The sequence below is a fragment of the Microbulbifer sp. ABF4_143 genome (assembly GCF_056160225.1).
The window spans coordinates 56,821-113,679 of record NZ_JBSWWT010000014.1 but is presented as its reverse complement, the minus strand read 5'-3'; the positions used below and the strand labels follow the sequence as shown (position 1 = coordinate 113,679).

Sequence of the window (56,859 nt, the reverse complement as noted above, 5' to 3'; positions counted from 1 at the left end):
GGATCTCACCGGCACCAGCAACTGGGCAGTGAGTGACTGCCCCTCCGGCACCAGGGACAGAACCGGGACATTGGTTTGTGCCTGCTGCCCCTCCCTCGCCTGAAGGTTGCTGACCACGCCCGCCTTGGAAGCCTTTACGATATAGGCACGCTGACCGTGCAGTTGGGCGATCTGCTGGGCCAGATCGGAGAGACGCGCGCGCAACTGGTCACTACTATTGGCGTGTTCCTCGGGAAGCAGGGACAGCTCGTTTTCGAGTTGCTGAATCTGGTTATTCAGGTTGACCCGGCTGCGCGAAAGTCCCTGGCGTTCGGCGTGCAGTTCCAGCTCCCGGGCAACCACCGAGTCCAGCTCCGCCGAGGAAATATGGCCGTCGCGCCTGAGTTGGCGGTAGCGTTCCGCCTGTTCCGCTATCAAGGCGTAACGGCGTGCCTGGGTCTGTATCTGCTGTTCCAGCAGCGCCAGATCTTCTTTACTGGCAGCGATACGCTGCTCGATATCCTGCCGGCGCCGGCGATAGATCTTTTCGTTGCGCTCCAGCTGTTCGGTGAGCAATTTGCGCTGGCTTTCATATTCCGCCAACAACAGGGATTCGAGATGCTCACCGTCGGCGAGAATTCTGTCGCCGTTGACAACAAGCAGGGGCTGATCCTTGGCGACCCGGTCGCCTTCCCGAACCAAAACCTGCTTGATAATGCCGGAACTTTCGGCATAGACCCGCACTACACCCGAAGCCGGCTCCAGCCAGCCCAGCACGGTTTCCCTGCGCGCATAACTGCTGTTGGCAAGCCAGACGATGACAGCCAGCACCCAGAGCAGCAGCAGAGCGAGAATGACCGTGTGTGAAAGGCGCGGCAGCAGCAGAATCTCGCCGTGTAGACGATCTGCCTGCCGCTCCATGGCTTGCTGGCGGAACAACCCTGTCACCGAGAATTCCTTTCTTCGATACTTATTCTTTTGCGGCGCATTTTTTTACAGATATGTGGCAGCGGACACAACAAATTTTTAATTACACGCCATTACAGAAACCGAATCTTCTTTCAGTTTCTGATTTTCTAGAATTTATTGGTTATGCAGAAAAAAGCTTGTCTCCGAATTGTTCTCACCGGCGACGTAATGACCGGCCGCGGCATAGACCAGGTGCTGCCCCGTGCCGGCGATCCGCGGATCTTCGAATCCTGTATGCGCTCCGCCGAGGGCTATGTGGCGCTGGCGGAGGCGCGCAACGGCGGTATTCCGATACCCGTTTCGTTTGACTACCCGTGGGGCGAGGCGCTCGGCGCCATAACCGCGCGGGCGCCGGACTGCAGGATTATCAATCTTGAAACCGCCGTGACCCGCTGCGACGACGCCTGGCCGGGCAAGGGCATCAACTACCGTATGCACCCGGGCAATATTCCGACCATCACCGCCGCGCAGATCGATATCTGCAGCCTGGCCAACAACCATGTGCTGGACTGGGGCTACGCGGGACTCGCGGAAACGCTGGACAGTCTGAAAAGGGCGGGATTGGAAATTGCCGGAGCGGGAGTCGACGTCTGCGCTGCGGCGGCGCCGGCGGAGATGGATCTCGGGGGCAAACGGCTGTTGTTATTTGCCTGCGGTCACCACAGCAGCGGTATTCCGCAGGATTGGGCGGCGGCGGAGAATAGGGCCGGCGTAAACTTTATCGGCGACTTATCCGCGGAAACTGCGCAGGCCCTGGCACGGCAGATAGACGTCCACAGAGCGCCGGGAGACCTGGTCATTGTCTCGATCCACTGGGGCGGCAACTGGGGCTACCGCATAGCGCGCGAACAGCAGACATTCGCCCGGCGGCTGATAGATGCCGGCGTGGATCTGGTGCACGGCCACTCCTCCCACCACCCGATGGGTATCGAGGTCTACCGGCAGCGGGCGATTCTGTATGGCTGCGGGGATCTGATCAACGACTACGAGGGTATCAGCGGTCACGAAGAGTACCGCTCGCATCTGCGGCCGCTCTACTGCATCGATCTGGATCGCGAGAGCGGCGCCCTGAAGCGCCTGGAGGTGATTCCGTTAGAGATGCGCCGCTTCCGGCTGCAGCAGCCCACGCGTGAGGATCGCGACTGGCTGCTCGACACCCTGGACCGCGAGTGCCGCCAGTTGGGAGCCGCAATGCGACTATCGGAAGACGGGGCGACATTTCTGTTGGCCTGGTGACGCCCCGAGCGGCGCACAGCCAGGGGCCGGATTCGCCTGCAAGCGGATCAGCCCGCGGCGTAACCGTTCGGGTTCTGCGACTGCCAGCGCCAGGTGTCCTCGACCATCCGCTCCAGATCATACTCGGCCTTCCAGCCCAGCTCTCTCTCCGCCAGGGTAGGATCGGCGTAGCACTCGGCGATATCGCCGGGGCGGCGCGGGACAATTTTGTAGGGCACCTGGCGGCCGCTGGCCCGCTCGAAAGCGCGCACTATTTCCAGTACCGAGCTGCCGCGGCCGGTACCCAGGTTGTAGGTGTAGCAGCCCTCTCCCGTGTCTTCGCGGCGCAGCTTCTCCAGCGCCGCCAGGTGGCCGCGGGCCAGGTCGACCACGTGGATATAGTCGCGCACGCCGGTGCCGTCGACGGTGTCGTAATCGTCGCCGAACACCTGCAGCTGCGGCAGCCGCCCCACCGCCACCTGGGCCACATAGGGCAGCAGATTGTTCGGTATACCGCGCGGATCCTCGCCGATAAGGCCACTCTGGTGGGCACCGATCGGGTTGAAGTAGCGCAGCAGGCTGACTTTCCAGCGGCTCTCCGGCGCCGCGCAGAAGTCGCGCAGTATGTCCTCCACCATCAGCTTGCTGGCACCGTAGGGGTTGGTCGCGCCGGTGGGGAAATTTTCGCGAATGGGCACACTGGCCGGGTCGCCGTAGACGGTGGCGGAAGAGCTGAAGATCAGCTGGTGCACGCCGAATTCCGCCATGACCTGGCACAGGGTCAGGGTCCCCGCAACATTGTTCTGGTAGTAGCGGAGCGGCTGCGCCACCGACTCCCCCACCGCCTTCAGTCCGGCGAAATGGATTACCGCTTCTATGTCGTAGCGGGAAAAGATTTCGCGCAGAGCCTCGGCGTCGCCGATATCCGCCCGGTGGAAGGGCACCTGGCGCCCGGCGATGGCCTCGACCCGGTGCAGCGCCTCGGCGCTGCTGTTGCTCAGATTGTCCACCACCACCGGCGCCCAGCCGGCCGCGAGCAGTTCAACACAGGTGTGACTGCCGATATAACCGGCGCCGCCGGTCACCAGAATCGCCATCGCGAAATCCTTTAATCACTTTGAGTTCTCAAGACGGCGCCTAGTAGAGCGCAAAACTGCCGCCTAATTCAACCCGTGATGGCGCCAGTTCGCCGCCGCGGTTGCACGGAAAGCTATGCTGGAAGTGCGGGAGGTCATTTCGCATTTGCTTCCGCGCGGCAAAGAGATGCCACTGGTAATAAAGATAGTGTTTCGCGCCCACGCGCATCCCAGTAAATGCGGAGCCCGGCAACAGCTCCGCGCCCCGGTCGCCGACCCCTCGGGTTAGACGCACATTTGAAGCAGTAAGCTGTGCCTTTATCCAGCGCGACTGGCAGGACGCCAAACGCTGTCCGACACGCTACAGGGAGCTGTACATCATGACGATTTTCAACCACTACCTGGAGAGGTACGAGTCCATCCAGGATGAAGAGCTCAGCATTCAGGAATACCTGGAACTGTGCAAAACCGACCGCAGTGCCTACGCCTCCCCCGCCGAGCGTATGCTGATGGCCATCGGCGAGGCGGAGCTGGTGGACACCTCCCGCGATCCGCGCCTGTCTCGCATCTTCTCCAACAAGGTCATCAAGCGCTACAAGGCCTTCAGCGAATTCTACGGCATGGAGGAGGCGATAGAGCAGATCGTCTCCTTCTTCCGCCACGCGGCCCAGGGCCTGGAAGAGAAGAAGCAGATCCTCTACCTGCTGGGCCCGGTGGGCGGCGGCAAGTCGTCCCTGGCGGAGCGCCTCAAGGCGCTGATGGAGAAGATCCCCATCTACGCCATCAAGGGCTCGCCGGTGTTCGAATCCCCCCTCAGCCTCTTCTCGCCGGACGAGGACGGCCAGATACTGGAGGAGGATTACGGCATCGCGCGGCGCTATGTGAACACCATCATGTCGCCCTGGGCGGTGAAGCGGCTGCATGAGTTCAAGGGCGATATCAGCCAGTTCCGCGTCGTGAAGATACGCCCGTCAATTCTCGACCAGGTGGCCATCTCCAAGACCGAGCCCGGAGACGAAAACAACCAGGATATCTCCTCCCTGGTGGGCAAGGTGGATATCCGCAAGCTGGAGGACTTCCCGCAAAACGATCCGGATGCCTACAGCTTCTCCGGCAGCCTGTGCCGCGCCAACCAGGGGCTGATGGAGTTCGTGGAGATGTTCAAGGCGCCGATCAAGGTGCTGCACCCGCTGCTGACCGCGACCCAGGAGGGCAACTACAACAGCACCGAGGGCCTGGGCTCCATTCCATTCAACGGCACCATCCTCGCCCACTCCAACGAATCCGAGTGGCAGTCCTTCCGCAACAACCGCAACAACGAGGCCTTCCTCGACCGCATCTATATCGTCAAGGTGCCCTACTGCGTGCGGGTGCAGGAGGAGATCAAGATCTACCAGAAGCTGCTGGAAAACAGCTCCCTGTCCAAGGCGCCCTGTGCACCGGACACGCTGCGCATGCTGGCGCAGTTCTCGGTGCTGTCGCGGATCAAGAACCCGGAGAATTCCAGCATCTACTCCAAGATGCGCATCTACGACGGCGAAAACCTGAAGGACACGGATCCGAAGGCGAAAACCATCCAGGAGTACCGCGACAACGCCGGTGTCGACGAGGGCATGAACGGCCTCTCCACCCGCTTCGCGTTCAAGATTCTGTCCAAGGTGTTCAACTTCGATGCCACCGAGGTGGCCGCCAACCCGGTGCACCTGCTGTATGTGCTGGAACAGCAGATAGAACAGGAGCAGTTCCCACCGGAGGTGCAGGAGAACTACCTCGGCTTCATCAAGGAATACCTGGCGCCGCGCTATGTGGAATTCATCGGCAAGGAAATCCAGACCGCCTACCTGGAGTCCTACGCCGAGTACGGTCAGAACCTGTTCGACCGCTATGTCACCTACGCCGACTTCTGGATCCAGGATCAGGAGTACCGCGACCCGGAAACCGGCGAGATCCTCGATCGCGGCGCGCTGAACGAGGAATTGGAAAAAACTGAGAAGCCCGCCGGCATCTCCAACCCGAAGGATTTCCGCAACGAGATAGTCAACTTCGTACTGCGCGCCCGCGCCAACAACCAGGGCAAGAACCCGGACTGGCGCTCCTACGAGAAACTGCGCGCGGTCATCGAGAAGAAGATGTTCTCCAACACCGAGGATCTGCTGCCGGTAATTTCCTTCAACACCAAGGCCTCCGCGGACGACAAGAAGAAGCACGCGGACTTCGTCGCGCGCATGGTCGAGCGGGGCTATACCGAGAAACAGGTGCGGCTGCTATCCGAGTGGTATCTGCGGGTGCGCAAGTCGCAGTAATAAATTGGAGCGGTCAGTGCGAATGGTGCTCGAAACGTGACGCAAAGGCTCTGATGCTGGGGGCAATTTTCGAGACAGTCGGCGAGAGGGACCTCGCCGACAAGCCCCCATGGATGGGTTCACGGCGCGTCTCGAAAATTGCCCCCCAGCAGCAGAGCCGCCACTGCGGCCCGCTAAAGGTATCGTTCGTATAAGAGGCAGTAATATGAGTTACATTATCGACCGCCGCCTGAACGGCAAGAAAAAAAGCACGGTAAACCGCCAGCGATTCCTGCGCCGCTACAAGGCTCATATCAAAAAAGCGGTCGGAGAGGCGATGAACAGCCGCTCCATTACCGATATGGACAAGGGCGAACGCATCAGCATCCCCACCCGCGATATCAGCGAACCGATTTTCTCCCACGGCGCCGGCGGCCATGTGGAGCGGGTTCTGCCCGGCAACAAGGAATTTGTCCCCGGCGACCGCATACCCCGCCAGGGGCAGCAGGCGGGCAGCGGGGGCGGCGGTGGCGCCGCCAGCGACAGCGGCGAGGGAGTGGACGACTTTGTCTTCCAGATCTCCCAGGAAGAGTTCCTCGACTTTATGTTCGAAGGGCTGCAGCTGCCCAATATGGTCAAGCGCCGCCTGGCCGGCAACGAGTCCTTCCAGGTGGTGCGCGCCGGCATCAGCAACGAGGGCACGCCCGGGCGCCTCAATGTGGTGCGCTCCCTGCGCGCCGCCAACGCGCGGCGCATCGCGCTGACCAGCAGCAAGCGGCGCAATATGCGCGCGCTGGAATTTGAGCTGGAACAGGAGGAAGCCAAGGACCCGGCGCTGCGCGATCAGCGCAAGATCGAGTCCCTGCGCGAAGGTATTGCCGAATTGCGCCGGCGCATAGACCGGGTGCCCTTTCTCGACGACTTCGATCTCAAATACAACCTGCTGGTGCGCCAGCCGCGGCCGCGTTCGCGCGCGGTCATGTTCTGCCTGATGGATGTGTCCGGCTCCATGAACCAGGCCACCAAGGACATGGCCAAGCGCTTCTTCCTGCTGCTGTACCTGTTCCTGCAGCGCAGCTACGAGTACACGGAAGTGGTGTTTATCCGCCACCACACCAGCGCCAAGGAGGTGGACGAAGAGGAGTTTTTCTACTCCCGCGAGACCGGCGGCACCATTGTGTCCAGCGCGCTGAAGCTGATGCGCCGCATCATGCGCGAGCGCTATCCGGCCAGTGAGTGGAACATCTACGGCGCTCAGGCCTCCGACGGCGACAACTGGAACGACGACTCCAGCACCTGCCACAAGATACTGATCGACGACATCATGCCTCAGGTGCAGTACTACTCCTACGTGGAAATCACGCCGAGGGACCACCAGGCGCTGTGGGAAGAGTACGAGAGTGTCCGCACCCTCTTCCCGAATCACTTCGCCATGGAGCAGATTGTCGACGTGCAGGACATCTACCCGGTCTTCCGCCAATTGTTCAGCCAGAAGGTGGCCGTCTGATGCTAGATTCCCTTACCACCGGCAGCGCCCCCGAGTCAGAATCCCGCCGCCCCATCTCCACCAGCTCCGAGTGGACCTTCGAGCTGATTCAGGAGTACGACCGCGCCATCGCGGAACTGGCCGACGAATTCGGTCTGGACACCTACCCCAACCAGATAGAGGTGATCAGTTCCGAACAGATGATGGACGCCTACTCCTCGGTGGGCATGCCGGTGGGCTACCACCACTGGTCCTTCGGCAAGCAGTTCATCAGTGTCGAAAACAACTACCAGCGCGGCCTGATGGGGCTGGCCTACGAGATCGTCATCAACTCCAACCCCTGCATCGCCTACCTCATGGAGGAAAACACCATGACGATGCAGGCGCTGGTCATCGCCCACGCCAGCTACGGGCACAACTCCTTCTTCAAGGGCAACTACCTGTTCCGCTCCTGGACCGACGCCAGCAGCATCATCGACTACCTGATCTTCGCCAAGAACTATATCGCCCGCTGCGAGGAGCGCTACGGGCTCGACGAGGTGGAGGCGATACTGGACTCCTGCCACGCACTGATGAACTACGGCGTCGACCGCTACAAACGCCCCTACCCGATTTCGGCGGTGGAGGAGGAGCGCCGGCAGAAGGAGCGGGAGGAGTACCGCCAGCGCCAGCTGAACGACCTGTGGCGAACCATCCCGAAGCTGGGCGACGGGGAGGAGGCGGTCGAAGAGGTGCGCTTCCCGGAGGAACCCCAGGAAAACATCCTGTATTTCATCGAAAAGAATGCGCCGCTACTGGAGAACTGGCAGCGGGAGCTGGTGCGCATCGTGCGCAAGCTGGCCCAGTACTTCTACCCCCAGCGCCAGACCCAGGTGATGAACGAGGGCTGGGCCACCTTCTGGCACTACACACTGCTCACCGAGCTCTACCGGCGCGGTCGCGTGACCGATGGTTTCATGATGGAGTTCCTGCAGAGTCACACCAATGTGATCTACCAGCCCTCCTTCGACAGCCCCTACTACAGCGGCATCAACCCCTACACACTGGGGTTCAGTATCTTCAGCGACCTGCGGCGCATCTGCGAGAACCCGACGGACGAGGACCGGCAGTGGTTTCCCGACATCGCGGGGAGCAACTGGAAGGAGACATTGCAGTTCGCGATGCGCGACTTCAAGGACGAGAGCTTTATCCTGCAGTTCCTGTCGCCGAAAGTGATGCGCGACCTGAAACTCTTCTGCATCAGCGACAACGACCGCGAGAACGAGATAGTCGTCAGCGCCATCCACGACGAAGACGGCTACCGGCAGCTGCGCGCCAACCTGGCCGGGCAGTACAATCTGGGCAACCGCGAGCCCAATATCCAGGTCTACTCGGTGGAAACCCGCGGCGACCGCTCAATGACTTTGCACCACACCCAGCACCGCCGCCGCCCGCTGGGCAAGGACACCGGCGAGGTGCTGCGCCATCTGCACCGCTTGTGGGGGTTTGACGTACACCTGCACAGCCTGCACGGCGATGAGATAACCGCCAGCTATCACTGCCCGGAACAGGGCCGCGACCGCACCGACAGGGAAGAGGAATCGATGTTGGTGCCGAAACCCATCTGAAGAGTGGCGGACGGTCGGGGCCAGCGAACAACTGGCCACCAACCACGAATCACATTTCGAGTAGCAGCTTCACCTTGGCCGCCAGCTCAGCGCGCTCGCCCGGGTGTGCCACCAGCGCGTCGGCACCGGCATCCAGCCAGCGCTGCGGGTTCCGCTCGCCCGCCGGGGCTATCACCAGCACGCGCACATTGGCGTATTCACTGCGCGAGCGCAGGTGGTCCAGGATCTGAAAGCCACCGCCCCCCACCAGATTGGCATCGATCACCATCAGCGCAGGCTTGCAGCCCGCCATCAGGGTGCCTGCGACAAAGCTGTCCCCGGCCACCTCGACGTCGCAACCCGCCTGCTGCAGGGCCTGGCGGCCAGCGGCGGTCAGCTCCGGATCGCTGGCCAGCAACAGTACCTTGCGGCTGGCAGCGGCCAGCTCAGAGGGCACCGGCATGGCGTTGTCGCGCAGGAAGCCGACAAAGTCCTCGACGCAGATACGGTGGTCGCCGCGCCCAGGCAGCTTGTATGCCTTCAGCTGGCCCCGCTCGATCCAGCGAATCACGGTGCGAAAATTCACCCCGCAATACTTCGCCGCCTCCCCAGTAGTAAGCACATGCAGTTCGTTCATCTTTATTATTCCCCCAACATCCTGCGATTACTGTCAGGCACTCCGATGTGTATTTGCGCAACAAGCAACTGAAAACCGTAGTTTAACGCGAAATTATCCTGTTTTATCGAAATGCCCTTACAAATTATGCTGCCCAACACAGCAAATTCAGTTTGAAGCTCGGCTTCCATAGGCTATTGACGAACGGCGTGGACACCCCCTCAAAAAATACTGAAAGGTATAGTTGACAGTTATGTCAGGTTGCATAGAATGGTCACGTATCGGCGGAATTGTTGGCTGCCGATGGCGCCCCTCAGCGGCGCGACAGTCTCTTTGAATGGCGAATGGATATTCCCCTAGCGAATACCCTAAGACCCTGGGCCCCCTTGTATTTTCGGGGCCTTTTTTTTATCTTGCCGAAACTCCAGTTCTCACCCCATCTCTCACCGATCCCGTTCGCGGGCGGCGCCGGAATTGACGGATTTATGGCTGTACACAGATCACCCCGGCACCCAACCCCATCCAAACCGGAGCCCGGCCCGTGAAGGTCTACCTCGTCGGCGGCGCCGTACGCGACAGGCTGCTCAAGCGGCCGGTCAACGAACGGGACTGGGTGGTGGTCGGCGCCGATGAGGCGCAGATGCGCCAGCTCGGCTTCAGCCCGGTGGGCAAGGACTTCCCGGTATTCCTGCACCCGCAGACCCGCGAGGAGTACGCGCTAGCGCGCACCGAGCGCAAGAGCGGCCACGGCTACGGCGGCTTCACGGTACACGCGGCGCCGGATGTCACCCTGGAGCAGGACCTGCAGCGCCGCGACCTCACCATCAACGCGATGGCCGAGAGCGAAGACGGCGAACTGATCGACCCCTACGGCGGCCGCGCCGACCTCGAGGCCCGCCTGCTGCGCCACGTATCCCCGGCCTTCGCCGAAGACCCACTGCGCATCCTGCGCGTGGCCCGCTTCGCCGCCCGCTACCACCACCTGGGCTTCACCGTCGCCGATGACACCATGGCGCTGATGCGGCAGATGGTGGACGCGGGCGAAGTGCAACACCTGGTCGCCGAACGGGTGTGGAAGGAAATCAGCCGCGCCCTGACCGAGCCGGACCCGGATATCTTTATCCGCGTGCTGCGCGACTGCGGCGCCCTCGCGATACTGATGCCGGAGCTGGAGCGGCTGTTCGGCATCCCCCAGCCGCCCCAATACCACCCGGAAGTCGATACCGGCGAACACGTACTGATGGCCCTGCGCGTGTCCGCCCCGGAGCTGCCGGTGCGCTTCGCGGTGCTGGTGCACGACCTCGGCAAGGGGGTCACGCCGCAGGAAATACTGCCGAGCCACCGCGGCCACGAGGTGGCCGGCCTGCCGCTGGTGCGCGACCTGTGCAAACGCTGGCGCGTTCCCAGGCAGCTGGCGGCGCTGGCCGCCGGGGTGTGCGAATACCACCTGCACTGCCACAAGGCGTTCGAGCTGCGGCCGCAGACATTGATGAAAGTGCTGCGCGCCCTGGACGCGCTGCGCCGCCCGGAACGGTTCGAGCAGTTCCTGCTCGCCTGCGAGGCGGACGCCCGCGGCCGCAAGGGCCTGCAGGACAGGGAATACCCGCAGGTGGACTACCTGCGCGCGGTGCGCAAAGCCGCCGCCGCGGTCACCCCGGACGAGCTGATGGCCCAGGGCTACGAGGGCGCCGAACTGGGCAAGGCCCTGGACCGCGCGCGCGTGCGCGCCATCGCCAAAGTAAAGGAAGCCTACGTTGCGTAACGCACTGATCACCGGCGCCGCCGCCCGCCTCGGCCGCGCCATTGCCCGCGAGCTGCACCGGGACCACCGCGTGGTCGTCCACTACCGCAGCTCCGCCGACGCGGCCCGGCAGCTGGTGGAGCAGCTGAACCGGATACGCCCGGATTCCGCCGTCGCGCTGCACAGCGAACTGGGCTCCGCCGCCGACTGCGAGCGGCTGGCCGAACAGGCCCTGCGCCACTGGGGCGGCATAGACCTGCTGGTCAACAACGCCTCCGCCTTTTTCCCAACCCCACTGGGCAGCGCCGGCGAGGCCCAGTGGGAGCAGCTGATCGGCAGCAACTTGAAGGCGCCCTTCTTCCTCAGTCAGGCGCTGGCGGAGTCGCTGGCGCGGGACCGGGGCTGCATCGTCAATATGGCGGATATACACGCCGAGCGGCCGATGCCCGGGCACCCGATCTACTGCGCCGCCAAGGCGGGCCTGGTGATGTTGACCAAGAGCCTGGCGCTGGAACTGGCGCCCGACGTGCGCGTCAATGCGGTGGCCCCCGGCGCCATACTCTGGCCGGAGCAGGAGAATGTCGGCGAAGAAGCCAAGGCGCGGATTCTCGCGCGCATCCCGCTGGCGCGCACCGGCAGCGAGGCGGATATAGCGCGGACTGTGCGCTTCCTGGTCAGCGAGGCGCCCTATATCAGCGGCCAGGTGATCGCCGTGGACGGCGGCCGCAGCCTCAATATATGACGCCGCCCGACGCGGCGGCCGGGCGATAGGGAAAAGGTTTACTGGCGCCCGTCGCCGCCGGAGGATTCCCGCGGCCAGCAGAACTCCACCGCCCACAGCTTCTGCTGCGTCTTGTCGTACTCGGCCCACATCTCGGCAAAGGTCTTGCCGGTCAGCGGGTGCCGCCGTTCCGGCGCCAGTTCCGCCAGCGGCTGCAGCACGAAGGCGTTTTTCTCGATCTCCGCGCGCGGCAGTTTGACGCCGTCGATGGTGCCGGCCAGGTCGTCATAGAGAAGGATATCGATATCCAGGGTGCGCGCGCTGAACTTGGGGCCGGCGCGCAGGCGCCCGTTGGCGTCCTCGATCTCGCGCAGGCGCAGGGCCAGCCGGCCCACCGGCAGATCCGTGTGTATCCCGACCACCAGGTTGTAGAAGTTGTCGCCGTCGAAACCCACGGCGACACTCTCGAACACGCGCGACACCTGCAGCTCGCCGAACTGCCGCGCCAGCGCATCGAGGCCGGCGCGGATATGGCGCTCCCGGTCGATATTGCTGCCGAGGCTTAGGAATACCTGTGCCACACTCACACTCCCGCCGCGGCGCCGCGCTCCGGCCGCTCGCCGCGCTCGATGATGACCCCCACATCGCGGGAGCCGCGCACCGCGCCGGGCTTGGACAGCCGCAGGCGCAGCCAGGACACCCCGAACTCCTCGCGCACTATGGCCGCTGCCTGCTCCGCCATTGTCTCCACCAGCAGGAACTCGCTGCCCTCGATAAACGCGATCAGCCGCTTGGCCACCGCCTTGTAGTTGAGGGTGTGCTCGATATTGTCGGTGCGTGCCGCCTCGCTGATATCGAAGGCCATCTCCAGATCCAGGCTCACCGTCTGGCGCACCTCGCGCTCCCAATCGTAGATACCGATAATGGTATCCACCTTCAGGTCCCGTATATAAACGATATCCATGGGTCAGTTGAGGCTCCCACTCAAATCAGTCATCGGCCAGCGCGGCCGCACTTCGATCGCCAGATCCGACGCCTCCCCGGCCCGCAGGCGCAGGCAGCCGGCGTAGGCGATCATGGCGCCGTTGTCGGTGCAGAACTCGTGGCGCGGATAGAAGACACTGGCGCCATCCTCGCGCAACTTCGCTTCCAGGCGCGCGCGCAGCAGCTTGTTGGCGGACACGCCGCCGGCGATCACCAGGGTCTTGTGACCGGAGGCCTTTAGCGCGCGGCGACACTTGATCACCAGGGTGTCCACCACCGCCTCCTGGAAGGCCGCGGCGATATCGGCACAGGTCTGCTCGTCCGGCAGACCGTCCGCCAACGCGTGCTCGCGCACCGTGGTCAGCGTGTAGGTCTTGAGGCCGGAAAAGCTGAAATCCAGCCCCGGTCTGTCGGTCATCGGCCGCGGGAAGGTGAAGCGCTGCGGGTCGCCCTTTTCCGCCAGCGCCGCCAGGCGCGGGCCGCCGGGGTAATCCAGATCCAGCATCTTGGCCGCCTTGTCGAAGGCCTCGCCGGCGGCGTCGTCCAGAGACTCGCCCATCAGTGCATAGTCGCCGAGGCCGCGCACATCCACCAGTTGGGTGTGGCCGCCGGACACCAGCAGCGCGACAAACGGGAAGGCCGGCGGCCGCTCTTCGAGCATCGGCGCCAGCAGGTGGCCCTCCATATGGTGCACCGCCACCGCCGGAATGCCCCAGCCGTAGGCCAGCGCGCGCCCGGCGCAGGCGCCCACCATCAGCGCGCCGACGAGACCGGGGCCGGCGGTATAGGCGACACCGTCCAGGTCGGCCGGCCGGGTGCCCGTCTTGCGCATCACCTGGCGCACCAGCGGCAGCAGTTTGCGCACATGGTCGCGACTGGCCAGTTCCGGCACTACGCCGCCGTAATCGGCGTGCAGATCCACCTGGCTGAACAGGGCGTGACCAAGCAACCCCTGCTCGGTGTCGTATATCGCGACGCCTGTCTCGTCGCAGGAGGTTTCTATACCCAGAACTCGCACTGCATCTCTCTAAACTGTACTGGTGACTGGCCCCAGCACCGCGATTACGGACTGGTTCGGAGGGGCGCTATCATACTCGAAAAGAGGCTTGCGATCGCCGATTCAAGTGTTTAGAATTTGCGCCCTCGCTGTGAACCGGCCGCCGGGTTGCAACTGCGAGATGCGTATCAGCAATGCCGGAAAGGCCGAGAGAAACGAATTTTACAGGTATCCTAATGCCCTCTGTACGAATCAAAGACAACGAACCCTTCGATATCGCCCTGCGCCGCTTCAAGCGCTCCTGTGAAAAAGCCGGTGTACTGTCTGAAGTACGTCGTCGCGAGTTCTACGAGAAGCCGACTGCGGTGCGCAAGCGCAAAGCCGCTGCCGCTGTAAAGCGTCACGCCAAAAAGCTGCAGCGCGAAAACCGCAAGTTCCAGCGCCTGTACTAACAGGTCGCCGGGCGGGGCAGATCCCGCAGCGGAATCCGAAAACGGCGCCCGAGCCAGTCTCGCGCGCCGTTTTTTGTTTGTCCGGGAAACGCTATTCTTGTGACCTTCACACAAACACTGACGAACACCCCGCACGGAAACGGAACAAGAACCATGAGTACCCTCAAGGACACCCTGGCCCAGGCCACCAAAGACGCGATGAAAGCCCGCAACAAGGAGCGCCTGGCGACCCTGCGCCTGATCAATGCCGAGATCAAACGCGTGGAAGTGGACGAGCGCATCGAACTGGACGACGCCCGCATCCTCGCCCTGCTGGACAAGATGACCAAGCAGCGCCGCGACTCCATCGCCCAGTACGAGAAGGCCGGCCGCGCGGAGCTGGCGGCGGTAGAGCAGGCGGAAATCGACGTGATCCAGGAGTTCCTGCCGGAACAGCTGTCCGAGGAGGAGATCGCCGAGATAGTCGCCGCCGCGATCGAGGAGACCGGCGCCTCCGACATGGCGGATATGGGCAAGGTCATGGCCCTGGTGAAGCCCCAGGTACAGGGCCGCGCCGATATGGGCGCGGTCAGCAAGCTGGTCAGGGCGCGGCTCGGCTGACCCGACTCGGCTACCCCCGAGAATTACGAGCATTTATGGCCGGCAAGATACCCCAGCATTTTATCGACGACCTGCTCGCGCGGGCGGATATCGTCGAGCTGGTGGACAGCCGGGTCAAGCTGCGCAAGACCGGCAAGAACTACGCCGCCTGCTGCCCCTTCCACGACGAGAAGACGCCATCCTTCACCGTCAGCCCGGACAAGCAGTTCTACTACTGCTTCGGCTGCGGCGCCAACGGCAATGCCATCGGCTTCCTGATGGAATACGACCGCCTCGGCTTTCCCGAGGCGGTGGAGAAGCTCGCCTCGAGCCTGGGCCTCGAAGTGCCGCGCGAGCAGCTGGCCCCGGGCCAGGAGCGGCGCCAGCGCGAAAGCCAGTCCCTGTACCAGCTCACCGAGCAGGCCGCCGACTTCTACCGCAAGCAGCTGCGCGACCACCCGGCCGCCGGCCGCGCCATCGCCTACCTGCGCAACCGCGGCCTGTCCGGCGAGATAGCGCGGGACTTCGGTATCGGCCTGGCGCCGCCTGGCTGGGACAACCTGCTCAACGCGCTGGGCGACACCGCCGAGAAGGCCGACCTGCTCGAACAGGCCGGTCTCGCCATCCGCCGCCAGGACAGCGACGGCCGAACCGAGCCCGGCAGGCGCCACCACTACGACCGCTTCCGCGACCGCATCATCTTCCCGATCCGCGACCAGCGCGGCCGCACCATCGCCTTCGGCGGGCGCGTGCTCGGGGACGACAAGCCGAAATACCTGAACTCCCCCGAGACGCCCATCTTCCACAAGGGGCGCGAACTCTACGGCCTGTGGGAGGCGCGCCAGGCCAACCGCAGCCTGGAGCGGCTGATCGTGGTGGAGGGCTATATGGACGTGGTGGCCCTGGCCCAGTTCGGCATCCGCTGCGCCGTGGCCACCCTCGGCACCGCCTGCGGCGAGGAGCATATCCAGCTGGCCTTCCGCCACGCGCCGGAGCTGGTGTTCTGCTTCGACGGCGACCGCGCCGGCCGCGCCGCGGCCCGGCGCGCCCTCGAGGCCGCGCTGCCGCAAATGCAGGACGGCCGCAGCCTGCGCTTCCTGCTGTTGCCCGAGGGCGAGGACCCGGACACCCTGGTGCGCCAGGTGGGCGGCGAGCGCTTCGGGCAGCTGCTGGACGAGCAGGCGCGGCCGCTGGAGGACTTCCTGTTCGACCTGCTCGGCGAGGGTATCAACCTGCAGACCATGGACGGGCGCGCGCGCCTGTCGAAGCTGGCCGCACCGCTGCTCGACCTGCTGCCGGAGGGCGTCTACCGCCAGCTGATGTTCCAGCAGCTGGCCGCGCGCACCGGCCTGGACAGGGAAACGCTGCAGGAGGTCATCAGCGCGGAAAAGGCCCGCGCCGCGCAGTCCCAGCCGCAACCGGCGCCGCAGCCCGCCGCGCCGCCGGCCGCGGGCGAAGCGCCGCCCCCCGAATCCGACACCGAGGCGCCCCGGCACCCGGTGCCGCCACCGCGCCGCAACGGCCAGTACCTCCTGCCGCCGGAGCGCATGCTGATCGCGCTGCTGCTGCACCACCCGCGCCTGGCCGGGCAGGTAGACGACATCGAGCGCTTCCGCGCCGCCGGCGACCCGGATCTGCAACTGTTCGCGGACCTGGTGGAACTGCTGCAGAGCCGCCCCGACTACAATCTGAACAAGCTGCTCGGCTACTGGCGCGCCCACCGCGGGGCGGATTCCTGCGACACCCTGGCGAAGCTGGCCGCGTCGCAGCTGGTCAGCGGCGTGCGCCAGCTGGCCCAGGGCGACGAACAGCTGGAGTACGACCCCGAGGCCGAATTCGCCGACTGCCTGCGGCGCCTGGAACTGGCCGAGCAGAAGCGGCGCAAGCGCGAGCTGCTGGAGCGGCTGAAGGGCGCCAGCGCCGAGGAACAGCTGGTCCTGCTGGCCAACTGGCGCAAACACGAGTAGCCCGGCGCCATATCCGGGTGGGAAAATCAGCCCCGCGGCCCTTGAAAAGCCTCGGCGCAGCACCATAATCTCTGACCCCCGGACGGGATCGGGAACCGAAGAGCCCACATATCGCACCAGGCGTCTCTTGACAGCCACGGTGGTTATTGCTATCGCAAATACGCTATAATCCCGCGTCTTTGTCCCGAATTTTCTCCTTACTTTTCAGGGTTGTGCATGACCGACAAAACCCAACAGCAGACTTCACGCATCAAGGAACTGATCGCCCGCGGTAAAGAGCAGGGCTATCTGACCTACGCCGAAGTGAACGACCACCTGCCGGAGGACATCTCCGATCCCGATCAGGTGGAAGACATCATCGGCATGATCAACGACATGGGCATCAAGGTGTTCGAAAGCGCCCCCGATGCCGAAGAGTTGTTGATGGCCGAAGGCGACAGCTCCGCCGATGAGATCGCCGCTGCCGAAGCCGCCGCCGCCCTGGCCGCGGTGGAATCCGACGTGGGCCGCACCACCGATCCGGTACGCATGTATATGCGCGAGATGGGCACCGTAGAGCTGCTCACACGCGAGGGCGAGATCGCCATTGCCAAGCGTATCGAAGAGGGCCTGCGCGAGCTGATGGCCGCCCTGGCCTACTGGCCCGGTGCCGTGCAGCAGGTGATCGACGAATACCACCTGATCGAGAAGGAAGAGCGCCGCATTCCCGACGTAGTCGCCGGCTGGCTCGACCCGGCCGAAGACGTGCCCCCGGGCGCGCAGACCGGCCAGGCCGCCGAGGCCACCAGCAGCGACGACACCGCCGATGACGCCGACGCCACCGACGACGATGACGACTCAGCCACTCAGGAAGAAGATGAGAGCACCGGCGGCATAGATCCGGAAGAGCTGGCCGAGCGCATGAAGAAGCTGATCGCCGCGCAGAAGAAGGCCGACGCCGCGATCAAGAAGCACGGCCGCGACTCCAAACAGGCCGGCGAGGCCATGGAAGCCGTGGGCGAGATCTTCCGCTACTTCAAGCTGGCCCCGCGCCAGTTCGACCCGCTGTACAACGAGGTGCGCAGCATTCTCGACGACGTGCGCGAGCAAGAGCGCACCATCATGAACCTGTGCATCAAAAAAGCCAGGATGCCGCGCAAGACCTTTATCAAGGAATTCCCCGGCAACGAGATCAACGAGGACTGGATCCCCGGCATCATCAAGAAGAAGCGCGACTACTCCGACGCCCTGCGCCAGGTGGCGGACGAAATCATCCGCGCCCAGCGCAAGCTGGCCCAGTGCCAGGAGCGCGCCGGCCTGGACATAGGCCAGATCAAGGAGATCAACCGCCGCATGTCCATCGGCGAAGCCCGCTCGCGCCGCGCCAAGAAGGAAATGGTCGAGGCCAACCTGCGCCTGGTGATCTCCATCGCCAAGAAGTATACGAACCGCGGCCTGCAGTTCCTGGACCTGATCCAGGAGGGCAACATCGGCCTGATGAAGGCGGTGGACAAGTTCGAATACCGCCGCGGCTACAAGTTCTCCACCTACGCCACCTGGTGGATACGCCAGGCGATCACCCGCTCCATCGCCGACCAGGCGCGCACCATCCGCATCCCGGTGCATATGATTGAGACCATCAACAAGCTCAATCGCATCAGCCGCCAGATGCTGCAGGAGATGGGCCGCGAGCCGACCCCGGAAGAGCTGGGCGAGCGCATGGACATGCCGGAAGACAAGGTGCGCAAGGTGCTGAAGATCGCCAAGGAGCCCATCTCCATGGAGACGCCGATCGGCGACGACGAGGACTCGCACCTGGGCGACTTTATCGAGGACACCAACCAGGCGTCCCCGATCGACACCGCCACCCAGACCGGCCTGCACGACGCCACCCGCGCGGTGCTCGCCGGCCTGACCGCGCGCGAGGCCAAGGTGCTGCGCATGCGCTTCGGTATCGACATGAACACCGACCACACCCTGGAGGAAGTGGGCAAGCAGTTCGACGTGACCCGCGAGCGTATCCGCCAGATCGAGGCCAAGGCATTGCGCAAGCTGCGCCACCCGTCTCGCTCCGAGCACCTGCGCAGCTTCCTCGACGAGGGCTAAGCGCCAGACGAAAAGCCCGGCAACGCCGGGCTTTTTTATGACATTTACATGACCGCCCCGGCCCCAGGGCCCCTCTCCCGCACGCGGCAGAGGGCCCGGGGAGAGGGTGAAACAGATGCGCCGAAAGAAAAACACCATGCAGGAAGAATTCGTCAACAAACCGGGCAAGACCGGCATCTCCCGCCTGATCGACGCCACCAGTTACTCCTGGCACGGCCTGCGCACCACCTGGCGCAACGAGGCCGCCTTCCGCCAGGAGGTCACCCTGGCCATTTTCCTGATCCCGCTGGCCCTGTGGCTCGGCGACAGCGGCGTCGAGCGCGCGCTGCTGATCGGCGCCACGCTGCTGGTCATGATCGTCGAACTGCTCAACAGTGCGGTGGAGGCGGCCATAGACCGCATAGGCCCGGAGCGCCACCCGCTGTCGAAGACCGCCAAGGACACCGCCTCCGCCGCCGTGTCCATCTCGCTGCTGCTGTGGCTGCTCACCTGGGGCTGCATACTGCTGCCGCGCTGGATCTCCTGATAGCCGCGGGCGCCCCACCCGGCGCCCTCCCCGCCCCGGCCAGCGCCGCGCGCAAACACATGACTCTTCCCGCACGCCGGAGCGGCTCGTCTAGACTTTGATACCCAAAGTGTTCAACCGATAAGCCAGGGAAGGTTTATGCCGAGACCGCGCCCCGGGCCGGCACTGATACGCTGTGCCGGCCTGCTGCTGGCCGCCAGTTTTTCCGGCCCGCAGACACTCCTCGCCGACACCACCGGGACCAGCCCCGGCGGCATTGTCATCAGTCCGGCGCCCCACTACCGCCCGGAAGTCCCGCTCTACGCCCAGGCCAAATCCCTCGCCCACTACCTGTCCCTGACCGAAATCGGCAGCTACCACAAACGCCGCGGCGAACAACGCAACTGGGCCAGCGGCGAGAACAGCGGCTGGCTGCGCCTCTACCACCAGAGCGCCGAGCTGAACTGGGACGGCGACGTCTACAGCCGCTTCGACGGCCACCTGAGCGGCTTCCAGCTGGGCGGCAACCTCTACGCCGGCCCCAGTTGCCGGGGCTCCCAGGAACTGGGACTGTTCGCCGGCAGCAGCCGCGCCAGCGGCGCCGTCAGCGGCTTCGCGCGCGGCTTGCGGGACTTCGACGCTGGCCGCAACCGCCTGGAGAGCCACTATGTCGGCGGCTACTTCACCGACTACCGCCTCGACCGGAGCTACCTGGATCTGGTCGCCAAGGTCGCCTATGTCGAACTGGAGAGCCGCTCCAGGCGCGAGATCGCCGACCGCATCCAGGGCCCGCAACTGAGCCTGTCCGCCGAAGGCGGCCTCACCCTGCAGCCCGGCGAGCGGTTCAACCTGGAACCCCAGCTGCAGATCGTCGCCAACTACACCAATTTCAACGCCTACTGGGACGGCATCTCCCGGGTGGAACCGGACGTAACCCCGGAACTCACCTTCCGCGCCGGCCTGCGCGCCTACAACCGCGAGGGCCGCAACCAGTACTACCTGTTCGGCAACCTCTGGCACACCCTGAGCGGCGACGACGAAATCGAGTTCAACGGCCGCCTGCGCCTGGAAAACGACCGCGGCGCCACCTGGCTGGAGGCCGGCGGCGGCCTGGTGCTGCTGCAGCGCGCAAGCGGCAGCGCCTACGCCACCCTCAGCTACCAGCGCTCGGTGGACGACCTGGACTGGCAGGGCGGCAGTGCCAACCTGGGCTTCAACTGGGCCTGGTAGCGCGGGAGAACCCGCGCCAAGGCGGCGGGCGCGGCCCGGAAGGAAAAGGAAACCATTGATCCGCAAGGGAAAATCGGGTACTTTGCCACCCCGCTCGCGGCCTCGACGCGAGTGTCTTTTTGGGGGCCCTTAGCTCAGTTGGTTAGAGCATCCGACTCATAATCGGCAGGTCCTGGGTTCAAGTCCCGGAGGGCCCACCATTCCCCCGATATTCCACCCCAATAGCAGCCATTATTGCCGCAGCCACTTCGGTACTGCTCGGCTTTGTCTGCGCCCCTATACTTATCCGCTCTTGCAGAGGGGGCAGATCGACGACGGTATTATCTGTGCCGCAGTTCTCCGGGCTTTTTACAGCGGCGGCCTGCCTGGAAAGCCGAACTGAATATAGCCACGCCGTGTATCGACTTTTTGACTTCCTGATTCGCCCGGCGACCTAACCCGAAGGCCGGCACAGAGATATGCGTACAACAGCCTACATCCAGGCCAAGCTGCTGAGCAGGGTAAAGGTGGCGCCGAGGGCCAACAGCGCCGAATAGCTGAGGCCCAGTGTGAAAAATTTCGCCAGCGTCATGCCCCAGCCCTGGCCGTAGACGCGCTTCTGCATCAGCAGCAGGTACAGCGGCATCCACAGCAACAGCAGTGTGATTGCCCAGTCGCACACGAACTCGACCGCGGCATAGCCTTCCAGCCACGCCTGTATATCCACCAACAGCGTCGCCGCCAGTAGCGCCAGACACAAAAAGGCGTGGCTGTGCAGTGCGACGATCAGATGCTCCATATACAGGCGCCGCTGAGGCAGATACAACAACCACAGCATCAGCGCGAAGAGCGGCAACAGCACAAACAGGGTGGACGGGATTGCGCCGATCAGCGCCTTCTTGAAACGGTTGGGGTCATCGCGCAGGGTTTTTACATTCTCGCTGGCGCGCACGGCCTGTGTATTGAGCCAGTCGTTGAGCCCCGACGGCAAGGCACCCACGCGAATCGGATCCAGTTCGGGATTCCAGCAGCCGCCGTGCAGGTTCAGCAGGCAGACGTCCTCATCTGCGACTGCCTGCAGCGGCAGTTTTTCGGCGGGGGGCTCTTCTCCACGCAATTGGGCAATGCGCGACTCGGCCTGTTGCCGCACCTTCTGCTCCGCCTGTTCGAGACTCTCCAGTGCCGCGGGGACCTCCGCGCTCCGCTCTTTCGCCTCGACCAGCTCCGACAGTGTCTCGTCGCGCAGGCGTTCGACCTCCGCCACCGTTTCCGCATCTGCAATCTCATTGCTGTAGAAATTGATATCGTCCCAGTCGCTGCTGAGCCGCACGATAAAAAAGGTGGTCAGGCACAGGAAAATAAACAGGCGCACCGGACTCACATAGCGCACCCGGCGCCCGGCAAAATACTCGGCGGTGAGGAATCCCGGGCGCAGCAGCAGCGGGCCCAGGGTGCGGCCGATGCGCGAGTCCAGCGCCAGCAGCGTATCGAAGAGATCGCCGAGGATACTGGAGAAATGCCGCACCATGCCCTTCACCGGCTGACCGCAGGCGTAGCAGTGGGGGCCGAGCAGTTGTGTATTGCAGTTGGCGCAAGCCTGCTGCGCGAATTCGTTGGACATGGTTACTACTCGGACTAGGGAACAGGCCGGCGCCCGCCGTCGAAATTGCGGCGGGCGCCGGATCGATCGGGATGATCTATTTGATTACCGGATTAATTTTCCTGCAGAAAGCGCGCTATGGTGCGCAGGCCGTGGCCCTTGGCACCGGTGGCCCACAGATCGTTGGCGCTCGGCTGGTAGGAGCCGGACAGATCCATATGCACCCAGTTGCGGCCCCGGTCGCGCACGAAGCGGGCCAGGAAGGCCGCCGCGGTGGAGGCGCCGGGGCTGCCGTCGACGCCGACGTTGGCAATCTCGGCAAAGCCGGACGGGATCTGCTCCAGGTGGAAGGGTTCCAGCGGCAGGCGCCAGGCCTTCTCGTTTTCCGCCGCGGCCGCGTCCAGAACCTTCTGCGCGGACGCGTCCTCGAAGCTGAGCACCGAGTTGTAGTCGCGCCCCACGGCCATCTTGGCCGCACCGGTCAGGGTGGCGGCGTCGAGTATCCAGCGCGGTTCCTGTTCCGAGGCGGCGATCAGGCCATCCGCCAGCACCAGGCGCCCCTCGGCGTCGGTGTTCAGAATTTCCACGGTCACGCCGTTCTTGTACTCGATGATATCGCCCAGCTTGTAGGCACTGCCGGAGATCAGGTTCTCGGCACAGCAGAGGTACAGCTTGACCCGCTTCCGCAGGCCGCGCGCAATCGCCAGCGCCAGGCCGCCGGCCACCATGGCCGCGCCGCCCATATCGGATTTCATCGTCGCCATACCGCCGGACGGCTTGATGCTGTAACCGCCGGAATCGAAGGTGATGCCCTTGCCCACCAGGCAGAAATCCACCGGCGCCTCGGCACTGTCAGTGGGATTAAAGTCCAGCTGCAACATGGCCGGCTCGCGCACGCTGCCGCGGCCGACGTTGTGGATGCCGACGAAGCCCTCTTTCAGCAGCTCGTCGCCGGCGATGATCCGGTAGCTGACCGCGTCCGGCGCCAGCTGCTGCAACAGCTTCGCCGCGCTCTCTGCCAACGCGCGCGGGGAGACATCCTCCGGCGTGCCGTTGGTGATCTCGCGCACCCAGCGCGCCGCCTGCTCGCGTGCCGCCAGCTCCTTTAGTTCGGCGGCGTCGGCGATTCCCCAATCCAGTTGGTTGTCGTTGCGCGGATTGAAATAGCCGGCCCAGAAGGCCCAGCGGCGCTCCAGGTCCCAGCCCTCGCCGGCGAGCCGCACGGCGCCCACGCCCATGCCATCGAGGCGGCGCGCGGCGCGCTGGGCCGCCACCAGCGGTCCGCCGGTGGCCTCGGTCGCATGCACGGTGGCGCCGCCGTCGGCAAAGCTCAACAGCGCCTTGTCCCCGCCCCAGATCTCCGCCGCCGCCGTCTCCACCAACTGAACCTGCATTGCATTCGTCATACTGCATCCCTCACTGAAATCGCCGGGTGAATTTGCCGTGCATTCTATCAAGTCGTTGTGGCAAAGGGCTGCACCGATATTTGCGCCACCGGATTGGCGGCGGATAAACTGGCGCCCTGGATATAAAAAGTACATAGGGAAGTTTTCATGGCCGAGCCCTGCCACTACCACACCTCCGCCGAGGCCGCCTGGCACTGCCAGCCCTGCAGCCGCCGCTACTGCCGCGACTGTGTGCCCGGCTCCAGCGCCAACTACCACGGCGGCCGTCCGGACTGCCCGCTGTGCCACAAACCGATCGAATACATAGGTGCCAGCAACAGCGCCAGACCCTTCTGGCAGATGGGGCTCTTCTATTTCCGCTACGCGCTGCAGCCGGGGCCCCTGACCGTCGTCGCGCTGGCCACGGCGGTGAGCCTGATGATCTCCGGCCTGGGTATCCTGTCGCTGGTCATGCTGCTGGCCGCGGTGGCACTGGTCACCCGCTACAACCTGCTGGTCATCGAAAAGCTGGCCGCCGGCCAGCTGCAGGCGCCGCCCTTCGGCGACGCGCTCGACGGCAACAGCGCACCGCTGTTCCTGAAGGTGATCGCGATGACGCTGATCGCCGGCTTCGTCGGCTACAAGCTGATGGCCTTCGGCCAGGGCGCGCTGCAACTCTATTCGATCGCGCTGTCCCTGCTGGCGCCGGCGGCGATGATCGTGCTGGCTCTTGAGGGCAGCCTGCGCGCGGCCATCAACCCGCTGAAGCTGCTGCAGTTCACGCTGATTATCGGCTGGCCCTACTGGCTGCTGTGGCTGGCCACCAGCGCCGTCTCCGCCGCCCCCGGCTACCTGCTGGCGCTGGTGGCGGACAAGCTGCCGCCCTGGTCCATAGGGCCGCTGATCGCCGCCAGCACCAGCTATTTTTATATAGTCACCAGCGCGATGATGGGCTATATCTGCCTGTCGCGACAGCAGCGCCTCGGTATCGTCGCCGAGCATGAAGACGACGGCGACTACCTGGAGGAACGCGAATTCGAGCGCGCCCGCGCCCTGGCCGACGCGCAGATACTGATGCGCGAGGGCGATTTCAACAGTGCGCGCCGCACACTGGTGGAGTGCCTGCGCCGCCACCCGGACGACCCGGCCCTGAACGAGCGCTACTACCGGCTGCTGCTCGCGACCCAGGACAAGAAGGCCCTGCGCGAACTGGGCCCGCACCTGCTGGAAAAGTTCGTGCGCATGAACCGCGCCCACAAGGCCGCCGAACTCTACCTGGCCACGGACCCGCTGCCGGCCATCGACAAATCCCACCTGCGCCACGGTCTCGCCGAGGCCCTCTACCGCCAGCAGAAATTCCGGCCGGCGGCGATGCTGCTGAACAATCTGCACAAGGACGACAGGGATTACCGGAACCTGGACGCGGCCTATCTGCTGCTGGCGCAGATCTATATCGATGGGTTCAATCGCGAGGATCTGGCGAGAAAGCTGCTGCTATTCGTGCGACAGAAATTTCCGAATAGCAGCTTGCAGAGGCAGGTGGAAACATTGGAGCAGATACTCGGCGGGACTCCGGTAGCCGGCTAGGGCACCTCTGAATAATTCCGCAACGCCTCCCGCGCCCGATGCTCCTCGCCGAGCCGCCGGTAGTGATTGACCAGCGCCATACCGAGCTTCGGCAGCAGCGGATGCTCGACGCGCTGCTCGCGCAGCCGCCGCAGCAGCTCCTCCAGCCAGCCCCAGTCTTTTTCCCGCGCCGCGCGGCGCGCCAGCAGCAGGCAGGCCTTGGCGGTCAGTGCGCGTGGGTTTGAGGTGGTCTGCAGGTAGCGGCGGTAACCCGCGGCCAGTGTGCGCACGTCGGTATCGGCGTCGCCCGCCAGCGCGAACAGGGCCAGGTTGGCGCGGTGGTAGGCCTCGCTCTCAGGCGCCGCCGCGGTCAGTTCTATCGCGCGCTCTATCAGCGCCAGCGACTGGGGGTACTGGCGGATGGCCAGGCCGGCGGCCTCGGCGGCTTCGAGCAGTTTGCCCTCCTCCTGGAAGCGGTCGATGCGCGCCAGGGCCCGCTGCTGCGGCGACGGGGCCTCCTCTTCCACCGGCATGGTGTCGACGGGCGCGCGCCGGCTCAGCAACAGCAGGGTCGCGGCGAAGCCGGCGATCAGGCCGCCGGTGTGGGCCCAGTAGGCGATGCCGGCGTCGCCGTAGAAGTAGCCGAAGATTTCCTTGGCCAGCCACAGCGGCAGCACCAGCAGCGCCGGCGCGCTGAATTCGCCGAACATAAACCCCACGGTGTAGAAGAAGCGCAGGCGGCGCACGCCGTAGATGGCGACGAACATGCCCATTACCGCGGACACGGCGCCGGAGGCGCCGACCATCGGCACCGGGCTGCCCGCCTCCACCGCCATATGCAGGCCGGCGGCGGCGAGGCCGCCGACAATATACAGGCCGGCAAACCAGAGGCCGCCCAGGGCCAGCTCCACCGACAGGCCGAACAGCAGCAGGAACACCATATTGCCGATCAGGTGATCCCAGCTGCCGTGCAGGAACATATGCCCGAACAGGCCGGCCACATCGGGCTCCGCCGGAATCAGGCCGAGGGCGATGCTGCTGAGGCGGTCGCGCAGTTCGGCGAAGCGCTCGCGCTGTGCCAGCCACTCGGTCTCGCCCTCGGCGCGCAGTTGCGGCAACAGCCAGTTGTGGAATTCCGGGTTCCACAGCAGTTCGCGGTAGACGAAGTCCTCCCCCTGGGCGTCCACCTGGGTGCGCCACTCGGGGCGCAGTTCGTTCACATAGACCAGGAAGCGCTGCTCCTCCAGGTCCGGCAGGTCGCTCGAGAAGTAGTAGTCCTCCGCCTGCTGCCAGCGCGTCTCGTCGCGGCCCTGGTAGAGCACGAATACCAGCAGGTTGATGGCGATCAGCGCGAAGCACATCAGCGGCGGCCGGCGCCAATCGGGCTTGTTCTGGATGGGGATGATCAGCAAGGCCGGGCCTTTTTGCGGTGAATTGAGTCGCCCTCAGAATACAGGGGCGCCGCCGCGATCACAAACGCGCACGGGACCACTAGTCCCGCCCGCGCCGCGCCAGCGGCAGCGGCGCCTCCCAGCTCTTCAGGTGGAGATCCCGCTGCGGGAAGGGCACCTCTATGCCGCGGTCGCGGAACTCGCGCAGCAATTCGAGGTTGTAGAGCGCGTAGGGGTCGCCGAGCGGCGACACCATATTGCTGTTGATCCACACCACCAGCTTGAAGTTCAGCGCGCTGTCGCCGAACTCCATCAGCCAGACCTCGGTCTTGCGCTTCCAATCGGTGTGGGTGATCGCGACCCGGTCCGCCGCCGCCAGCGCCGCCTCGCGCACCAGGTCCGGGTCCGAGCCGTAGGCCACGCCGAAGGGGACGTGGATGCGGCGCACCGGGTCGTCCAGGGTGTGGTTGATCACGCGGCCGGCGACGAACTCGGTATTGGGCACCAGTATGTCGACATTGTCGCGGGTGGTGATGCGCGTGCTGCGCACGTTGATATCGCGGATACGACCGAAGACGCCGGACTCCAGCTCCACCAGATCGCCGACCCGCAGCGGCTGTTCGAACAGCAGTATCAACCCGGAGATAAAATTGGAGAAGATCGCCTGCAGGCCGAAGCCGATACCCACCGACAGGGCGCCGGCCACCAGCGCCAGCTTGGAGGTGTCCAGGCCGAGCATGGCCAGCGCGACGATGATCGCGATGGCGATGATGGCGTAGTGCAGCACCCGCCCGAGGTTGTACATCGAGGATTCGCTGGCGTGCTTCTTGCGCACCAGGCGGTTCAGGAAGCGGCGGGTCAGGCTAGAGATCAGCCAGGCGCACACCAGCACAAAGGTGATCCGGGCGATCACCCGCGGCGTGACCGGGTTTTGCGCGATAGAAAACAGCTCGAAGTCCGCCAGCTGGCGCCAGTATTTGTAGGCGCGGCCAGCCGTGAAGGCGGCGCGCTCGCGCACCGTGGCCCACCACCCCTGGCGCTGCTTGTACACCTGCAGCTGCGCGGCCTCGTAGCGCTGCACGTCCTCGATCAGGTCGTTGGCGCGCCCGAGGCCGCTGTCGATACGCTCGAAGTAGCGCCACCAGCGGCTCAGGTCTTCATTCTCCTCGCCGCGCCAGGCCACCACCTGGCGCTGGCGGATATTCAGCTCCCGCGAGGTGCCGTCGATCAGGGCGCGCGCCGTCTCGATCAGGTCGCGGCTGACCACCAGCGGCTGGTCCTCGGCCCCCTCCTCGAGCACGGCGTTGATCGACCGCAGCAGTTCCGCCTTGCGCTTTTTCAGGTGGCTCTCGAGCAGATCGACCTCAAGCTCCATCAGCGACAGGTCTTTCTTCATGTTCTGGTCCGGGTCGGTGGACTGCACCGTTGTGCCCTGCAGCCCGGTGCGCTCTTCGCCGAGCCTGTCGATCCGGTCGGTCTGCTTTTTGATGTCTTTTTCCAGCGCCTTGGCGGCGTCGGCGCTGTAGTGCAACTGGTCGAGCATGCGCTTCAACTGGCTCTGCGCCAGATCTATCTGCTCCTGCCACTGGCTCAGGTAATTCTCCAGGGAGTCGCGCTGCTCGATGATGTTCAGGTGATTGATCTGCGCCACCAGCAGCGCCAGTGCGGCGGATTCCTTTTCCGCCTTTTCGCCGCTCACCTCGCGCAGCCGCACCACCTGTTTGCGCAGCTGGCTCAGGGACTGGCGCAGTGTGTCGTCCAGTTGGCGCGCCTCCAGCTGCACACCGGTCAGGCGCCGGCGGCCGCGGCTGATGGCGGCATCCGCCTCGGCCCAGTCCAGCACAGTCGGCTCGCGGGGGAATTTCACTTCCGGCAGCAGCGAGACCTTGCGGTACTCCCGGTGCTTGCGCCATGTGATCTCGATGCCGTCGAGACTCTTGCCGACGGCCCGCGCGCGCGCCTGCAGCGCCTCGTCTTCGGGCAGATTCTCGCGCCACTTGTTCCAGGCCTCCTCCAGCGCCTGCAGCCACTGCTGGCGCTCCTCTTCGGAGGCATCGCTCCAGCCGGTCCACCAGTCGGCGGACGGGGCGGTGAAATCGGGAATGACCGGCTCGAATTCCTTGGGCTTTTTACCGGGCAGCTGGGCGCCGGCGGTACCGGCGAGCGCCGCCAGCAGGAGTGTGAGCAGAAGTAGCAGCAGCGCGCGGGTGCCGCCGCGATTGTCGCGCGCCGTGCGGAGGGGGGAATAGCGGCAATCGCCCAGCATAGTGCGCCTGGTTCCGTGACAACAGCCCGGCACGGATTGCCGGGGATCCGATCTGTTCAGTGTAGTTGAGCGGGTTTTCTAGAAATCCTCGAACAGTACGATCACGGCGTTTACCGCCATGCTGCCCGCGTCGCTGCGGTAGCCACCCTCGGCGTACAGGCGCCGCACCCGGACGCCGGCGCCCAGGCGCCGGTCCAGGTCGGTGGCGAAATCGCCGAAGTCGGAGTAGTGCGTCACCACGCGGCCCTCCACCAGCGCGTAGAGGCCACCCGCGTCCACCGGTACCAGGCGCGGCACCACGGACAGCGACAGCAGGTCGACGAGCAGATCGCCGCGGCGGATAAAGTGGTCCGGCCCGAGCAGGTCCGGCGGCAGATTGAGGCTCAGGCCGGCCGCGTCCAGCGCGAGGAAGGGGCTGGCGCCGCCGGCACCGATCCAGTCCAGCAGCAGTTGGGCGCCGCTTTCGCCGAAGTCCTGCAGCGAGATCGCCTCGAAATCCGGCGGCGCGCGGCGGAAGTCTGCGGCGAAGCCGAAAAACCGCAGCGGCGTGCCTGTCGCCAGCGGGCCTATCTCGAGGGCGCCGATGTCCACCCGATAGTTGTCCGGATCCGCATCCCGATCCGCGCTCCTGCCGGTGCCGCTGTAGTCGAACAGCAGCGCGTCGCGGCCGTCGAATGTCAGCGCGGTGACCTGCAGCTCGTCGTCGGCGCGGGCGTTCAGAAAGCTGTCGAGCCTGGTCGGCTGCAGGCGCACGCGCCCGGCGTCCGGCGCCGGGCGCAACAGGTCGCCGTCCCAGTGGCCGAGGGCGGTGATGCGCTGGCCGATGGAAATACTGCCGATGGTCTCCTGTTGCAGCGGGAAACCGGGCCGGGTCACCGGCGTGCTGTCGCCGAGCTGCAGGTCCACGCGATCGAGGAAGGTCACGCCGCCGCCGGCGCGGATCAGGCGCGCGCCGAGCAGGGCCAGCAGGTTGCCGTCGCGCGCCAGCACATTGCCGTCCACCGCGTCCAGCGTGTCGCCGGGCACACTGCTGCCAGCGAAGACCTGGTCGGCGATAAAGCGGCGCCTGCGCCTGTCGAAGGCGCCGAAGGCCAGCGTCGATGTGCCCGGCGGCAGTGCCGCCAGCGCGCCCAGGCCGCTGGCGCCGAAGAGGCGCTCGCCATCGATCTCCCAGTCGGTCTCGCCGCGAATCTCGATATCCACGCCGCCCTGGCGCCCGGATTCGGCGAAGAAGGGCCGCAGCGCGATACGGAAGGCCACCTCGGATTCGTCCACCGAAATCAGCGGCCCGCGCAGGCGGAAGGGTTTCGGCAGCGGCGGGTTGTTTTCCGCGGTAACCACCGGCAGCAGTGTCACCCGCGGCGGCGCGCGCCCGGTGTCGACGCTGTTGGCCGCGGCCAGATTGAAGTCAATTTCGAGCAGCGCCGGCAGGCCGGGCTCCACCACCAGGGGCCTGCGCTTGTCCAGCTCCAGATCCAGCGCGACCCGACGCACGCCGACGCCGTCGCTGGAGACCACCCGCGCCCTGACCGCGCGACCGTCCACGTCGACGCGGATATCCGCATCGGTGAAATCGAGAGTGATTTCGGCGCGCACATAGCTGCCCACCGGCAGCGTCGCCGCGGTGGCCAGTTCGGTCTTATCCCGGTACAGCACGAAATCCACGCTGTTCGCAGCCGGCAGCAACTGCGCCCAGGTGCCGTCGAAACGCTGCAGGCGCAGCGCGGCAATATCCACCCGGTAGCGGATAAAGTCACCCTCTATATCGGTGATACCGATATACAGCAGGCCGCATTCATCGGCGTCGGGGCGCGCGTCGCCGGTCTCGCATACCACCGGCGCACCGGCACCGGGAGGGTGCGGGCCGCCGCCACTGCCACCACTGCTGCCACTGCCGCAGGCGGCGATGCCGAGGGCGAGAAGCAGCGCGACACAGGCGCGCCAGGCGGCGGGCGGGGTTGAATCCATCGGTATGCACTTCCCTTGGACGACGGCGGCCGCCATCCGCTGGCGGCGAGACAAATCAACAGCAGCCTTTTAAGCCTAGGAAGAATGCACGCGGGGCGCGTGGCGAAATATGACGGGATTTTCCGCCGCGCCCGGATCCGGACGCGGTTTGCTTTTTTTCCACCGGACCTGCACTCACCGGGCAATGAAGCGGGCGAATCCCGATCCGTTTCGTTGCCCCGCCGTTGTCGCCCGCGGGATTAGCGCATGCAGCGCTCGAACTCGTCCCAGTAGCTGCCCGGCTGGCGGCGGTAGGGGCCGACACCGCCGCGGCGCGATTGGTCGTTGGCGATGCGGCGGCAGGTGGTGCGGCGCTCGCGGTAGTTTTCGTCGTAGATATCGTCGCGGAAGCCGTAGCGGCCGTAGTAGCTGTCGCCGCGGTAGCTGCCGTAAAAGTCGCCGCGGTAGCGCCCGTAGTAGCTGTCCGGGCGCACTCTGGGGTCGGGGCGCGGGTAGGCGCGGGGTATCGCCCGCGGCTGCGCGGGCCGCGGCGCCGGCAGCGCGCGCAGTTTCGGCGCCGGCCTGTAGTAATCGCGCCAGCCGTAAGGGGGGCTCACGACCGAATAGTCGTTGCCGCGCGGATCGTAGCGCAGGAAGGCGCCACCGGAGGTGACGAAGTAGCGCTCACCCCCCATGGTGAAGCTGCCGCTATCCCCGGGCACACTGGGCACCCGCGCGCCCAGCGGCGGCTCCACGCGCAGATAGCCCCCTTTGCTCGGGCGGTAGAAGTAACCGCCCGAATAGTAGTAGGTTTTGCCGCCCACCAGCAGCTGCGAGGCGCCGGAAGGCAGGGACCTGACGCGATCCTGGGCCCAGGCGAACGCAACGGCGAGGCTGAGCAGGAGTGCAATGGCATAGCGCATGGCCGCATCCCTCTCTGGTAAACTACCGCAAGTTTACTCAGCGGCGGCGCCCGTCCCCACTCGCGCTAGATGGAGCCGCCCTCCTCTTCCCGCGCGGCCACTTCCGACAGTACCTTGACCGCCTGACCCGGCTGCAGCCGCTCGGCGCCGCGCACGACGACGCGGTCGCCATCGGCCAGATCGCCGCGCACCGAGATCCACTCGCCGTCGCCGCTGCCGGTGGTCACCGGCAACCGCTCTGCCCTGTTTTCCGCATCGACGCGGAACACGAAGGCGTCGCCGTTGCGCAGCACCAGCGCGTCGCGCGGCACCGCAACCATCTCCCGCGCGGCCGCCACCGGCACCGCCACCTGCACCGGCATGCCGACGATCCAGCCGCTCCGCTGCGGCAGCTGCACCATCAGTTTTACGCGGCGCGAGTTGTCGCTGGCCACCGGCACGAACTGGCGCACCTGACCCTCGAGCAGGCTTTCGCCCTCGTCGCTCCCCGGCAGCGCTGTATCGGCGCGCAGCGCCAGGGCGTCGCCGGCGCGCAGCAGCGGCAGGGATGCCAGCGGAATATCCGCCTCCACTTCCAGCTGCGACATGTCCAGCGCGCGCAGCAGCTGGGTGCCGGTGCGCACATACTCGCCGGCCTGGTGCGCCCGGCTGACCACCAGGGTATCGAAGGGCGCATTGATGACGGTCTTGGACAGCTCGTAGGCGCGGCGGTCGCGCTCGATGCGCGCGGCCACCAGCTCCTGGGCCATGGCCTCGCGCTCCGCCTGCTGTTCCTCCAGGGCCGCGCGCGAGGTGCTGTTGGTCTCGGCCAGCTTGCCGAGGCGCTGCAATTGCGCGTCCAGGTAGGTCAGGCGCGCGCGCAGCTGGGCGATGCGGCTCTCGCTGTTGCGCAGCTGCAGGCGCCAGTGGGTCGCGTCCAGCTGCGCCAGGCGCCCGCCCTTCTTCACCAGGCTGCCGGGCTCGGCGACAAATTCCAGCGCGCCGTCCAATTCGGCGGAGATGCGGATATCGCGGCGGCTGACCACCTTGCCGGCGGACCACTGGCTGGGCGCCATTTCGCGCAGCTGCGCGCGGTCGACGGTGACCGCCGCCGGCGGCTGCGCAAACACCGGCGCGGCGGCCAGCAGCGCCAATACCGAAGCGCCAATCAGTTTTTTCATAGGGAATTCCTCGCAACCAGTCGCGCGCGCAGGCGCGCGAATTTGGGCAGCGGCAGGCTGCCGGTCTGCAGCAGCGCCGGCAGCAGTACCAGCGTGAACAGGGTGCTGACCGCCATGCCGCCGACGATCACCGCCGCCAGGCCGCGGTAGATAACGCTGCCCTCGCCGGGCGCCACCAGCAGCGGCAGCATGCCGAACACGCTGGTCAGCGTACTCATAAAGATGGGTCTCAGGCGCAGGCGCAGGGCCTGCTCCACCGCGTCGACGCGGCTGGCGCCTTCCAGCTCGGCGGCGCGGGTCTGGTGCACCAGTAGAATCGCGTTGTTGACCACCAGGCCCAGCAGTATCACGAAGCCGATCATCGTCAGCAGGTCCAGCGGCTGGAAGCCGATCAGGTTCAGCAGCCGCAGCGCCAGCACACCGCCCACGGTAGCCAGCGGCACCGTCAGCAACACCAGGCCGGCATCCTTCAGGGAGCGGAACAGCGCGCTCATCAGCAGGAACAGGATCAGCAGCGCCAGCAGGAAATTCTGCGACAGGGACACCAGTGCCTTGTCCAGGTCGCTGGCGTTGCCGCCCACCAGGATACTGCCGTCGGCGGGCATGGCGGCGCGGATCTGCGGCAGCACCTCCTCCTCCAGCTGCGCGCGCACCTCCTCCAGGGACACATCCTCCGGCGGCACTATGTTGAGCGTGATGGTGCGGCGGCCGTCCACCCGGCGCAGGCTGCCGGGGCCGACGGTGCGCTCGACGCGGGCCAGCTGGTTCAGCGGCAGCACCTCGCCCCGCGGCGTGACCAGCGGCGTGTTCTGCAGCTGCTCCGGCGTGTTCCACTCCTGCGCCTTGAAGATCACATCCAGGCGCTTCTCGCCGTTGAAGTATTCGCCCACGTAGAGACCGTTGCCGAGGGCGCGCACCAGGCTGCCCATATCCTGGCGGTTCCAGCCCTGCTCGTGCATGGCGCGGTCGTTCGGGAAGACGGTCAGTTCCGGCTCCGCCAGGGCCAGCCCGGGGTTGGGATTCACCGGCACGCCGGGCATCACCTCGCCCACTATCTCCACGCCGCGGGCGGCGGCCCGCATCAGGCCCTCGGCGTCCCTGGACTGCAGGTGCAGGGCGATATTGCGGTCGCCGCCGAACTGGCCGAACAGGTTGCCGCGCGCGGCAAAGCCGCGGAAGTCGGGGATATCCGCCAGTATCTCCTCGCGCAGCACCCGCTCCATCTCCTTGGCCTTGTCCATATCCCGGACGCGCACGCCCATGGTGCCGCCGTTGGGCCAGGTGATGATGTAGTAGTTCTTCAGCGCCGGCTCGCGCTCGCCGCGCATATAGGGCGCCATGCGCCGGTCGATTTCATCGACGATTTCGCGCTTGATGGTGTCGACGTTGGTGGCGGCGGGGAAATTCATCCACACGTCCACCGCGTCGCGCTTCACCGGCGGCAGGTAGTCGAGTTTCGGCAGCAGGAAATAGGTGGCGGCCAGCGGCAGCAGCAACAGCGCGCCTATGACCTTCCAGCGCCGCGCCGGCGTGCGCGTCAGGCCCATGATCCGCGCGGTGATCTTCTCCCACAGGCCGGCGAGGCGGTCGCGGCTCGAGATGGCCGGCAGCCACAGCTTGGCCGCCAGCGGCACCACGGCCACGGCCACCAGCAGGGAGAAGACCACCGCCACGGCGATGGTCAGCGCCAGGTCGCCGAACACCTGCCCCTCGACGCTGTTGAGGAAGAATACCGGCAGAAAAATCGCCACCGTGGTCGCGGTGCTGGCGAGCAGCGCGCCCCACACCTGGCCGGCGCCTTTTTCAGAGGCTTCGTGGGCGCCGAGCCCCTTCTCGCGCAGGCGCACTATGTTCTCGAGCACGACGATGGCCGCGTCCAGCACCATGCCGGTGGCGAAGGCGAGACCGGCCAGGGAAATCACGTTGACGCTGCGCCCGGCGGCGGACAGCACCACGAAGGTGGCGAGCAGGGAGATCGGTATCGCCGCGGCGACAATCAGGGTCGCGCGCATGCGGCGCATAAACCACCAGAGCACGCCCACCGCGAGCAGTATGCCGAGCATCAGGTTGCCGCCGAGCAGGTTCAGCGCCCGGTAGACGAACACCGAGGCGTCGAAGGACTGCACCAGCACCAGTTTTTCGTCTTTGAGTTTCGTCTCGTTCAGCTCGGCGACCTTGTCCTTGACCCGCTCCAGGGTCGCGAGCATGTTGGCGTCGTTGGTGCGGTTGATGCGCAGCGATACCGCCGGGTTGCCGTTCTGCGTGGTCACGCCGCCGGGCTCGGACGGCGCCACCTTGACCTCGGCGATATCGCCCAGGCGCACCGGCTGGCCGTCGCGCCACTCGAGCACCAGCTCGGACAGGTTTTTCGGGTCGTACTCGCCGACGAAGCGCAGCGTGTAGCGGCGCCGCCCCACATCGGTAAAGCCGCCGGACACATCCCGCGCCGAGGCCAGCTGGCGCGTCACCGCGGGCAGCTGCACGCCCAGTTCGGCGGCCTTCCAGGGATCGAAGATCACCTGCAGCTCCTCGCGCCCGGCGCGGCCGGACTGGGCCTCGACGCTGGCCACGCCGGGCACCGCCTCCAGCGCCGGGCGCAGCTCGTCCTCGATCAGACCGGTGTAGTCGTCCAGCGAGTTGGGATTGCCCGGCAGCAGTTGCAGGAAGAAGTAGGTCAGCGCTGTGGCGTCGCCGCCCCAGCCGCCGAGCATGACCCGCGGCGGCTCGGCGTCGCGCGGCAGCGGCGGCAGGCTGCTCATGCGGCTGATCACGTCGATCAGCACCTTGTCCATATCGGTGCCCATCGTGAACTCCAGGTTCACCCAGGCGAAGCCGCGGCCGGCGTTGACCTGCATCATCTCGAGGCCGGTCAGGCCCTGCAGCACCGACTCTATCGGCTCGACGATTTCCGCCTCCACCTCCTTCGGCGAGGCGGCGCGCCAGCCGGCGGCGATGGTGATCTGAGGATTGTCTATATCGGGGAAGAGCTGCACCGGCAGGCGGCTGGCGAGAAAGGCGCCGAGCAGCACGGCCAGTACCACGGCCACCGCGGTGGCGGCGGGATTTTTCAATGCGGCGTTGGTGAGCGCCATACCCTGGACCTTTTATGATTTTTTTCTATTGGGGCAAGGCTAACGGGATGCCTTTACAGCGCAAGGGGATTGCGACCAGCGGAATTATTTGGCGGATATAGAGCGCCGCCCGGAGCGGTGCGCGCCGACAAAAAAACAATCCCGCGCCGGCCCGCTTTTCTGGGGCGGGGACGGCGCGGGAAGTTTTTTCGCGACCTTTTACTGCTGACCAGTCAGGGTCATGCAGCGGTTGAACTCGCTGATATAAACCTTGCCGCCGTCAGACGGGTTGCGGTTGGCGCGCTCGGCGGCGAAGTTGCGGCAGCCCTCCTCGCTATCGATACGCACGCGCTGCTCCGGCAGGGTGCGGCGGTAAAAGTGCGGCTGCTCGTAGCGGACCATGCCGCGCGGCGGCCTGACCTCATAGTAGTAACCGCCCTGCGGATGAAAGCGATAATAGTTGTCGCCGTGCTGATAGTAAGTCTTTCCCATAAACTGAATCTGAGTGCTATCAGAGGGCAGCTCGCGCAGCCGCTCCTGTGCCTGGCTGTAACCGGCCAGAGAGAGCATCAGTATTAACGGTATCAGAAAACGCATGGGGACTTCCTCCACTGCCAATTGTGTCCGGAAGTCTATTCAACGCTGAGGCCAACCCCCAATCGAATTGCCCCCAATCGAATTGATTGTCACCGGCGAAAGGGGGGAGCGATCACAAGAAGTGCTGTACCTTGTTCTTGTAGCTGCGACTCATCTTCAGTCGCTCGCCATTGTTCAGCACCAGATAGTATTCGCCATTGATATGGGCGCAGATCTCGCGCACGCGGCTCAAGTTGACGATGGTGGAGCGGTGAATGCGCTGGAACATCTTCGGGTCCAGCTGCTGCTCCAGCTCCTTCATAGTGATACGCATCACATGGGTCTCGCCGTTTGCGTGCACACACATATAGTCGCCGGCGGCGTCTATCCAGTCGATCTCCCGCGCCGGCACCAGGGTGATCTTGCCCGAGTCCTTGATCGCGATTTTCTCCGGGTAGGCGCTGCCGCCCAGCTCGCCTGCTGCCAGCTTCTGCTCCAGCGCCTCCGGGGATTCCTTGGTCAGGTCCGCCACCGCCTCCAGCAGCTGTTCGCGCTGGCTGGCGATATCGGCACTGGCGAGTTTTTCCCGCACCCGTTCCAGCGCCAACGCTAGGCGCTGCTCCTCGATCGGCTTCAGTACATAGTCGACCGCGTTGATCTCGAAGGCCTCCACCGCGTACTGGTCGTAGGCGGTGACGAACACCACCTGCGGCAGCCGCTCCGGCGGTATCTGCTGCACCAGCTGCAGGCCGCTGACGCCGGGCATCTGTATATCCACGAAGGCCACGTCCGGTTGCAGTTCGAGTATCCGCTCGCGCGCCTCGCGGCCGTTGCCGCACTCGGCGACCACCTCGATATTACCCAATTGCTCCAGACGCAGACGCAGGCCGCGCCGCGCCAACGGCTCGTCGTCGATGACGATGGCCCGGAGAAGATCCGCGTTTTTGTTGGAGTCTGTTGTGCCTGTCATACATTCATTCCTGCTCAAAGGGAATGCGGATATGCACCGCCAGGCCGCCCTGGGGGCGGTTGGTAAAGCGCACTTTCTGTTCTTCGCCGTACAGGGCGCGCAAACGCTCGCAGGTGTTGCGAATGCCCACACCGCGGCCGGAACCCAGGCCGGGCAGGTCTCCATCGCTGACGCCGGGGCCGTTGTCGCTCACTTCCAACAGCAGCTCACCGGCGAAAACCCGCGCCTTGATCGTGATCTCACCGCCCCACTCCCGCTGCGATATCGCATATTTGATCGCATTTTCCACCAGTGGTTGCAGCAGCAGGGAGGGAACCAGCGCCCGCGGCGAATCGCCCTCCAGGTCCAGGTTCACCCCCAGGCGGTCGGCAAAGCGCACCTTCTCGATATCCAGGTACAGCATCAGCGCCTCCACCTCCTTGGCCAGGGTGACCTTCTGCATCGGGTCATTGTCCAGCGAGTGGCGCAGGAACTGGGACAGGCGCATGACCATGTCGTTGGCGGTGCGGCCCTGGTTGTCGAGAATCAGCGTCGAAATCGCGTTCAGGGTATTGAACAGGAAGTGCGGGTTCAGCTGGTAGCGCAGCATCTTCAGCTGCGCCTGGTGCGCCATGGACTCGGCCCGCAGCGCCTTCTCCTGCTGGGTCAGGGAGGCCTGGTAGTACTTGATACCGTAGTAGAGCGCCGCCCAGGTCATCAGGATCAGGAAGGAGTAGGAAAACCAGTAGATGGCCAACACCGCCGGGTGCTCGTCGCTCTCCTTGCCATAGAGCCACAGGGAACCGCCGAACTTGATCGCCGCCCACAGGGCCGCGGCCAGTATCACCACCACCAGGGAGCCGAACAGGCGCGCGGCCGGCGGCCTGTCCCACAGCTTCTGGAAGCCGCGGCGCATGGCCTCGGACAGCAGTACACCGGAGGCAGTGGCCACGGCGATATAGCCGCTGTGCAGCCAGTGGTCCTTGACCCAGAAAAAACTGCCGATAAAGGTCAGCAGCGTATAGCCGCCCCAGCCGGTCAGCTGCAGCGCCCAGTACTGCCAGCGCTGCATGGCCAGCCGCTCGGACAGCCAGCGGAATGCTTTGTTTCCCATAAAATCCTGTGATGCGGCGCCCTTCATCCGACGCCGATTTGACACTTCTGTAGGGCTTCATACTAAATGGCGCAATCCGCCGGCGAAATACCAACCGGCGCAACATTTGCACAGACTGCCGCAGGAACCGCCGTGAATTACTGGCTTTTCAAATCCGAACCGGACGAATACAGCCTCCGCGACCTGGCTGCCGAAGCGGGCCAGACCGGCCGCTGGGACGGTATCCGCAACTACCAGGCGCGCAACTTTCTCAGGGACGCGGTAGGCGTGGGCGACGGGGTCCTCTTCTACCACAGCGCCTGCAAGGTGCCCGCGGTGGTGGGCACCGCCGAGGTGGTGCGCGCCGCCTATCCGGATCCAGCCCAGTTCGACCCCGAGAACAAGTACTTCGACCCCAAGGCCAGCGGCGACAAGCCGCGCTGGTACTGCGTGGATATCCAGTGGCGCAGCGAGTTCGCGCGGCCGGTAACCCTGGCGGAGATCAAGCAGAACCCGGCGCTGTCCGAGATGGTGCTGGTCAGGCAGGGGCGGCTGTCGATTCAGCCGGTGACCGAAGAAGAGTGGAAGACCATAGTACAGCTGGGCCACACGGCTCTTTGATAGAGCGCAGCTCTATCAAAGTGCGGCGGTCCGCCAGGGATAGCGGGCACCGAGATCGCCGCCCGCCGGCACCTGTTAATCGCCTTCCGGCAAATTGCGGCCCACGCTGTACCAGTCCAATTTGCGGGTCAGCACCATGATGCTGCCGAGCACACCGAACACCAGTATCGACCCCATCAGCAGGGCGTAGTCCTCGGCACTGAGCAGACCGTAGAGCAGCCCGTAGAGCGCGGCCAGCAACGCCGCGAACCCCAGCCCCCGGCGCCAGCTGTGCAGCACGAAACTGACGTAGAAACCGATCAAGCCGACACAGGCGGCAGCGGACAGCGCGTAGGCGCGGGCGAAGGCGATGTGTTCGGACAGCGACAGCAGCAACAGGTAGAACAGGGCCAGGGCCAGCCCCACCAGGGCGTACTGCACCGGGTGCACCGCCAGGCGCTTGAGCACTTCGAACAGGAAGAAGGTGGCAAACGTCAGGGCGAGGAACAGCAGCGCGTATTTGATCGCGCGGTCCGTCTTCAGGTACTGATCCACCGGATCGAGAAAGCTGACGCCGAAGCTGCGTTCGAGCAGGCTCTGGCAGGGTTTGCCCTGCCCGCACCGCTGCAGTGTCTCCTCCAGGTTGGTGGCGAAGAAACTGGTCTGCCACTCGGCGGTGAAACCGCGATCGCTCACCTCGCGGCGACTCGGCAGGTACTCGCCAACAAAACTCGGATGCGGCCAGTCCGCGCTCAGCATGACCCGGCTGTCGCGGCCCACCGGCACAAGGCGCAGATGCTCGGTGCCGGTGAGCTTGAGGTCGAAGGCGAACTCCAGCGTCTGACCACCCTCGCGCTCCAGCGCCGGCAGCTGTGCGTGCACGCCGGCGCCGAGTATCGGCGTGCCGCTGCCGGGGGCGAACGCCAGGGTGCTGCCGTTCAGGCGCAGCTGCAGGTCGCTGCGGATACCGCGGATATCGCTGATACCCACGGACAGGAAGGGGCGCTCGAAACGGTATTGATCCAGATCCTCGCCCAATCCCAGGCGCGCCGGCAGGCGGAACTGGCCGCTGACCCGACTGTCGCTGTGGTACAGCAGCGCCTCGTAGATACCCCGCGCGCGCCGCTCTGTGCCGAGTTCGGCATCGAAATTGAAGCGCTCCGGCAGGAAGTACAGCTGCCCGCGCTTTTTGCGCTGCTCCGCATAGCGCTCGCCGGTTTTTTCGCGGACTTTCCACTGCTGGATAGTCCTGACGTAGGGCACGACCAGAATAGGCCCGGCGATCTGCTGGCTATAGCTCGAGCTGCGGGCGATATCCTGCAGCACTTGGCGCTGGTATTGCTGCCGCTCGGTGATCAGGCCGCCGATCATACTCAGCGGAATCAACAGCAGCAGTATCAGCAGGGCGATAGCGCCCAGTTTGAAGGTCAGGGTTCGGTTCATGCTTCAGCGCTCCGTGTCGAATGTCGATGACACAGAGTCTGAATGGCGAATATGGAGCGCCAATGGAGCGGGGATGGAGACTGTGTGGAAATTCGGTGGCGCAGGGCTTGCGCTCATTCCCCGGGCAGTCTCAGGCACACCTGCACACCGCCCTCCCGATTGCCGATGGCCAGTTCGCCGCCGTGCAACTCGGCCACTTCCTGCACGAAGTTGAGCCCCAGACCGGTGCTCTTGCGCCCGCCTGCCGGCCGGGGCAGGGAGTAGAAGCGCTCCGTCACGCGCGCCAGCGCATAGTCGGGAATCGCCTCCCCCTCGTTAAACAGGCCGAACTCGATAAAAGCCCCCTGCCGCTCCGCGCTGACGCGGATAAGCCCACCGGAAGGAGTGAAGTCCAGCGCGTTGTCGAGCAGGTTGGCCAGTGCCTGCCGCAACAGGAAGCGCTCGCCGCACAAGCGCAATGCCGGGTCCAGCGCCCGCTCCACCCGTAGTTCCCCGGCGGCAATGCGCGCCTGCTGGGCCGAGAGCAGTTCTTCCACCAGGGCCGCCAGCGGCACTTGCACGCGCTCTTCCAACCCCTGGCGCTGCTCCACCTGAGCCAGGTGCAGGAGGCGTTCGCTCAGCTGTTGCAAGCGCGCGCTTTCCTGTTGGATATTGGCCACGAAGCGCCGGCGCTGCTCTGCCGGCATCTCCCCGTCAAGCAACTCTCCACCGAGCAATTCCGCGGCGCCGCGAATGGCGGCCAGGGGGCTTTTCAGTTCGTGGGTCAGGGTGTGCACATAGCGCTCCACATAGGCCTTGCCCTCCAGTTTGGTGCGCATCTGCTCCACCGCCGTCGCCAACTGTCCCAGCTCGCCACTGCGCACCCCCGGCGACTCTGCGCGGCGCCCCTCACTGACGGCCTGGGCATAGCGGGTTACCTTGCCCAGTGCGGCGCTGAGCCACCAGGACAGCAGCGCGCCTATCGCCAGTCCCAGGGCGATCAGCCCGCCGCCGAGCCAGCCCAGACGGCGCTGCGAGCGCTCGATATAGGGCTGCAGGGTGCGATTGGGTTTGGCTACCGAGACCACGCCAATCACCTCTTCGCCATCGAGGATAGGCGCGGCCACATACATCACCGAGGAGTCAGGGTTGTCCGGGTCTTCACGGGTGGAGCGCGCCCCGTATTCACCGCGCAGTGTCAGATACACATCGTTCCAGCGCGAATAGTCCTGGCCCACAGCGCGGCCGCTGGAATCCAGCAGCACCAGGCCGCGGGCGTCGGTGACATAGATGCGGTGGTTGACCTGGTTTTTGGTCAGCCCCCAGATGCTCGCCTGCGGCCGGCGCCGGCCGTAGGCCTCCAGCAGCGCGGGCAGATGGCTTTGCGCCAGATTTCCGCTCTTTACCTCATCGCGCAGGATTTCTGCCAGCAGGTTGGCGGTGTCCACCAGTGTCTCCTCGGTGGACTGGCGCACACCGGGGCGTATCTCGTCCATCACCGTGCTCAGCACAAACCATCCGGACAAGCCTACGAACAGGAAGTAGACCGCAAAGATGCGCACCCCCAGAGGCATATCAGCACTCCGGATTGCAGCTGTAACCCAGCCCGCGGTGGGTCTGGATCGGCCTGGCGGCCGGCGCCACCGCCCGCAATTTGGCGCGCAGCCCCTTGATATGACTGTCGATATTGCGCTCGTAGCCGACCTCGCGGGCCACCCCCAGGGCGTCGAGCAACTGCTCGCGGGAAAACACCCGCCCGGGCTGACCCAGCAGGGTTTCGAGCAGGCGGAATTCGTGGCGGGTCAGGGGCAGCAACTGACCGCAGAAATGGATCTGATAGCGCAGCAGGTCGATGCGAAAGGCACCCACAGGATTCCCCGCTGCCGGCTCCTCTGCATTGCGCGGCGCCACACGCTTGAGGATGACCTTGACCCGCGCCGCCACCTCGCGCGGGCTGAAGGGCTTGGTCACATAGTCGTCGGCGCCGATTTCCAGGCCCACAACCCGGTCTATTTCCTCGTTGCGCGCGGTAAGGAAGATCACCGGCACCTCGGAGAAACGGCGCAGGCGTTTACAGGCCTCGAAACCGCTGATGTCCGGCAGGCCGACATCCAGGATTACCAGGTCAAAAGGTTCGCTTTCAAGCAACGCCAGCGCCTCGCCGGCCACTCCAATCCAGCGGGTGGCGAAACCCTCGGCCTGGAGGGCGTAAACCAGCGTATCGGCGATTGCAGCTTCGTCTTCGACGATCAGTATTTTCGGCATAGGGACTTGCGCTCGTTATCGTATGGCCGGGTCTGAAAGAGGCTCTGTTTACAAAAAACACTGCGGAGCCTCTCCATAACAGGCTAGGGCGAACACAAGGCTCCACGTATTCGCGGTGCCTTCGGCCCCTACAGAGCCAATCTTCGCGATTTCAAACGAAGTCCGCAATTTCCTCCAGCGGCTTCTTCTCGATCGCCGGCACCTGCGCCCCCTCCGCCGGCAGGCCCGCCACCAGCAGCATATAGGGCTTCTCCGTGGCCGGGCGGCCGAGGATTTCGTTCAGGAACTTCATCGGGCTGGGCGTGTGGGTCAGGGTGGCGACGCCGGCGTTGTGCAGTGCGGCGATCAGCATGCCGGTGGCGATACCGACCGATTCCGCCGTGTAGTAGTTCTTCAGCCTCTCACCGGCGTCGTTGCTGGAAAACTTCTTCAGGAAAATCGCGATCAGGTAGGGCGCGGTCTCGAGGAACGGCTTGTGCGCATCGGTGCCCAGGGGCTCCAGCGCATTCAGCCACTCGGCGGAGGCACGGCGCTGGTAGAACTCGCGCTCCTCTGCCTCCGCCGCCTGGCGTATCTGCCGCTTGATCTCCGCACTCTCCACCACGACGAAGTGCCAGGGCTGCATGTTGGCGCCGCTGGGGGCGCTGCCAGCGGTGCGGATCGCGTCCTCGATCACCGCCCGCGGCACCGGCTCGGCGGAGAAGTCGCGCACGCTGCGGCGTCTGCGCATCAGCTCGCTGAAGGCCCCGGCACGGCGGCGCATCTCCGCCTCGTCCAGGCGCTCGAACTGCAGCGGAAGAAACTTTTCCGGCTCCGGCATCTACACAACCCCCTTGGTGCGCGCGATAAAGATACTGACCAGCGACAGCAGCGTCAGTACGCCGACGATGACCAGCAGCAACAGCAGCGGCCGGAACGGCTTGCGCTCCACCCTGTTGATACCAATGTGCAGATATTTGTCGACCTTGGCCTGGTCTTCGTCGGAGAGCTTCTTCTGCGGCTTTTCGGACATGGGCATCACTGCTCGTTATTCTTTTGCCCCGAGTCTAGGAGATACTGCAGATAGACAAAAGTGCCGGGAGCACTTTTGGCCAGCTTTCGCCGGCCCGCGGGGTGGCGCCATGGGCGTGCGCCACAAAAAAGCCCCGCGGAGCGGGGCTGATCGGCAGATCAAAAGCGGTGACGGCTATCAGAAGAGATCTTCCTCGATATCCATCAGGGTCGCGCTGCCGGCGTCGACGCTGGCGGCCAGGGCCCGGGTCTGCGGCAGCAGACGGGCGAAGTAGAAGCGCGCGGTCTGGACCTGGCCCCTGTAGAAACCGTCCTCGTCAGCCTTCGGCAGCGCCGCCGAGGCGATTCTGGCCCACATATAGGCGTAGGCCACATAGCCAAACAGGTGCAGGTATTCCACCGAAGCGGCGCCGGGCGCATGCGGGTCCCGCTGCGCCGCGTCGATAATCCTGGCGGTGACGTCCTTCAGGCGCTGCAGCTCCGCCGCCAGCGGCTGTACGAACTCGGCCATCTCCTCGCGGTCCACCTCGGCGTCGATAAACTGCTGCACATCGGCCGCGAACAGATCGAACAGGGCGCCGCCGTTGGCGACCGTCTTGCGGCCCACCAGGTCCAGCGCCTGGATGCCGTTGGTGCCCTCGTAGATCTGGGTGATGCGCACGTCGCGCACCAGCTGCTCCTGGCCCCACTCGCGGATATAGCCGTGGCCGCCGAACACCTGCTGGCCGAGCACGGTGCACTCGAGACCCTTGTCGGTGAAGAAGGCCTTAGCTACTGGAGTGAGCAGCGCGACCATGGCCTCGGCACTTTTCTTCTCCTCGCCCTCGCCGAACTTGGCGATATCCAGCCACCGGGCCACATAGGTGGACAGGGCGCGGCCGCCGCCGATCAGCGCCTTCTGGGTCAGCAGCATGCGGCGCACGTCCGGGTGCACTATGATCGGGTCCGCGGCCTTGTCCGGCTGCTGCGCGCCGGCCGGGGAGCGGCTCTGCAGGCGGTCGCGGGCGTATTCCAGCGCGTTTTGATAGCTGCGCTCGGAGGCGCCCAGGCCCTGGATGCCGACGCCGAGGCGCTCGTAGTTCATCATCGTGAACATGGCCGCGAGGCCCTTGTTCACCTCGCCCACCAGCCAGCCTTTGGCGCCGTCGAAATTCATCGCGCAGGTGGCGGAGGCCTTGATGCCCATCTTGTGCTCGATGGAGCCGCAGTGCACCGCGTTGCGCTCGCCGAGACTGCCGTCTTCATTGACGAGAATTTTCGGCACCAGGAACAGGGAGATGCCCTTGGGCCCTGCCGGCGCGTCCGGCAGTTTGGCCAGCACCAGGTGGATGATGTTCTCGGACAGATCCTGGTCGCCGCCGGTGATAAAGATCTTGCTGCCGGTGATGCGGTAGCTGCCGTCCTCCTGCGGCTCCGCCTTGGTGCGGATAATGCCGAGGTCGGTGCCGGCGTGGGGCTCGGTCAGGTCCATGGCACCGGACCAGCTGCCCTCGTACATCTTCGGCAGGTATTTCTGTTTCAGCGCCTCGCTGGCGTGGGCGTCGATGGCCAGGCAGGCGCCGGCGGTCAGCACCGGGTAGAGGGCGAAGGAGATATTGGCGGCGTTGATCATCTCCTCCACCTGGGCGCCGAGCATCTTCGGCATGCCCATGCCGCCGTATTCCGGGTTGCCGAGCAGCGCACCCCAGCCGCCCTCGCAGAAGGTGGCGTAGGCCTCCTTGAAGCCCGCCGGCGTGGTGACGACACCGTCTTTCCAGTGGCAGCCCTCTTCGTCGCCGCTGCGGTTGATCGGGTCCAGGGTATTGGCGGCCAGCTTGGCCATCTCCTCCAGAATCGCATCCGCGGTCTCGCGGTCGACGGTACCGGCCAGTCCGGGCAGACGCGCCCAGAGTTGCTCCGCGGCAAATACCTCGTGCAGCAGGAAGTTCATCTCCCGCAGTGGTGCCTTGTAGTCGGCCATGCTCCCGGTCCTCATTCAAGTGTTTCAAACGATCGTTTGAATCTAGGCCCGAAGCGGGGGAATGTCAACCGTATCGACGGTTGGTGCGGGGTACGATTTGTGCGGGCGGACCTTGTGTTCGCCCTAGGAAGTCCGGTTAAACGGCTAAGTCGATGCGCGGGCCCTGATGCCGGTGGCTGTTTGCAGGACCTTTTGAGGCATGGATGCCGATTAGAGCCTACATGGATGTATTTACGGCGTGTCCTGCAAACAGCCACCGGTAGCAGGGCCGCCACCGAGCCGACTACAGAGTTCGGTGCCATCCCGAAACATGGGCGAACACAAGGTTCGTTCCAGCCGCTCCAGGTATTCGCGGCGCCTTCGGCCCCTACAGGTCCGGCATTTGCGCTGCGGACTTTACGGGGATGTCAGCAGCGGAGTCGGGTCCAGGTGTTCCGCCGCGCCGCGGTAATCGGCCTGCTCGTCGAACGGCAGGGCGCCCAACAGTGGCGCCGGCAGCAGGGCCTTCAGCGTGGCCAGGTTCTCATCCGGGCGCTGCATCTGCACGGGAGACATGAAGTTCGCCACCCAGCCCGCCAGTTGCAGGCCGTCACGGCGAATCGCCTCGGCCGTCAGCAGCGCGTGATTGATACAGCCGAGCCGCATGCCGACGACCAGAATCACCGGAATATCCAGTTCCCGCGGCAGCTGCGACAGGAAGCTGCGCGGACCGAGGGGCGTGCGCCAGCCGCCGGCGCCCTCGATCAGCACCAGGTCCGCGCCGGCGGACATGACGCCGCGGCAGACACCGGCCATGCGCCCCAGGTCCAGCCGCTTGCCCGCCTCCTGTGCGGCGATATGCGGCGCTATGGCCGGCTCCAGCGCAAACGGGTTGACCTGCTGGTAGGGCAGATCCAGCGTCATCGCCTGCTGCAGCAGCAGCGCATCGGCGTTGCGCAAGCCGTCGTCGGTACGCTCGCAGCCGGACGCGACCGGCTTCACCGCCGCGGTGCGCAGTCCGGCTTTTGCGGCACTTGCGAGCAGAGCCGCGGTCACATAGGTCTTGCCGACTTCGGTGTCGGTGCCGGCGACAAAGTAGCTTCGAGTCACAACAGTCCTCTCCCGGGGAAACGATATTTTTTCTTGACGCCTCTTTAAACGTCGACTACTTGATGATAAATTGCCCGCATAGAGCGATTTTTAACCAATTTTTGGCGGTCTTTTCCGGTCGCGGTTAGAAAATTTGCCTAAGAATTTATACCGGCCGAGGCCGGATTGGCGGCAAAAGACAACGCTGTCAAAACAGATTTCCCCACCGGGGAAACAACGGCAGGGACGCTACCGGAACCACGGAAAAATCGACAACTAGCCAAACTGCTTGTGAGACCATGCGATACCTGACTTTTGCTCTACTTATGGTGGCGCCGCTCTTCGCCTTCGCCACAATCAAACCGGTCGACCATGTGGTCGTCTATAAGTCCAAGGGCCTGATGCAGCTGAAGCGCGACGGCCGGGTGGTCAAGAGTTACAAGGTCGTCTTCGGCGACAACCCGAAGGGTCACAAGATCCAGCAGGGCGACGAGCGCACGCCCGAGGGGCGCTACTACCTGGACTGGAAGAACCCCAACAGCCGCTTCTACCGCTCGATCCACATCTCCTACCCGAACAAGCGCGACCGCGCCCGCGCGGCCCGGCTGGGCGTGGATCCGGGCGGCGACATCATGATCCACGGCATGAAGCCGCAGTGGAAAGGCATGGAGAAGTATCTGCAAAAGATCAACTGGACCGATGGCTGCATCGCGGTGACCAACCGCGAGATGGACGAGATCTGGGCGATGGTGAAGACGCCGACGCCGATCGATATCTATCCCTGAGTTCGCGCCATTGAACCCGGTGTAGGAGCGGCCGTTGGCCGCGAACGGACTATCCGCTAACGCGGGCTCCGATCGCGGCCAACGGCCGCTCCTACAGTCAATTCTTCCGCGGCTTTCGCCAGCTTTAAGTAGATCACCTCGTAACTGGCCGGCAGACCGGCGTCAGTGCGCAGCGGCTCGTAGGCTTCGGCCAGTTGCGCCAGCCTTGCGCGACCCGTCATACCGCGGTTCGCACTGCGGTTCACATTGTGCGCGCCTATAGCCTTCAGTTCCCGCATCAGCGCCCGCACATTGTCGAAGTGCAGCACCCGCTCTTCGATACGCAATTCCCCCGGCAGGCCGTTTGCGACGGCGGCCCCCATCCAATCGTCCCGGGGCAGGAAGCGATTCACATGCACGCCGCCGTCCACCCGCGCCCAGCTGCTTTTCAGCTCGCGCAGCGTGCCGGGCCCCAGGGTCGCGACCAGGCAGCGGCCGCCGTCCGCCAGCACCCGCCGCAATTCCGCGAACAGCTGCGGCAGCCGGTAGCACCACTGCAGCGCCATGCTGGAGAAGACCAGATCCACGCTGCGGTCCGCCAGCGGCAGCTGCTCGGCATCGGCGGCGATATGGAAGTCCGCCAGCGGCCGTTCCCTGCGCGCGTACTGCAGCATGCCCTCGGCCAGGTCCAGCGCGATGATGCGCGCGCGGGGAAAGCGCCGGCGCAGCAGCTCGCTGCCGTAGCCGGTGCCGCTGCCCAGGTCGAGGATTGTCTTCGGCGCCCAGACGCTGTCCGCCTCACCGAGCAGCTGGCGGCAGACGGCGCGCTGCAGGTGCGCGTAGGCGTCGTAGCTGGCGGCGGCGCGGCCGAAGGACCTGGCCACCGCGCTCTTGTCGAACGGCGTTTCGCCGGGCGCGCCGAGTCCCGGCTCTGTATGTGGGCCGCGGGCTCGGGGGACAAAGCGGCGGATTGCGCCGGCGACCAGCTCCGGGCTGGAAACCTGCGGCGCGTGGCCGCAGCCGCGGATCACCTCGGCATTTACGCCCATATCGCGGAGTTTTTCCGCCACTGCGGCCGGCACCAGCGCGTCCCGCTCGCCGAACAGGTGCAGTGCCGGCACCGGAATTTTTTTTAGGATTTCGCGGTTATCCAGCCTGCCGAGGCAGTCCAATGCCTCCAGCCAGGCACCGTCTATCGACCGCGACCGCCACTGCTTCAGCTGTTTCAAGACAGCGCGCATCGCGCTGTCGCCGCGGGCCTGCAGGCCGCAGAATTTTTCCCAGGTCGCTTCGGGCGCATCGCCCAGCAACTGCCGGAACTGCGCGAAGGTTTGCGGGGCCATACCCGGCCAGTCGCCGCGCCGCGCGAAACAGCTGTTCGCGGCGATGGTGACCAGCGCGGCGATTTTTTCCTGCCCCGGCAGCGCCGCCAGGCGCGCGGCCAGCATGCCGCCGAGGGAGTGGCCGACCAGCAGGCAGTTGTGCGGCAGCTGTTGGTAGAGCTGTTCGAGCAGCGCCTCGTCAGCGGGCCACCGCTGGCCGGAATTAGCGCCGAAGCCGGGCAGCTCCAGCACCGCCATCGATCCGTAGGGGCTAAGCCCCTGTTCGCCCGCAGGGGCTGCCGACAGCGCGTCCACCAGCGGCTGCCAGATACGCCCGTCGCAACCCCAGCCGTGCACAAACACCAGCTTCACGGTGTCACCGCCGGCACTGCGCGCAGGGATTCCGCCAGCGCAGCGAGCAACTGATCTATCTGCGCCTCGCTGTGATTGGCACTGAGCGTAATGCGCAGGCGCGCGGTGCCGGCGGGCACCGTCGGCGGCCTGATCGCGCCGACCAGAAAGCCCTGCTCTTGCAGGCCGGCGGCGACGCCCATCACCGTTTTTTCGCAGCCGAGCAGCAGCGGCTGTATCGCGCTGCGGGATTCCGCCAACGGCAGATTCAGTTGCGCCGCGCGCGCGCGGAAAAACTCGATATTGCGCCCGAGACGCGCGCGCAATTGCGGCTCGCGCTGCATCACTTCAATCGCCGCCAGACAGCCGGCCGCCACCGCCGGTGGCATGCCGGTGGTATAGATATAGGGGCGCGCGAACTGCACCAGGTAGTCGATCAGTTCCCGCGAGCCGGCGACGAAGGCGCCGGCGTTGCCGGCGGCCTTGCCGAGGGTGCCCATCATCACAGGCGCGTCCCCCTGCCCCAGCCCCGCCGCGGCGATACTGCCGGCCAGGGGCAGATCCCGGCTGCCCATGACGCCGAAGCCGTGGGCCTCGTCCACCATCAGCCAGGCGCGGTACTTCCGGCACAGCTCGGCCATCTGCGCCAGCGGCGCCAGATCGCCGTCCATGCTGTAGACGCCGTCCACCGCCACCAGGGTGTTGCCGCCGTTTCGCGCCGCGCGCGCGAGCTGGCGCTCGAGGCCGTCCAGGTCGTTGTGGGGGAAGCGCAGGCTGGCGGCGCCGCACAGGCGCGCGCCATCGATCAGGGAGGCGTGGTTGAGGCGGTCGGAGATGACGTTGTCACCGCGGCCCAGCAGCGCGCAGAGGGTGCCGATATTGGCCATATAGCCGCTGGAGAACACCAGCGCGGCCTCGCGGCCGGTGACCTGGGCAATGGACTCCTGCAGCTGCGCGTGAATCTGCAGGTGGCCGTTGACCAGGTGCGAGGCGGTGGCGCCGGCGCCGAGGCTGGCGCCCGCCTGCTGGGCGGCGATCACGTCCGGGTGGGTGGCCAGGCCCAGGTAGTCGTTGCTGCTGAAGGTCAGCAGCTCGCGCCCGTCCACCAGCGCCCGCGGCCCGGGCGCGGCGTCCAGGGTCTTGAGTTGGCGGTACAGGTTGCGCCGGCGCCGCTCGTCGAGGCGGGCGCGCAGCGTCTCGTCCAGGGTCATTTGGCCGCGTCGTAGAAATAGGGGTCGTTCTGGCGCTCGGCGATCTGCGCGTTCAGCTCCGCCTCCACCTCGGCCTCGTCGGCGTACTGCTGATACTCCTCGGGCTGGATACCGAGGCGCTGGAACAGCTGCATATCCCGGTTGGTTTCCGGGTTGGCAGTGGTCAGCAGCTTCTCGCCGTAGAAGATGGAGTTGGCGCCGGCGAGGAAGGCCAGGGCCTGCATCTCGTCGCTCATCTGCTCGCGGCCGGCGGACAGGCGCACATGGGATTTCGGCATCATGATGCGCGCCACGGCGATGCAGCGGATAAACTCGAACGGGTCCAGGTCCTTCTCGCCCTCCAGCGGCGTGCCGGCCACCTTGACCAGCATATTGATCGGCACCGATTCCGGGTGCTCCGGCAGGTTGGCCAGCTGCATCAGCAGGCCGGCGCGGTCCCGCTCGCCCTCGCCCATGCCGATGATGCCGCCGGCACAGACCTTCATGCCCGCCGCACGCACCCGTTCCAGGGTCTCCAGGCGATCCTGATAGGTGCGGGTGGTGATGATCTCGCCGTAGTACTCGGGAGAGGTGTCCAGGTTGTGGTTGTAGTAGTCGAGGCCGGCGTCAGCCAGCTCCTTCGCCTGGTCGTCGTTCAGCATGCCTAGGGTCATGCAGGTCTCGAGCCCCAGCGCCTTTACCTCGCGCACCATGAGGGTCACATAGGGCATATCCTTCTTCTTCGGCGAGCGCCAGGCGGCGCCCATACAGAAGCGGGTGGCGCCGCTGGCCTTGGCCGCGCGGGCCTCCTCCAGCACCTTCTCCACCTTCATCAATTTCTCGCGCTCCAGGCCGGTGTCGTAGCGGGCGCTCTGCGGGCAGTAGGCGCAGTCCTCGGGACAGGCGCCGGTCTTGATCGAGCAGAGGGTGCTGACCTGCACCCGGTTCGCATCGAAGTGCGCCCGGTGCACCTGCTGGGCGGTGAACAGCAGATCGCTGAACGGCATGGCGAACAGGTCCAGTACCTGCTGGCGGGTCCAGTCGTGGCGGATGGCGGCGGCGGGCATTTGCTGAGCGGCGGTCACTGGGCTTAATCTCCCCGATAGTTATTGTCCCTCAGGGGCCGCCAGCGGCCGCCCCTGCAGTTGGAATTCGAAGCCGCCAGTGTAGCCGGGGGCGGACCTCTGTCAACCAAACGGCCAGGGAATGGTTTACAGACCGATAACGCACCTTCTGTCACAGGCCTTGGCGCCGCGGCTGGCGCTCTGCCTGCTGTGCGGCGACAGCGCAGGGCACACCGGCCTCTGCGCGCCCTGCGCATCCGAGCTGCCGTGGCTGGCCGGCGCCTGCGAGCGCTGCGCCCTGCCGCTGCCGCCTTCCCCTGGGGGAGAGGCGGCGCGCCTCTGCCCCCGCTGCCTGCAGCATCCGCCGGCCTTCGCCGGCGCCCGCGCGGCCTGGCACTACGCCTTCCCGATCGGCCAACTGGTGCAGCGCTTCAAGTACCGCGGCGACCTGGCCGCCGGCCACAGCCTGGCGCAACTGGCCGCCGAGCGGCTGCGCCCCGCGGGCGAGGAGCCGGATCTGCTGGTGCCGATACCGCTGCACTGGCGCCGCTACTGGAGCCGCGGCTTCAACCAGGCGCAGCTGATCGCGGCGGAGTTGGGCCGTCAGTGGCGGATACCGGTCAATGCGCGCCTGCTGCGCAAGGTCGCGGCCGGCGAGACACAACAGCAACTGAAGCGGGCCCAGCGGCTGCGCAACCTCCGCCGCAGCTTCGCGGTGCGCGGGCCGCTGGGCGGCCTGCGTATCGGCCTCGTCGACGACGTGATCACCACCGGCGCGACGCTGGAAGCCGCCGCCCGCGCCCTGCTCGACGCGGGCGCGGCGCGGGTCAGTGCCTTCGCGCTGGCCAGAACACCCTGATGTTTCGTCCCCTCAGCACATAGACCCAGTTTGACAATCCCGTCACAATTGCGCCCTTTTGCGGGGCTGGTACCGGCGTCTCAACCGGGGCCGGCGCTGCTAAGGTTTCAATAAGTGACTAATCGCTCGCGCTCCGTTTGCCGCGAGCCGGGGAATTCAGCGATGAGTGAATACAAGCTGCCGCGGGGTATAGTGATCAGCGGCACCGGGCTGTGGACGCCGCCGGAGTCCATCAGCAACCAGGAACTGGTGGACGCCTACAACGCCCACGCGGAACTCTACAACCGCAAACACGCTGCCGAGATAGAGGCCGGCAAACTGGCCGCAAAACCCGAGTCTTCGGCGGAATTTATCGAGAAGGCCTCCGGTATCAGGAGCCGCTACGTGATCAGCCGCGAGGGCATACTGGATCCGGAGCGTATGCGCCCCTACCTGCCGGAGCGCGCCGACGACGAGCTGTGCCTGCAGGCGGAAATGGGTCTGAAGGCCGCCAGGCTGGCGCTGGAGAAGGCCGGCAAGAAACCCGAAGACATAGATATGGTCATCGTCGGCGCCTCCTATATGCAACGCGCCTACCCGGCCATCGCGATCGAGATCCAGGGGGCGCTGGGAATCGACGGCTTCGCCTTCGATATGGAAGTGGCCTGCTCCTCGGCCACCTTCTCGCTGCAGCGCGCGGTGGACGCCATCGCGTCCGGCAGCGCGCGCGCGGTGCTGGTGATCAACCCGGAACTGGCCTCGCCGCAGGTGGATTTCACCGACCGCGACAGCCACTTTATCTTCGGCGACGTGGCCGTGGCCAGCGTCGTGGAGCGGCGCGAGACCTGTGCGGCGGACAGCGCCTGGGAGGTGCTCGGCACCAAGGCCAGGACGGTCTTCTCCAACAACATCCGCTCCAACTTCGGCTACACCGCCCGCGCCGCGGATGTGGATCCCTTCGGACCGGGCAAGCTGTTCCGCCAGAACGGCCGCAAGGTGTTCAAGGAGGTCTGCCCGATGGCCGCCGCGCATATCGAGGAACACGTGCGCGAAGCCGGCAGCGAGCCGGCCGAGGTGCGCCGCTACTGGCTGCACCAGGCCAATATCAATATGAACAATCTGATCGCGAAGAAGCTGATGGGCGACGGCGCCAGCGAGGAGCGCGCCCCGATCGTGCTGGACCGCTACGCCAACACCGGCTGTGCCGGCTCGGTGATCGCGTTCAACCTCTACAGCGACGACCTGCAGCCCGGCGACCGCGGGGTTATCTGCTCCTTCGGCGCCGGCTATTCGATCGGCAGCCTGGTGGTGGAGAAGATCGCGATATAACTTGTCATGGATAGGGATATCCGCCGTCCATTTCTTCTGAACTTACACTACATCTCAATTCCGAGCCGCGATTGGGCGTCCGCTTGATCGCGCAAGTTCCCTCGATATACCATCCGCGCTTTAGCGACTCATATCTAAGGATGAGATATGTCAAAGACGCAGATTCCGGACGAAGCACTCTTCTATATCGCCGAAGGATACTACAGTACGGATCAAGTATTGCGGGTGATCTACAGCAACCCCTCCGCGCGGACCCGCGAGCATTTCCTCAGTGTCAATTCCCATCTGAAAGGCGGCCGCGTAACCCCCGGCCAAATGGTTATCATCACTCCCCCCGACGCCAAAGCCTGCGCGCATTGGGAGGCGGTAATGCAAGAAGCCGCACACCTGCGCGATGCGCAACTTGCGCGACTCAGTGAACAGGAGCGCAAAAACCTTGCCCGCCACTACGCCCTGTTGAGCGATGTCACCGATTACACAGCTCCCATGCTCAGTTGGGCCAACAACAGCTTTGCCCGGCGGGCAAAGCATGTGGAGCAAATACTCCAGCAGATAGACCGCCTGTATGTGACCACTTACAACGCTCACGGCCATTTGCATACCGAACACTTTTTCGCACAGCGGAGGGCACTGTTCGCTCAGCTGAATCAGACCATCAACGGCATGATGCGGCGGGAAATGTTTGGTGTCGCGGCATCGCCCGGCCAGTTGAAAAGCCAGCTCGGCATCAGCAGCAAAGCCACGGTGCATCAGTGGAAAGCGCAAGGCGGCGCGGACAGCATCAAGGGGTTCAGCAGCAACTACCAGCGTCTGACTCAAACGGCCAAGGTCTTCTCAAGACTCGGCTATGTTTCCATAGGTCTGGAAATAGCGGGTGGCGTAGCCAATATCAAGGAGGCCTGCTCGCTTGACCCAGGATCTGGAGTATGTAGAAGAGCCAAGTTTACCGAAACAGGTAAAACAGCAGGCAGTATCGGAGTTGGGGCATTTGGTGGATATGCGGCATATGGCGCCTGCAACTTACTTTTTGGCGTCGAGACAGCGGGCACCAGCCTGCTTTGGTGCGGAATTTTTGCTGGAGGAGCTGGCAGCTACACTGGATCTAAACTAGGAGGAAAGGCGGGAGCGATGGTCGGCGAGAAAATTTATGAGACCACAGCACCATGAATATTCTGGAAACCGTCGCGCTGATGCTCGTTGGGATCGGTATATTTCTATTCTTCTTCCTAATGCTGCCCAATGCGATTCTTTTCTACGTCCTACATTATGACAATGTTTCAAAGAAAATAGACGGACATGTATTCGATGGCGGCTTTTTGTTTTCTTCGATGCGATTTGGCCCCTGGGGTTTCTATTGTCTGAGCGAATCCCTGGCCCGCCGCAATGGGGTGGACGGAGTTTTCCAATCGCTGCCCAAGTTTGCCCGCTATCAGCTAATATTTCATTCGTTAGGCGTAGCGTTTGGCAGTCTCGTCCTACTCGCATGCGGTGTACTGGTACTCCTAGGGAAGCTCTGAACGATTTTCATCAATCATTCCGGGAGATTCACTGTCCCCGCTTGCTCAATTCCTCCAGCAACTTCTCCCCCCACGCTATCCAGGTGCGCTCCGCCTCGATCCCCAGCAGCAGCGTCTGGTGCGCCAGCCAGTAGCGCTCGTTCAGTGCCGGATCGCGCTGCATGACCCGCTCGTTCTGCTCCAGGTAGCTCGCCAGCAGTGCGCGGTGCTGGTCCAGCTGGCGCTGCACCGCCTCCCGGGCCTGCTCGTCGCTCAGGTGGTGGCCGGCGAACAGCTGCACCAGGAAGGGCTCGCGGATCTTTTGCGGCGGCGCCGGCTGCTGCACCCAGGCGCGCAGCGCCTCGCGGCCGCGATCGGTCAGGCGGTAGATCTTCTTGTCCGGCTTGCCGGCCTGGGGCTGCTCGGTGCAGTCCAGCAGCCCCTCGTCGTGCAGCTTGTGCAGCTCGCGGTACATCTGCTGGTGGCTGGCGCTCCAGAAGTGGGAGATGCTGCGCTCGAATCGGCGCTTCAGGTCGTAGCCGCTGCCCGGCTCAATATCCAGCAGGGTCAGGACGGCGTAGCGCAGGGACATAGGGACTCCGGCCAATTATGCAAAGAGTTTCATATTAACCGCTTTGGACGCGGCGCGCGGAGCTCCGCCGCGGGCCCCGCCGGACGCGACCGAACAATTCAGATTAAAAATTACTGTAACAATAGGATGGTTATATCGATAGTAAGATCATATTGATACGAAAGGCTAGCATTTGCGCAGTTTGTGGATATAATCGCCTGCCGTTGGAGGCCGCCCCGACAGGTGCGGCCCGCAGTTTGTGAGAGTTGTACCCATGTCCGCCCCCGCTACCCCCGCAGTTCCGGAATCCGCCGCAGTAAGCGCTCCGTCACGCCGCCGCGACCTGCTGCTGGACATCTTTGCGATGAACAGCTTTTCCTGGGCCATCGCGGTGCCGATCGAGCTGCTGCTGGCGGGCATGAGCTGGCAGGAGCACCTGAAGGTGCGGCTGCTGGCGGTGGTCTTCAACACCGTGATCGCGCGGCCGTTCAGCCTCTACCGCAACTGGGTGGTCGGCCGTTTCGGCGGCGGCGGCGCGCTGAACGCCTATCTGGTGGACACTTTCGTCTTCCTGAGTTTCCAGCTGCCACTGTATCTGAGCAATATGTATCTGGGCGGCGCCAGCTGGGCGGAGATGGCCACCGCCAGTGCCACCTTCATGCTGATCGCCGGCGCCCTGGGCCGCCCCTACGGTATATATCTCGACTGGCTGCGCCGGATATGGATAAATAGGCGCCCCCAAAACGAGCCCTGTGCGCTCGCCTGAGAACCGCAGTGAGGATAACGCCGTGTTGACCAACGCGATCAAAAACAGCGCGCCGACCCTGGGCGTGGTCGCCGGCACCGCCACCGATACCCGTTTCGGCCTCGACTTTCTCGCCGCGCGGCAACTGCGCGGCATCGGCGTCTCCCTGTCCCCGTCGCCGCAGGCGCAGACCCAGCTGCAGGCCCTCGGCCGAGACGCGCTGACCCGCCAGCTGATCGACGCCATTGCGCAGCTGCACGAGGCCGGCGCCGAGGCGGTGATGATCTACTGCAACTCCCTGTCCGGCGCCGTGGATCTGGCTGCGGTCAAGGCGGCCGCACCGATCGAGGTGGTATCGCCGCTGGAGGTCTACGCGGAACTGACCCTGCGCTACCGCAATTTCGGTCTGCTCGCGGCCAACTGCCAGAGCTGCGCGAATATCGAGCGCGAAATACTCGCCCGCAACGAGACCGCCAAGGTCATCGGC

The 56,859-nt window shown here is 65.0% G+C and carries 49 protein-coding genes and 1 tRNA gene (2 of these 50 cut by a window edge); 22 read left to right on the top strand and 28 right to left on the bottom strand.

The features are described from left to right. Nucleotides 1-927, bottom strand: partial view of an HlyD family secretion protein gene (locus tag ACXAF3_RS12595; RefSeq protein ID WP_475112659.1) — the 5' portion only. It extends 321 nt beyond the left edge of the window; only the first 927 of its 1,248 coding nucleotides appear in the window; it begins with the start codon at nt 925-927; its stop codon lies off the left edge, out of view. 144 nt (nt 928-1,071) lie between these two features. Between ACXAF3_RS12595 and ACXAF3_RS12590 the strand changes: the two genes are divergently transcribed. After that, complete coding sequence (locus ACXAF3_RS12590) at nt 1,072-2,184, top strand: CapA family protein (RefSeq protein ID WP_475112658.1); 1,113 nt, start codon at nt 1,072-1,074, stop codon at nt 2,182-2,184. A 47-nt stretch (nt 2,185-2,231) separates the two neighbouring features. Here the strand turns inward: ACXAF3_RS12590 and galE are convergent, their stop codons facing one another. Further along, nucleotides 2,232-3,260 (bottom strand): UDP-glucose 4-epimerase GalE, encoded by a 1,029-nt coding sequence (galE, locus tag ACXAF3_RS12585; RefSeq protein ID WP_475112657.1) that lies wholly within the window; start codon nt 3,258-3,260, stop codon nt 2,232-2,234. Nucleotides 3,261-3,619: 359 nt separating this feature from the next. On the opposite strand from galE, the gene ACXAF3_RS12580 reads away from it, so the two are divergent. The 3 genes from ACXAF3_RS12580 to ACXAF3_RS12570 all read left to right on the top strand — a co-directional run bounded on the left by ACXAF3_RS12580 (nt 3,620) and on the right by ACXAF3_RS12570 (nt 8,614). Then, nucleotides 3,620-5,542 carry a PrkA family serine protein kinase gene (locus ACXAF3_RS12580; RefSeq protein ID WP_475112656.1) on the top strand — a complete coding sequence of 641 codons (1,923 nt, stop codon included), beginning with the start codon at nt 3,620-3,622 and terminating at the stop codon, nt 5,540-5,542. Between the two features lie 205 nt (nt 5,543-5,747). Then, on the top strand, nt 5,748-7,028 hold the full coding sequence (locus tag ACXAF3_RS12575; protein ID WP_475112655.1) for a YeaH/YhbH family protein: 1,281 nt from the start codon (nt 5,748-5,750) through the stop codon (nt 7,026-7,028). Beyond that, entirely contained in the window at nt 7,028-8,614 is a 1,587-nt protein-coding gene (locus ACXAF3_RS12570) for a SpoVR family protein (protein WP_475112654.1), read from the top strand. Before ACXAF3_RS12575 ends, ACXAF3_RS12570 begins: the two co-directional genes overlap by 1 nt. A gap of 49 nt (nt 8,615-8,663) precedes the next feature. On the opposite strand, the gene ACXAF3_RS12565 is transcribed toward ACXAF3_RS12570, so the two are convergent. Then, nucleotides 8,664-9,230 (bottom strand): response regulator transcription factor, encoded by a 567-nt coding sequence (locus ACXAF3_RS12565; protein ID WP_475112653.1) that lies wholly within the window; start codon nt 9,228-9,230, stop codon nt 8,664-8,666. A 520-nt stretch (nt 9,231-9,750) separates the two neighbouring features. Between ACXAF3_RS12565 and ACXAF3_RS12560 the strand changes: the two genes are divergently transcribed. Together ACXAF3_RS12560 and ACXAF3_RS12555 are read left to right on the top strand one after the other, a co-directional pair. Further along, nucleotides 9,751-10,971, top strand: coding sequence for a multifunctional CCA addition/repair protein (locus tag ACXAF3_RS12560; RefSeq protein ID WP_475112652.1), 1,221 nt, complete (start codon nt 9,751-9,753; stop codon nt 10,969-10,971). Continuing rightward, nucleotides 10,964-11,692, top strand: a complete 729-nt coding sequence (locus ACXAF3_RS12555) for a pteridine reductase (protein ID WP_475112651.1) — start codon at nt 10,964-10,966, stop codon at nt 11,690-11,692. The genes ACXAF3_RS12560 and ACXAF3_RS12555 overlap by 8 nt, the downstream gene beginning before the upstream one ends. Nucleotides 11,693-11,730: 38 nt before the next feature. Here ACXAF3_RS12555 and folK read toward each other — a convergent pair whose 3' ends face one another. The 3 genes from folK to tsaD are packed head-to-tail and all read right to left on the bottom strand — an operon-like array spanning nt 11,731 to nt 13,673. Then, the gene (folK, locus tag ACXAF3_RS12550; protein WP_475112650.1) at nt 11,731-12,252 is read right to left on the bottom strand and encodes a 2-amino-4-hydroxy-6-hydroxymethyldihydropteridine diphosphokinase; all 522 of its coding nucleotides are present in this window, start codon (nt 12,250-12,252) and stop codon (nt 11,731-11,733) included. Between the two features lie 2 nt (nt 12,253-12,254). Then, on the bottom strand, nt 12,255-12,635 hold the full coding sequence (gene folB / locus ACXAF3_RS12545) for a dihydroneopterin aldolase (protein ID WP_475112649.1): 381 nt from the start codon (nt 12,633-12,635) through the stop codon (nt 12,255-12,257). Nucleotides 12,636-12,638: 3 nt separating this feature from the next. Beyond that, a complete protein-coding gene (tsaD, locus tag ACXAF3_RS12540) occupies nt 12,639-13,673 on the bottom strand; it encodes a tRNA (adenosine(37)-N6)-threonylcarbamoyltransferase complex transferase subunit TsaD (RefSeq protein WP_475112648.1) in 1,035 nt (344 codons plus the stop codon). Nucleotides 13,674-13,888: 215 nt separating this feature from the next. Between tsaD and rpsU the strand changes: the two genes are divergently transcribed. The 7 genes from rpsU to ACXAF3_RS12505 all read left to right on the top strand — a co-directional run bounded on the left by rpsU (nt 13,889) and on the right by ACXAF3_RS12505 (nt 20,670). Further along, nucleotides 13,889-14,104: a 30S ribosomal protein S21 gene (gene rpsU / locus ACXAF3_RS12535; protein ID WP_020411530.1), complete on the top strand. Its 216-nt coding sequence runs from the start codon at nt 13,889-13,891 to the stop codon at nt 14,102-14,104. A 153-nt stretch (nt 14,105-14,257) separates the two neighbouring features. Then, complete coding sequence (locus ACXAF3_RS12530) at nt 14,258-14,704, top strand: GatB/YqeY domain-containing protein (protein ID WP_475112647.1); 447 nt, start codon at nt 14,258-14,260, stop codon at nt 14,702-14,704. A 35-nt stretch (nt 14,705-14,739) separates the two neighbouring features. Beyond that, nucleotides 14,740-16,650 (top strand): DNA primase, encoded by a 1,911-nt coding sequence (gene dnaG / locus ACXAF3_RS12525; RefSeq protein WP_475112646.1) that lies wholly within the window; start codon nt 14,740-14,742, stop codon nt 16,648-16,650. Nucleotides 16,651-16,866: 216 nt separating this feature from the next. Further along, nucleotides 16,867-18,735, top strand: coding sequence for an RNA polymerase sigma factor RpoD (rpoD, locus tag ACXAF3_RS12520; RefSeq protein ID WP_475112645.1), 1,869 nt, complete (start codon nt 16,867-16,869; stop codon nt 18,733-18,735). Nucleotides 18,736-18,850: 115 nt separating this feature from the next. Then, on the top strand, nt 18,851-19,261 hold the full coding sequence (locus tag ACXAF3_RS12515; protein ID WP_475112644.1) for a diacylglycerol kinase: 411 nt from the start codon (nt 18,851-18,853) through the stop codon (nt 19,259-19,261). Nucleotides 19,262-19,399: 138 nt separating this feature from the next. Next, the gene (locus ACXAF3_RS12510) at nt 19,400-20,470 is read left to right on the top strand and encodes an autotransporter outer membrane beta-barrel domain-containing protein (RefSeq protein ID WP_475112643.1); all 1,071 of its coding nucleotides are present in this window, start codon (nt 19,400-19,402) and stop codon (nt 20,468-20,470) included. A gap of 123 nt (nt 20,471-20,593) precedes the next feature. Beyond that, nucleotides 20,594-20,670: transfer RNA gene (locus tag ACXAF3_RS12505), tRNA-Ile, on the top strand. A gap of 272 nt (nt 20,671-20,942) precedes the next feature. Here ACXAF3_RS12505 and ACXAF3_RS12500 read toward each other — a convergent pair. Both ACXAF3_RS12500 and pepB read right to left on the bottom strand, forming a co-directional pair. Beyond that, complete coding sequence (locus ACXAF3_RS12500; RefSeq protein ID WP_475112642.1) at nt 20,943-22,070, bottom strand: DUF3667 domain-containing protein; 1,128 nt, start codon at nt 22,068-22,070, stop codon at nt 20,943-20,945. A 92-nt stretch (nt 22,071-22,162) separates the two neighbouring features. Beyond that, nucleotides 22,163-23,455 carry an aminopeptidase PepB gene (gene pepB / locus ACXAF3_RS12495; RefSeq protein WP_475112641.1) on the bottom strand — a complete coding sequence of 431 codons (1,293 nt, stop codon included), beginning with the start codon at nt 23,453-23,455 and terminating at the stop codon, nt 22,163-22,165. A gap of 147 nt (nt 23,456-23,602) precedes the next feature. Between pepB and ACXAF3_RS12490 the strand changes: the two genes are divergently transcribed. Then, entirely contained in the window at nt 23,603-25,021 is a 1,419-nt protein-coding gene (locus ACXAF3_RS12490) for a hypothetical protein (RefSeq protein ID WP_475112640.1), read from the top strand. Here ACXAF3_RS12490 and ACXAF3_RS12485 read toward each other — a convergent pair. The 9 genes from ACXAF3_RS12485 to ACXAF3_RS12445 form a co-directional block, all read right to left on the bottom strand. Further along, nucleotides 25,018-26,412, bottom strand: coding sequence for a rhomboid family intramembrane serine protease (locus tag ACXAF3_RS12485; RefSeq protein WP_475112639.1), 1,395 nt, complete (start codon nt 26,410-26,412; stop codon nt 25,018-25,020). The genes ACXAF3_RS12490 and ACXAF3_RS12485 overlap by 4 nt on opposite strands. Nucleotides 26,413-26,491: 79 nt before the next feature. Continuing rightward, complete coding sequence (locus tag ACXAF3_RS12480; protein WP_475112638.1) at nt 26,492-28,657, bottom strand: mechanosensitive ion channel family protein; 2,166 nt, start codon at nt 28,655-28,657, stop codon at nt 26,492-26,494. 78 nt (nt 28,658-28,735) lie between these two features. Continuing rightward, entirely contained in the window at nt 28,736-30,625 is a 1,890-nt protein-coding gene (locus ACXAF3_RS12475; RefSeq protein ID WP_475112637.1) for a hypothetical protein, read from the bottom strand. 239 nt (nt 30,626-30,864) lie between these two features. Further along, entirely contained in the window at nt 30,865-31,527 is a 663-nt protein-coding gene (locus ACXAF3_RS12470) for a DUF6515 family protein (RefSeq protein ID WP_475112636.1), read from the bottom strand. Between the two features lie 65 nt (nt 31,528-31,592). Continuing rightward, on the bottom strand, nt 31,593-32,687 hold the full coding sequence (locus ACXAF3_RS12465) for an efflux RND transporter periplasmic adaptor subunit (protein WP_475112635.1): 1,095 nt from the start codon (nt 32,685-32,687) through the stop codon (nt 31,593-31,595). Beyond that, nucleotides 32,684-35,779 (bottom strand): efflux RND transporter permease subunit, encoded by a 3,096-nt coding sequence (locus ACXAF3_RS12460; RefSeq protein WP_475112634.1) that lies wholly within the window; start codon nt 35,777-35,779, stop codon nt 32,684-32,686. Before ACXAF3_RS12460 ends, ACXAF3_RS12465 begins: the two co-directional genes overlap by 4 nt. 198 nt (nt 35,780-35,977) lie before the next feature. After that, on the bottom strand, nt 35,978-36,355 hold the full coding sequence (locus tag ACXAF3_RS12455; protein ID WP_475112633.1) for a hypothetical protein: 378 nt from the start codon (nt 36,353-36,355) through the stop codon (nt 35,978-35,980). 112 nt (nt 36,356-36,467) lie between these two features. After that, nucleotides 36,468-37,304 (bottom strand): LytR/AlgR family response regulator transcription factor, encoded by an 837-nt coding sequence (locus ACXAF3_RS12450; RefSeq protein ID WP_475112632.1) that lies wholly within the window; start codon nt 37,302-37,304, stop codon nt 36,468-36,470. Between the two features lie 4 nt (nt 37,305-37,308). Continuing rightward, on the bottom strand, nt 37,309-38,397 hold the full coding sequence (locus ACXAF3_RS12445; RefSeq protein ID WP_475112631.1) for a sensor histidine kinase: 1,089 nt from the start codon (nt 38,395-38,397) through the stop codon (nt 37,309-37,311). Nucleotides 38,398-38,529: 132 nt separating this feature from the next. Between ACXAF3_RS12445 and ACXAF3_RS12440 the strand changes: the two genes are divergently transcribed. Further along, the gene (locus ACXAF3_RS12440; RefSeq protein ID WP_475112630.1) at nt 38,530-38,997 is read left to right on the top strand and encodes an EVE domain-containing protein; all 468 of its coding nucleotides are present in this window, start codon (nt 38,530-38,532) and stop codon (nt 38,995-38,997) included. A gap of 75 nt (nt 38,998-39,072) precedes the next feature. Here ACXAF3_RS12440 and creD read toward each other — a convergent pair whose 3' ends face one another. The 7 genes from creD to bioD all read right to left on the bottom strand — a co-directional run bounded on the left by creD (nt 39,073) and on the right by bioD (nt 46,723). Continuing rightward, entirely contained in the window at nt 39,073-40,419 is a 1,347-nt protein-coding gene (creD, locus tag ACXAF3_RS12435) for a cell envelope integrity protein CreD (protein WP_475112629.1), read from the bottom strand. Between the two features lie 113 nt (nt 40,420-40,532). Then, nucleotides 40,533-41,972, bottom strand: coding sequence for a two-component system sensor histidine kinase CreC (gene creC, locus ACXAF3_RS12430; protein WP_475112628.1), 1,440 nt, complete (start codon nt 41,970-41,972; stop codon nt 40,533-40,535). A 1-nt stretch (nt 41,973) separates the two neighbouring features. Next, nucleotides 41,974-42,663: a two-component system response regulator CreB gene (gene creB / locus ACXAF3_RS12425; protein ID WP_475112627.1), complete on the bottom strand. Its 690-nt coding sequence runs from the start codon at nt 42,661-42,663 to the stop codon at nt 41,974-41,976. A 151-nt stretch (nt 42,664-42,814) separates the two neighbouring features. After that, a complete protein-coding gene (locus tag ACXAF3_RS12420; protein WP_475112626.1) occupies nt 42,815-43,483 on the bottom strand; it encodes a nitroreductase family protein in 669 nt (222 codons plus the stop codon). Then, nucleotides 43,484-43,681 (bottom strand): DUF3094 family protein, encoded by a 198-nt coding sequence (locus ACXAF3_RS12415; RefSeq protein WP_475112625.1) that lies wholly within the window; start codon nt 43,679-43,681, stop codon nt 43,484-43,486. Between the two features lie 171 nt (nt 43,682-43,852). After that, complete coding sequence (locus tag ACXAF3_RS12410) at nt 43,853-45,634, bottom strand: acyl-CoA dehydrogenase C-terminal domain-containing protein (RefSeq protein ID WP_475112624.1); 1,782 nt, start codon at nt 45,632-45,634, stop codon at nt 43,853-43,855. Nucleotides 45,635-46,030: 396 nt separating this feature from the next. Further along, the gene (gene bioD, locus ACXAF3_RS12405) at nt 46,031-46,723 is read right to left on the bottom strand and encodes a dethiobiotin synthase (RefSeq protein WP_475112623.1); all 693 of its coding nucleotides are present in this window, start codon (nt 46,721-46,723) and stop codon (nt 46,031-46,033) included. Nucleotides 46,724-47,001: 278 nt separating this feature from the next. Here bioD and ACXAF3_RS12400 point away from each other — a divergent pair, with 278 nt between their 5' ends. Next, nucleotides 47,002-47,487, top strand: coding sequence for a L,D-transpeptidase family protein (locus tag ACXAF3_RS12400; RefSeq protein WP_475112622.1), 486 nt, complete (start codon nt 47,002-47,004; stop codon nt 47,485-47,487). A gap of 56 nt (nt 47,488-47,543) precedes the next feature. Here ACXAF3_RS12400 and bioC read toward each other — a convergent pair whose 3' ends face one another. Genes bioC through bioB form a run of 3 tightly spaced genes read right to left on the bottom strand, consistent with a single transcriptional unit; the run spans nt 47,544 to nt 51,396 of the window. After that, nucleotides 47,544-49,160, bottom strand: coding sequence for a malonyl-ACP O-methyltransferase BioC (gene bioC / locus ACXAF3_RS12395; RefSeq protein WP_475112621.1), 1,617 nt, complete (start codon nt 49,158-49,160; stop codon nt 47,544-47,546). Next, complete coding sequence (gene bioF, locus ACXAF3_RS12390) at nt 49,157-50,350, bottom strand: 8-amino-7-oxononanoate synthase (RefSeq protein WP_475112620.1); 1,194 nt, start codon at nt 50,348-50,350, stop codon at nt 49,157-49,159. The genes bioC and bioF overlap by 4 nt, the downstream gene beginning before the upstream one ends. After that, on the bottom strand, nt 50,347-51,396 hold the full coding sequence (gene bioB, locus ACXAF3_RS12385) for a biotin synthase BioB (RefSeq protein WP_475112667.1): 1,050 nt from the start codon (nt 51,394-51,396) through the stop codon (nt 50,347-50,349). Before bioB ends, bioF begins: the two co-directional genes overlap by 4 nt. Nucleotides 51,397-51,535: 139 nt before the next feature. Here bioB and ACXAF3_RS12380 point away from each other — a divergent pair, with 139 nt between their 5' ends. The 4 genes from ACXAF3_RS12380 (at nt 51,536) to ACXAF3_RS12365 (ending at nt 55,077) form a co-directional block, all read left to right on the top strand. Then, nucleotides 51,536-52,252: a double zinc ribbon domain-containing protein gene (locus ACXAF3_RS12380; protein ID WP_475112619.1), complete on the top strand. Its 717-nt coding sequence runs from the start codon at nt 51,536-51,538 to the stop codon at nt 52,250-52,252. A gap of 162 nt (nt 52,253-52,414) precedes the next feature. Continuing rightward, nucleotides 52,415-53,560 carry a beta-ketoacyl-ACP synthase III gene (locus ACXAF3_RS12375; RefSeq protein ID WP_475112618.1) on the top strand — a complete coding sequence of 382 codons (1,146 nt, stop codon included), beginning with the start codon at nt 52,415-52,417 and terminating at the stop codon, nt 53,558-53,560. A gap of 147 nt (nt 53,561-53,707) precedes the next feature. Beyond that, nucleotides 53,708-54,727, top strand: coding sequence for a hypothetical protein (locus ACXAF3_RS12370; protein WP_475112617.1), 1,020 nt, complete (start codon nt 53,708-53,710; stop codon nt 54,725-54,727). Further along, entirely contained in the window at nt 54,724-55,077 is a 354-nt protein-coding gene (locus tag ACXAF3_RS12365) for a hypothetical protein (RefSeq protein ID WP_475112616.1), read from the top strand. The genes ACXAF3_RS12370 and ACXAF3_RS12365 overlap by 4 nt, the downstream gene beginning before the upstream one ends. 28 nt (nt 55,078-55,105) lie before the next feature. On the opposite strand, the gene ACXAF3_RS12360 is transcribed toward ACXAF3_RS12365, so the two are convergent. Then, nucleotides 55,106-55,648, bottom strand: a complete 543-nt coding sequence (locus ACXAF3_RS12360) for a PadR family transcriptional regulator (protein ID WP_475112615.1) — start codon at nt 55,646-55,648, stop codon at nt 55,106-55,108. A 253-nt stretch (nt 55,649-55,901) separates the two neighbouring features. On the opposite strand from ACXAF3_RS12360, the gene alaE reads away from it, so the two are divergent. Both alaE and ACXAF3_RS12350 read left to right on the top strand, forming a co-directional pair. Next, nucleotides 55,902-56,393, top strand: a complete 492-nt coding sequence (gene alaE / locus ACXAF3_RS12355) for an L-alanine exporter AlaE (protein ID WP_475112614.1) — start codon at nt 55,902-55,904, stop codon at nt 56,391-56,393. A 22-nt stretch (nt 56,394-56,415) separates the two neighbouring features. Beyond that, nucleotides 56,416-56,859 carry the 5' portion of an aspartate/glutamate racemase family protein gene (locus tag ACXAF3_RS12350; protein ID WP_475112613.1) on the top strand. 249 nt of this gene lie beyond the right edge of the window, so 444 of the gene's 693 nt are visible here — the first part of the coding sequence; it begins with the start codon at nt 56,416-56,418; the stop codon falls past the right edge of the window.

What these genes read in the sequence shown, in the direction of transcription:
- ACXAF3_RS12590 (WP_475112658.1), top strand. Translation starts at nt 1,072, where the DNA reads ATGCAGAAAAAAGCTTGTCTCCGAATTGTTCTCACCGGCGACGTAATG.
- galE (WP_475112657.1), bottom strand. Translation starts at nt 3,260, where the DNA reads ATGGCGATTCTGGTGACCGGCGGCGCCGGTTATATCGGCAGTCACACC.
- ACXAF3_RS12580 (WP_475112656.1), top strand. Translation starts at nt 3,620, where the DNA reads ATGACGATTTTCAACCACTACCTGGAGAGGTACGAGTCCATCCAGGAT.
- ACXAF3_RS12575 (WP_475112655.1), top strand. Translation starts at nt 5,748, where the DNA reads ATGAGTTACATTATCGACCGCCGCCTGAACGGCAAGAAAAAAAGCACG.
- ACXAF3_RS12570 (WP_475112654.1), top strand. Translation starts at nt 7,028, where the DNA reads ATGCTAGATTCCCTTACCACCGGCAGCGCCCCCGAGTCAGAATCCCGC.
- ACXAF3_RS12565 (WP_475112653.1), bottom strand. Translation starts at nt 9,230, where the DNA reads ATGAACGAACTGCATGTGCTTACTACTGGGGAGGCGGCGAAGTATTGC.
- folB (WP_475112649.1), bottom strand. Translation starts at nt 12,635, where the DNA reads ATGGATATCGTTTATATACGGGACCTGAAGGTGGATACCATTATCGGT.
- rpsU (WP_020411530.1), top strand. Translation starts at nt 13,889, where the DNA reads ATGCCCTCTGTACGAATCAAAGACAACGAACCCTTCGATATCGCCCTG.
- ACXAF3_RS12530 (WP_475112647.1), top strand. Translation starts at nt 14,258, where the DNA reads ATGAGTACCCTCAAGGACACCCTGGCCCAGGCCACCAAAGACGCGATG.
- dnaG (WP_475112646.1), top strand. Translation starts at nt 14,740, where the DNA reads ATGGCCGGCAAGATACCCCAGCATTTTATCGACGACCTGCTCGCGCGG.
- rpoD (WP_475112645.1), top strand. Translation starts at nt 16,867, where the DNA reads ATGACCGACAAAACCCAACAGCAGACTTCACGCATCAAGGAACTGATC.
- ACXAF3_RS12515 (WP_475112644.1), top strand. Translation starts at nt 18,851, where the DNA reads ATGCGCCGAAAGAAAAACACCATGCAGGAAGAATTCGTCAACAAACCG.
- ACXAF3_RS12510 (WP_475112643.1), top strand. Translation starts at nt 19,400, where the DNA reads ATGCCGAGACCGCGCCCCGGGCCGGCACTGATACGCTGTGCCGGCCTG.
- ACXAF3_RS12500 (WP_475112642.1), bottom strand. Translation starts at nt 22,070, where the DNA reads ATGTCCAACGAATTCGCGCAGCAGGCTTGCGCCAACTGCAATACACAA.
- pepB (WP_475112641.1), bottom strand. Translation starts at nt 23,455, where the DNA reads ATGACGAATGCAATGCAGGTTCAGTTGGTGGAGACGGCGGCGGCGGAG.
- ACXAF3_RS12490 (WP_475112640.1), top strand. Translation starts at nt 23,603, where the DNA reads ATGGCCGAGCCCTGCCACTACCACACCTCCGCCGAGGCCGCCTGGCAC.
- ACXAF3_RS12480 (WP_475112638.1), bottom strand. Translation starts at nt 28,657, where the DNA reads ATGCTGGGCGATTGCCGCTATTCCCCCCTCCGCACGGCGCGCGACAAT.
- ACXAF3_RS12475 (WP_475112637.1), bottom strand. Translation starts at nt 30,625, where the DNA reads ATGGATTCAACCCCGCCCGCCGCCTGGCGCGCCTGTGTCGCGCTGCTT.
- ACXAF3_RS12470 (WP_475112636.1), bottom strand. Translation starts at nt 31,527, where the DNA reads ATGCGCTATGCCATTGCACTCCTGCTCAGCCTCGCCGTTGCGTTCGCC.
- ACXAF3_RS12465 (WP_475112635.1), bottom strand. Translation starts at nt 32,687, where the DNA reads ATGAAAAAACTGATTGGCGCTTCGGTATTGGCGCTGCTGGCCGCCGCG.
- ACXAF3_RS12460 (WP_475112634.1), bottom strand. Translation starts at nt 35,779, where the DNA reads ATGGCGCTCACCAACGCCGCATTGAAAAATCCCGCCGCCACCGCGGTG.
- ACXAF3_RS12455 (WP_475112633.1), bottom strand. Translation starts at nt 36,355, where the DNA reads ATGCGTTTTCTGATACCGTTAATACTGATGCTCTCTCTGGCCGGTTAC.
- ACXAF3_RS12450 (WP_475112632.1), bottom strand. Translation starts at nt 37,304, where the DNA reads ATGACAGGCACAACAGACTCCAACAAAAACGCGGATCTTCTCCGGGCC.
- ACXAF3_RS12445 (WP_475112631.1), bottom strand. Translation starts at nt 38,397, where the DNA reads ATGGGAAACAAAGCATTCCGCTGGCTGTCCGAGCGGCTGGCCATGCAG.
- creD (WP_475112629.1), bottom strand. Translation starts at nt 40,419, where the DNA reads ATGAACCGAACCCTGACCTTCAAACTGGGCGCTATCGCCCTGCTGATA.
- creC (WP_475112628.1), bottom strand. Translation starts at nt 41,972, where the DNA reads ATGCCTCTGGGGGTGCGCATCTTTGCGGTCTACTTCCTGTTCGTAGGC.
- creB (WP_475112627.1), bottom strand. Translation starts at nt 42,663, where the DNA reads ATGCCGAAAATACTGATCGTCGAAGACGAAGCTGCAATCGCCGATACG.
- ACXAF3_RS12420 (WP_475112626.1), bottom strand. Translation starts at nt 43,483, where the DNA reads ATGCCGGAGCCGGAAAAGTTTCTTCCGCTGCAGTTCGAGCGCCTGGAC.
- ACXAF3_RS12415 (WP_475112625.1), bottom strand. Translation starts at nt 43,681, where the DNA reads ATGCCCATGTCCGAAAAGCCGCAGAAGAAGCTCTCCGACGAAGACCAG.
- ACXAF3_RS12410 (WP_475112624.1), bottom strand. Translation starts at nt 45,634, where the DNA reads ATGGCCGACTACAAGGCACCACTGCGGGAGATGAACTTCCTGCTGCAC.
- ACXAF3_RS12400 (WP_475112622.1), top strand. Translation starts at nt 47,002, where the DNA reads ATGCGATACCTGACTTTTGCTCTACTTATGGTGGCGCCGCTCTTCGCC.
- bioF (WP_475112620.1), bottom strand. Translation starts at nt 50,350, where the DNA reads ATGACCCTGGACGAGACGCTGCGCGCCCGCCTCGACGAGCGGCGCCGG.
- bioB (WP_475112667.1), bottom strand. Translation starts at nt 51,396, where the DNA reads ATGCCCGCCGCCGCCATCCGCCACGACTGGACCCGCCAGCAGGTACTG.
- ACXAF3_RS12380 (WP_475112619.1), top strand. Translation starts at nt 51,536, where the DNA reads ATGGTTTACAGACCGATAACGCACCTTCTGTCACAGGCCTTGGCGCCG.
- ACXAF3_RS12375 (WP_475112618.1), top strand. Translation starts at nt 52,415, where the DNA reads ATGAGTGAATACAAGCTGCCGCGGGGTATAGTGATCAGCGGCACCGGG.
- ACXAF3_RS12370 (WP_475112617.1), top strand. Translation starts at nt 53,708, where the DNA reads ATGTCAAAGACGCAGATTCCGGACGAAGCACTCTTCTATATCGCCGAA.
- ACXAF3_RS12365 (WP_475112616.1), top strand. Translation starts at nt 54,724, where the DNA reads ATGAATATTCTGGAAACCGTCGCGCTGATGCTCGTTGGGATCGGTATA.
- ACXAF3_RS12360 (WP_475112615.1), bottom strand. Translation starts at nt 55,648, where the DNA reads ATGTCCCTGCGCTACGCCGTCCTGACCCTGCTGGATATTGAGCCGGGC.
- alaE (WP_475112614.1), top strand. Translation starts at nt 55,902, where the DNA reads ATGTCCGCCCCCGCTACCCCCGCAGTTCCGGAATCCGCCGCAGTAAGC.